At 51.0% G+C, this 43847-nt stretch carries 39 protein-coding genes and 1 pseudogene; 17 read left to right on the top strand and 23 right to left on the bottom strand.

The features are described from left to right. Positions 1 to 102: 102 nt before the first annotated feature. The 3 genes from AC5JO6_RS07525 to AC5JO6_RS07515 form a co-directional block, all read right to left on the bottom strand. Positions 103 to 972: a transglutaminase family protein gene (locus tag AC5JO6_RS07525; protein ID WP_496080438.1), complete on the bottom strand. Its 870-nt coding sequence runs from the start codon at positions 970 to 972 to the stop codon at positions 103 to 105. 357 nt (positions 973 to 1329) lie between these two features. After that, complete coding sequence (locus tag AC5JO6_RS07520; RefSeq protein ID WP_496080435.1) at positions 1330 to 2292, bottom strand: alpha-E domain-containing protein; 963 nt, start codon at positions 2290 to 2292, stop codon at positions 1330 to 1332. A 108-nt stretch (positions 2293 to 2400) separates the two neighbouring features. After that, entirely contained in the window at positions 2401 to 3834 is a 1434-nt protein-coding gene (locus AC5JO6_RS07515) for a circularly permuted type 2 ATP-grasp protein (protein WP_496080434.1), read from the bottom strand. Positions 3835 to 4337: 503 nt separating this feature from the next. On the opposite strand from AC5JO6_RS07515, the gene AC5JO6_RS07510 reads away from it, so the two are divergent. Then, positions 4338 to 4550, top strand: a complete 213-nt coding sequence (locus AC5JO6_RS07510) for a hypothetical protein (RefSeq protein WP_496080433.1) — start codon at positions 4338 to 4340, stop codon at positions 4548 to 4550. Between the two features lie 639 nt (positions 4551 to 5189). Further along, positions 5190 to 6101, top strand: a complete 912-nt coding sequence (gene hetR, locus AC5JO6_RS07505; protein ID WP_496080432.1) for a heterocyst differentiation master regulator HetR — start codon at positions 5190 to 5192, stop codon at positions 6099 to 6101. Positions 6102 to 6298: 197 nt separating this feature from the next. Here hetR and AC5JO6_RS07500 read toward each other — a convergent pair whose 3' ends face one another. Further along, positions 6299 to 7345 carry a dipeptide epimerase gene (locus AC5JO6_RS07500; RefSeq protein ID WP_496080431.1) on the bottom strand — a complete coding sequence of 349 codons (1047 nt, stop codon included), beginning with the start codon at positions 7343 to 7345 and terminating at the stop codon, positions 6299 to 6301. Between the two features lie 368 nt (positions 7346 to 7713). Here AC5JO6_RS07500 and AC5JO6_RS07495 point away from each other — a divergent pair, with 368 nt between their 5' ends. The 7 genes from AC5JO6_RS07495 to AC5JO6_RS07465 all read left to right on the top strand — a co-directional run bounded on the left by AC5JO6_RS07495 (position 7714) and on the right by AC5JO6_RS07465 (position 19306). Next, positions 7714 to 9015, top strand: a complete 1302-nt coding sequence (locus tag AC5JO6_RS07495; protein WP_496080430.1) for a S41 family peptidase — start codon at positions 7714 to 7716, stop codon at positions 9013 to 9015. Positions 9016 to 9292: 277 nt separating this feature from the next. Continuing rightward, positions 9293 to 9895 (top strand): Uma2 family endonuclease, encoded by a 603-nt coding sequence (locus AC5JO6_RS07490; protein WP_496080429.1) that lies wholly within the window; start codon positions 9293 to 9295, stop codon positions 9893 to 9895. 586 nt (positions 9896 to 10481) lie between these two features. Beyond that, entirely contained in the window at positions 10482 to 14930 is a 4449-nt protein-coding gene (gene glgP, locus AC5JO6_RS07485; RefSeq protein ID WP_496080428.1) for a glycogen/starch/alpha-glucan family phosphorylase, read from the top strand. Positions 14931 to 15213: 283 nt separating this feature from the next. Next, positions 15214 to 16395 carry a transaldolase gene (locus AC5JO6_RS07480; protein WP_496080427.1) on the top strand — a complete coding sequence of 394 codons (1182 nt, stop codon included), beginning with the start codon at positions 15214 to 15216 and terminating at the stop codon, positions 16393 to 16395. 277 nt (positions 16396 to 16672) lie between these two features. Continuing rightward, positions 16673 to 17884: an acetate kinase gene (locus tag AC5JO6_RS07475; protein ID WP_496080426.1), complete on the top strand. Its 1212-nt coding sequence runs from the start codon at positions 16673 to 16675 to the stop codon at positions 17882 to 17884. A 160-nt stretch (positions 17885 to 18044) separates the two neighbouring features. Beyond that, complete coding sequence (locus tag AC5JO6_RS07470) at positions 18045 to 18512, top strand: hypothetical protein (RefSeq protein ID WP_496080425.1); 468 nt, start codon at positions 18045 to 18047, stop codon at positions 18510 to 18512. Between the two features lie 170 nt (positions 18513 to 18682). Next, a complete protein-coding gene (locus tag AC5JO6_RS07465) occupies positions 18683 to 19306 on the top strand; it encodes a hypothetical protein (protein ID WP_496080424.1) in 624 nt (207 codons plus the stop codon). 241 nt (positions 19307 to 19547) lie between these two features. Here AC5JO6_RS07465 and AC5JO6_RS07460 read toward each other — a convergent pair whose 3' ends face one another. Both AC5JO6_RS07460 and yidD read right to left on the bottom strand, forming a co-directional pair. Beyond that, positions 19548 to 22280: an MGH1-like glycoside hydrolase domain-containing protein gene (locus tag AC5JO6_RS07460; RefSeq protein ID WP_496080423.1), complete on the bottom strand. Its 2733-nt coding sequence runs from the start codon at positions 22278 to 22280 to the stop codon at positions 19548 to 19550. 578 nt (positions 22281 to 22858) lie between these two features. Beyond that, positions 22859 to 23149 (bottom strand): membrane protein insertion efficiency factor YidD, encoded by a 291-nt coding sequence (gene yidD / locus AC5JO6_RS07455; RefSeq protein ID WP_496080422.1) that lies wholly within the window; start codon positions 23147 to 23149, stop codon positions 22859 to 22861. A 379-nt stretch (positions 23150 to 23528) separates the two neighbouring features. Between yidD and AC5JO6_RS07450 the strand changes: the two genes are divergently transcribed. Then, entirely contained in the window at positions 23529 to 23666 is a 138-nt protein-coding gene (locus AC5JO6_RS07450) for a hypothetical protein (protein WP_496080421.1), read from the top strand. Between the two features lie 29 nt (positions 23667 to 23695). On the opposite strand, the gene AC5JO6_RS07445 is transcribed toward AC5JO6_RS07450, so the two are convergent. From AC5JO6_RS07445 to AC5JO6_RS07415, 7 genes are all read right to left on the bottom strand, one after another. Continuing rightward, positions 23696 to 23965: a prevent-host-death protein gene (locus AC5JO6_RS07445; protein ID WP_496080420.1), complete on the bottom strand. Its 270-nt coding sequence runs from the start codon at positions 23963 to 23965 to the stop codon at positions 23696 to 23698. Positions 23966 to 24117: 152 nt separating this feature from the next. Next, positions 24118 to 24477, bottom strand: a complete 360-nt coding sequence (locus tag AC5JO6_RS07440; protein WP_496080419.1) for a DUF2442 domain-containing protein — start codon at positions 24475 to 24477, stop codon at positions 24118 to 24120. Continuing rightward, positions 24464 to 24709, bottom strand: coding sequence for a DUF4160 domain-containing protein (locus tag AC5JO6_RS07435; protein ID WP_496080418.1), 246 nt, complete (start codon positions 24707 to 24709; stop codon positions 24464 to 24466). Before AC5JO6_RS07435 ends, AC5JO6_RS07440 begins: the two co-directional genes overlap by 14 nt. Positions 24710 to 24839: 130 nt before the next feature. Then, positions 24840 to 25427: a Uma2 family endonuclease gene (locus AC5JO6_RS07430; protein ID WP_496080417.1), complete on the bottom strand. Its 588-nt coding sequence runs from the start codon at positions 25425 to 25427 to the stop codon at positions 24840 to 24842. Between the two features lie 120 nt (positions 25428 to 25547). Beyond that, a complete protein-coding gene (locus AC5JO6_RS07425) occupies positions 25548 to 25958 on the bottom strand; it encodes a type II toxin-antitoxin system VapC family toxin (protein WP_496080416.1) in 411 nt (136 codons plus the stop codon). Beyond that, positions 25955 to 26215, bottom strand: a complete 261-nt coding sequence (locus tag AC5JO6_RS07420) for a hypothetical protein (RefSeq protein WP_496080415.1) — start codon at positions 26213 to 26215, stop codon at positions 25955 to 25957. The genes AC5JO6_RS07425 and AC5JO6_RS07420 overlap by 4 nt, the downstream gene beginning before the upstream one ends. A gap of 164 nt (positions 26216 to 26379) precedes the next feature. Then, positions 26380 to 26595, bottom strand: a complete 216-nt coding sequence (locus tag AC5JO6_RS07415) for an antitoxin family protein (RefSeq protein WP_496080414.1) — start codon at positions 26593 to 26595, stop codon at positions 26380 to 26382. Here AC5JO6_RS07415 and AC5JO6_RS07410 point away from each other — a divergent pair. After that, positions 26551 to 26727 carry a hypothetical protein gene (locus AC5JO6_RS07410; RefSeq protein WP_496080439.1) on the top strand — a complete coding sequence of 59 codons (177 nt, stop codon included), beginning with the start codon at positions 26551 to 26553 and terminating at the stop codon, positions 26725 to 26727. The genes AC5JO6_RS07415 and AC5JO6_RS07410 overlap by 45 nt on opposite strands. A gap of 22 nt (positions 26728 to 26749) precedes the next feature. On the opposite strand, the gene AC5JO6_RS07405 is transcribed toward AC5JO6_RS07410, so the two are convergent. Both AC5JO6_RS07405 and AC5JO6_RS07400 read right to left on the bottom strand, forming a co-directional pair. Further along, positions 26750 to 28585: a caspase, EACC1-associated type gene (locus tag AC5JO6_RS07405; protein WP_496080413.1), complete on the bottom strand. Its 1836-nt coding sequence runs from the start codon at positions 28583 to 28585 to the stop codon at positions 26750 to 26752. A 6-nt stretch (positions 28586 to 28591) separates the two neighbouring features. After that, positions 28592 to 28762 (bottom strand): hypothetical protein, encoded by a 171-nt coding sequence (locus AC5JO6_RS07400; protein WP_496080412.1) that lies wholly within the window; start codon positions 28760 to 28762, stop codon positions 28592 to 28594. Positions 28763 to 28957: 195 nt separating this feature from the next. Here AC5JO6_RS07400 and AC5JO6_RS07395 point away from each other — a divergent pair, with 195 nt between their 5' ends. The 6 genes from AC5JO6_RS07395 (at position 28958) to AC5JO6_RS07370 (ending at position 34335) form a co-directional block, all read left to right on the top strand. Next, entirely contained in the window at positions 28958 to 29563 is a 606-nt protein-coding gene (locus tag AC5JO6_RS07395) for a rhomboid family intramembrane serine protease (RefSeq protein ID WP_496080411.1), read from the top strand. A gap of 177 nt (positions 29564 to 29740) precedes the next feature. After that, entirely contained in the window at positions 29741 to 30577 is an 837-nt protein-coding gene (locus AC5JO6_RS07390; protein WP_496080410.1) for an NAD-dependent epimerase/dehydratase family protein, read from the top strand. Between the two features lie 66 nt (positions 30578 to 30643). Continuing rightward, on the top strand, positions 30644 to 31615 hold the full coding sequence (gene bioB / locus AC5JO6_RS07385) for a biotin synthase BioB (protein WP_496080409.1): 972 nt from the start codon (positions 30644 to 30646) through the stop codon (positions 31613 to 31615). A 114-nt stretch (positions 31616 to 31729) separates the two neighbouring features. After that, positions 31730 to 32506, top strand: coding sequence for a WecB/TagA/CpsF family glycosyltransferase (locus tag AC5JO6_RS07380; RefSeq protein ID WP_496080408.1), 777 nt, complete (start codon positions 31730 to 31732; stop codon positions 32504 to 32506). Positions 32507 to 32890: 384 nt separating this feature from the next. Next, the gene (ftsE, locus tag AC5JO6_RS07375) at positions 32891 to 33625 is read left to right on the top strand and encodes a cell division ATP-binding protein FtsE (RefSeq protein ID WP_496080407.1); all 735 of its coding nucleotides are present in this window, start codon (positions 32891 to 32893) and stop codon (positions 33623 to 33625) included. Positions 33626 to 33633: 8 nt separating this feature from the next. Beyond that, a complete protein-coding gene (locus AC5JO6_RS07370) occupies positions 33634 to 34335 on the top strand; it encodes a response regulator (RefSeq protein WP_496080406.1) in 702 nt (233 codons plus the stop codon). A gap of 42 nt (positions 34336 to 34377) precedes the next feature. Here AC5JO6_RS07370 and AC5JO6_RS07365 read toward each other — a convergent pair whose 3' ends face one another. From AC5JO6_RS07365 to AC5JO6_RS07330, 8 genes and pseudogenes are all read right to left on the bottom strand, one after another. After that, positions 34378 to 34530, bottom strand: a complete 153-nt coding sequence (locus tag AC5JO6_RS07365; RefSeq protein WP_496080405.1) for a hypothetical protein — start codon at positions 34528 to 34530, stop codon at positions 34378 to 34380. 68 nt (positions 34531 to 34598) lie between these two features. Then, a pseudogene (locus AC5JO6_RS07360) lies at positions 34599 to 34874 on the bottom strand (type II toxin-antitoxin system PemK/MazF family toxin); the annotation flags it as partial. 2 nt (positions 34875 to 34876) lie between these two features. After that, entirely contained in the window at positions 34877 to 35068 is a 192-nt protein-coding gene (locus AC5JO6_RS07355; RefSeq protein WP_496080437.1) for a hypothetical protein, read from the bottom strand. A gap of 63 nt (positions 35069 to 35131) precedes the next feature. Further along, positions 35132 to 36220: a phosphotransacetylase family protein gene (locus AC5JO6_RS07350; RefSeq protein ID WP_496080404.1), complete on the bottom strand. Its 1089-nt coding sequence runs from the start codon at positions 36218 to 36220 to the stop codon at positions 35132 to 35134. Positions 36221 to 36574: 354 nt separating this feature from the next. Next, the gene (locus tag AC5JO6_RS07345) at positions 36575 to 37585 is read right to left on the bottom strand and encodes a glycosyltransferase family 2 protein (RefSeq protein ID WP_496080403.1); all 1011 of its coding nucleotides are present in this window, start codon (positions 37583 to 37585) and stop codon (positions 36575 to 36577) included. A 3-nt stretch (positions 37586 to 37588) separates the two neighbouring features. Further along, positions 37589 to 38287, bottom strand: coding sequence for a TVP38/TMEM64 family protein (locus AC5JO6_RS07340; protein ID WP_496080402.1), 699 nt, complete (start codon positions 38285 to 38287; stop codon positions 37589 to 37591). A 26-nt stretch (positions 38288 to 38313) separates the two neighbouring features. Beyond that, entirely contained in the window at positions 38314 to 39618 is a 1305-nt protein-coding gene (locus tag AC5JO6_RS07335; RefSeq protein WP_496080401.1) for a pentapeptide repeat-containing protein, read from the bottom strand. 104 nt (positions 39619 to 39722) lie between these two features. Beyond that, positions 39723 to 43847: cadherin-like domain-containing protein (locus AC5JO6_RS07330; RefSeq protein WP_496080400.1), on the bottom strand; the 4125-nt coding region annotated here is incomplete at its 5' end.

Genomic DNA, 43847 nt, shown 5'->3' with positions numbered 1-43847 from the left:
CAAAGACTTGCCAGCATTGCCTCCGGCTATCTTTTGACCTCGTCGAACTGACGTTGTATTAGTACAGATGCCGCGGTTGATCGAAACCGGGTTTCTCTGCTTTCACGCCAGCCCTTGAATGGTGAGCTGGTAGGTCATCGTTGACTGGGCACCGTTTGCCTGCTTGAACGCGCCAGAAATGGGAGCCGCGTAGCTAGAAAGAGGGCTGGCAACCAGGGCAATATGTCGATCGGCAACCGCCAGCCCTTGAGTGGGGTCGTAGCCGCGCCAGCCACCACCGGGTAGGTAGACTTCAGCCCAGGCATGGAGATGTCGCTCATTACTGTTTGGATCACCTTCCTGGTAACCGCTGACAAAACGAGCCGCTAGCCCGATCGCCCGACACACTTCCACAAACAGCACGGCAAAGTCACGGCAGGTGCCCGATCGCGTTGTCCAGGTAACGCCTGCTGATAACGGATCGCCTGTTTCACGAATCATGTACTGGCAACCCTTATAAATTCGTTGATTGAGTTCACCTAAGAAACTGATCGTATTGCTACCAACAGCCTGGACGATTTCTTGTGCAAGCTGGAGCGCGATCGGATCAACACTTGTCGCATAGAGCACCTGTTGACCGCTTAGATACGGCTGTAGCTGCAAGAGCAGTGACGAGGGGTAGTCGATCGGCAGTCGCGCTACCCACGCCTCTGGCACATAGTCAAAGGGATTGGTGCGGTGAGTCTCCACCTGCGACGACACTTGCACCGTAAGCGTATCCGTCTGATCAGGCTTAAACCAAAGGTTGTCCAGCGTGTTGCCATCCAAATCGGTGACCGTCGCTTCCTGTGAGGGTGTTGGCGTAACCATCAGCGAGAACGATCGCACCGTCTGCGAACCATCACTGCGAGGTCGCAAGCGCACCACATGGGGCAGCAAGCTCACAGGCTGACTGTAGGAATAGTTAGTTGTATGGCTAATTTGGTAAAGCACGAGTGAGGGGTGAGGGGTGAGGGGGGTAGGGGGTAGGGGGGTAAGGGGAGAGGGGAGAGGGGTGATGTTTAGAGATTCGTCGTTGATACTTTGAGCTTCGTTGTCGATGAGCGGAGGTTCGTCAGCCATGCTCGGAGATTCGTCGTTGATACTCGGAGATTCGTCGTTGATACTCGGAGGTTCGTCAGCCATGCTTGGAGGTTCGCGGTTGATACTCGGAGGTTCGTCGTTGATGTTCAGAAGCTCGTCGTTGATGCTCGGCGATTCAAGGCTGAAGTCAACGATGTACTGTTTGGGCTTGCAACAACACACATCCTTACTGACTCCTCACTCCTCACTCCTCACCTCTTCACCCACTCACCCAACAGGTTGCAGGGCGATAAACGTTTCAAAAATCTTCTCGCCGACATCATTCATGCGAATCTGCAAATCATCCAGCGTTTCGTGCAAGCCGTTATCGATGATGTCCTCAATGGTGAGGTAGTCAAGGTCAGAACGGAGTCGCCCCAAAGTGCGCTCGACGGGTGTACGCCAGGTGCCAATGGGTGTACCTGTAATTTCATGGAGCGATCGCTCTGCTTGCAACAGACAAAAGCGCACCGATCGTGGAAAGTCTCGTTCGAGCACCAAAAACTCGGCAATGGAATTGGGCGAAAGGCGATGTAAGCCCTGCTTGCGGTACATCTCATAAGCGCTGGCAGATTTCAACAGTGCCATCCACTGTAGTTCGTCTAGCGTACTGCCCACATCTTTAACCGACGGTAGCAAAATGAAGTATTTGACATCGAGAATCCGCGCCGTTTTGTCTGCTCGTTCAAGAAACCTGCCGATTTGCCCAAAGTGCCAGCCTTCGTTATGTGTCATCGTCGCATTCATCACGCCAATAAATTGATGGCTCGACAGCTTGACTTCTTCAAAAAAGCGGAGGACAGCAGAGAGATCGTGGAGCGATCGCGTTTGCGCCACTTCCGTCACCATGAGATAGAACGCATTCACCTGATGCCACATTTCAGAGGAAATAATTTCGCGCACCGATCGGGCGTTCTCTCGTGCGATTCGCAAGCAGGATGCGATCGAGTTCGGGTAGTCTGGGTCAAACGTGAGAAACTGAATCACCTTTTCTGCCGTTGCCTCACCATATCGCTCTTGAAACAGCGGCAAATCGCCTGTGGTCATAATAATCGGTTCCCACTGCTGAGTAGTTCCAGCAGGAGAATCGAGCAGCAGGTTTAGGTTCACTTCCACAAAACGGGCAACATTTTCTGCCCGCTCCACATAGCGGTTGAGCCAGTAAATTGAATCAGCAACACGACTTAGCATTTAGAGAAGTTTTTAGTTTTTAGTTTTTGGTTGTTAGTGGTTAGGGTTGCTAGCGACTAAAAACTAACAACCTTAGCGCAGCCATGCCAAAGGCTTTATGACTAACCACTATTTGCACACGACCCACGTATCTTTACTGCCGCCACCTTGAGATGAGTTAACCACCAATGAGCCTGGACGCAACGCAACACGAGTTAGCCCCCCAGGGCTGACATAGACCTTTTTGCCATACAGAATGTAGGGGCGCAGATCGACATGACGACCTTCAAAATGATCATTAATCAGCGTTGGCACTCGTGATAAAGAGAGCGTTGGCTGAGCAATGTAATTACGCGGTGAGGCTGCAATCCGTCCAGCAAAGTCTTCTCGCTGTTCTGGTGTGGCAGTAGGACCAATCAACATCCCATAACCACCTGACTCATCCGCCGCTTTAACCACCAGTTTGTCCAGGTTTGTCAGCACATGCTGCTGCTGCTGCGGTTCCCAACAGAGATAGGTTGGCACGTTTGCCAAGATTGGTTCCTCATTGAGATAGTAGCGAATCATCGCTGGCACGTAGGAGTAAATCACCTTGTCGTCTGCGACACCTGTACCCAGAGCGTTTGCCAGTGCCACTTTGCCAGAACGGTACACATCCATCAAGCCGGGGATGCCCAGCAGCGAATCGGGGCGGAAGACTTTGGGGTCAATGAAAATATCGTCAATGCGGCGATAAACCACATCAACGCGCTTCAAGCCTTTGGTCGTTCGCATTTGCAGGTAGCCATCTGCCACAATCAGGTCGCGCCCTTCGACCAGTTCCACGCCCATCTGTTGAGCTAAAAAGGAATGCTCAAAGTAGGCAGAGTTGTAGATGCCAGGAGTCAGCACAACAACGGTTGGATCAATCAGGTGCGGTGGTGCAAGGTTCAGCAAAGTTTCCAGCAGGTGACTAGGATATTCTTCCACAGGCTGAATCTGCATCGTGTTAAAGACGAGCGGAAACGTGCTTTTCATCACGCGGCGATTTTCGAGGACGTAAGAAACGCCGGATGGACAGCGCAGATTGTCTTCTAAGACGTACCATTGCCCATCTCGATCGCGCACCAAATCAGTGCCCGTAATATGACACCAGATGCCGCCCGGTGGTTTCAACCCCATGCACGGCTTCAAAAAGCCACTGGCAGAGTAGATGATTTCAGACGGGATAATCTTGTCCCGCAAAATTTTCTGCTCGTTATAAATATCTGCCAGGAACAAGTTGAGCGCGTAAATGCGCTGCTCCAAGCCCTTTTCCAGCGTTGCCCAGTCGTCTGCCGAAACAATGCGAGGAATAATATCGAAAGGAATAATGCGCTCTGTGCCCTGGTTATCGCTGTAGACGTTGAAGGTTACACCCATCTTAAAGAGTGCGATCTGCGCCGCCTGTTGCCGCCGCTGCACCTCTTCAGGCGAAAGGGAGTTGATGCGATCGATCAGCGGCATTGTGTCAGGACGAGGCTCTCCCTTCGCAGCAAAGAGTTCGTCGTAGAAATTCCCTGGCTCGTAATCGTCGAATTGCACAGCGCTAGATCCAATGCATACCCCCTCATCAATAGAGGGGAGAGTCACTGTAAACAGTAGTATCTGATACTTTTTCTGTGTCGGCGCGGACTTTAGGTACGAGGGAAACGTCGGTTTTTACTCTTTTTACTCTAAGTTGCACAGCGCATCGGCAGTTGGAACGAAGACGGCACGTGTAACCGTGGTTAAGCGCTTTTATGTTGCGATCGCATTGATAGCATCACTATCTGGCGTTACTGAATGCATCCCTCATCCCCAGCCCTTCTCCTTGGGGAGAAGGGAGCCAGAAACCATTTCCCCTCTCCTTTTGGGAGAGGGCTAGGGTGAGGGTAAAAGCAGCGATTCATCCCATGATCAGCAACGCCCACTATTCTATTGAGGTGCCCGTTTGCTAGATGCACAACGCCTCTATCGCAGCAAGCAGACACGATTTCAAAAATTTGTCCTGATAAGTTGACAAATCTTCCGTAACAGGTAAAAGAACCTACCCGGACTTTACCTTTATGTACCTTCCTCTCACTGCCTTGCTACCAAGCTTGCTGCTAGTAGTGCTAACAGCCGATTTGCGAGATGCTAAAGCGATCGCGCATCAAACTCTGCGATCCTTCAATCAACCTGCCTCTGTTGCTCAGCTAGCCGACGTGAACATGCAAACCTTTCACCGTGGCAGTGGTCGCCGCCAACTTTTCTGGGAGTCTACACTCTCTGAAGGCTAATAGGAGGCGAGTGTAAGCGATGCGGTTTTGTCAAAGACGCTCTTGTTGGGGTACTCTGGCTAAACTGTGCGAATGCGGCTCAAGGGCTAACTTATGCCTTGAAGTGTGATCAGAATCGTTGCTGTCACCGCGCTCTGCCTACATGCTAAAAGACAGCGGTACTGCTGAAGTAGCTTTCTTCAAGCCAGTTCATCGTTGGCTTAGACCCACTAAACGGGTTCAAAAGACCGTTTCAAAAGACCGTATAGACTGGCACATGCAGGTAAGATGGCTTTTGCTATAGACCGAACGTGCTGCTTATGTCCGCGATCGTGTCTTGAGTAATCGACTACATCAAGAGTGACAGTCCCACTGACTTGTTTTTCAGCACATAGATGAGGTTAGAAGAAAGTGGAAATTTCTAGAACATAAGCTACAGACACTCTGATGGATCAGCTTGATGTTTTTAGAGATGGGAAGACTAGGATAATAAACAGTTAAGGGATTAAATAAACGGTTTAATGGTCACAGTGGCAGAATAGTCTCATTGAAGCGTCATTGCTCTGTAAGATTTAGGTATCTCAGACGGCACTATGTCGCAAGGTGAGCGTAGCATCATCATTTTTTCCGTAGTGGTTCCATTGGGTTAGCTTTGTTGACATGATTAAAGACCTCGATCTGATCAAACGTCTCGGTCCTAGTGCCATGGATCAGATCCTGCTCTACCTGGCATTTAGTGCCATGCGAACCAGTGGACATCGGCATGGCGCTTTTTTAGATGCGGCGGCTACGGCGGCTAAATGTGCCATCTACATGACTTATTTGGAGCAGGATCAAAACCTCCGCATGACGGGGCATCTGCATCATATTGAGCCAAAGCGCGTGAAAGCCATTGTGGAAGAAGTCAGGCAAGCGCTGACCGAAGGCAAGCTGCTTAAGATGCTTGGTTCTCAAGAACCACGCTATTTGATTCAGTTTCCCTACGTCTGGTTAGAGCAATATCCCTGGCAACCGGGGCGATCGCGCATCGCTGGCACTAGCTTTACGTCAGAAGAAAAACGTCAAATTGAGCAAAAGCTACCACCCGTCGATTTGCCCGATGCCCAGTTGATCAACTCCTTCCAGTTCTTAGATCTCATTGAGTTTCTGCACGGTCGCTCTCAAGAATACGTGCCAGAAGACCAGCAGATGCCTCTCAGCGAAGCACTCGCAGAACATATTAAGCGGCGGTTGCTTTATTCTGGCACCGTCACCCGACTCGATTCTCCGTGGGGAATGCCTTTCTACGCCTTGACACGGGCATCCTACTCCCCTGCGGATGAGGAAGAGCGGACATTTATTATGGTGGAAGATACTGCCCGTTATTTCCGCCTCATGAATGCGTGGGCAAAGCGACAGTCTAAGGCAATGCGTGTGCTTGAAGAACTCGATATTCCAGCCGATCGCACCGAAGAAGCGCTGGAGGAGTTAGACAAAGTAATGCGGCAGTGGGCAGACAAGTATCACCAGCCCGGCGGCGAACCGTTTGTGATGCAAATGGCGATCGGACTGAGGGAGGAAGAGCAGGAGTAGGAAGCAGGGGAGCGGAGGAAGCAGGGGAGCGGAGGAAGCAGGGGAGCAGAAAAACCTTGAGCCTCTTCTCTTTAGTAACGCAGCATAACTCAAAATGCAAATCTCCCCCTGCTCCCTCTTGCCCCCCTGCTCCCTCTTGCCCCCCTGCCCCCTCTTGCCCCCTCTACTCCCTCTGCTCCCTCTGCTCCCCCATCTTCTCATCTCAGCCTCACTCCTACACCCGACTGTTCCTCCGGCAACACGCGTCCATTCTGAAAGCTGGCACCGATGAACGGATCGTCGAGAAGGTTTAAGTGGCTGTCCAGATCGAGATAGTCGGCAAGGGGCGAAAGTTGAGCAAGTGCAGTGTTGAGTAACGCACTATCGGAATAGCAGCCGAACATAATTTTTAAGCCACAGGCGCGGGCTGTGTGAATCATGCGCCATGCCTCTGTGATGCCGCCCGCTTTCATGAGTTTAATGTTGATGCCATGTACGCGATCGGCGAGTGGCGGGATATCGTAGCTACTAAAACAGCTTTCATCGATAAAGATTGGCAGAGGCGAATCTCGATAGAGCGCAGGCAAATCGCCTTCCTGACCTTTTGGCAGTGGCTGCTCAATGTAGGTAATGCCCCGATCGGTTAACCAGTATGACATTTGCAACGCTTGTTCCAGGTTCCAACCACCATTGGCATCAATGCTGATTTGAGTGATATGAGGAGCCACACTCTGTACCGCTACCACCATTGCCTGGTCTGCCTCAAGCCCAGTTGGACTGCCTAGCTTCAGTTTTAATGCCTGAAGGGTCGGCACTTGACCCAACCAATCTCTGACACGTTGTTGAGCCAGGTTGGATGGATTGATGCCGATCGTGATAGAGGTCGGGACGATGCGATCGCGATTCAGTCCCCATAGTTGCCACAGCGGTAGGTTTGCTTGCTTTCCTATCCAGTCGTGTAGTGCAATATCCAGAGCCGCCCGCGCACCCGAAGGCAAACGGGCTTCTAGCATCAGTCGCTCAATACGCTGACGTTCTAGCGGGCTAAGGGCTTTGAGCAGGGGGGCAATTTTTTGCAGCGATCGCGCGATCGCCTCGGTGGTTTGGGGCTGTTCGCCGATCGAAAACGGTGACGCTTCCCCCCATCCTTCGATACCGTCATGCTCAATCACGACCCAGACGTTTGTCGTCTGCGCCGTTGTACCACGACTGATGGTAAGAGGAAAGCGTTTGTGGACAGTGAAAAGCTGAACGCGGAGTTGCATGGGAAGAAATGGGGAGGCGGAGGGAGCTGGGGAGGCGGAGGGAGCTGGGGAGGCGGAGGGAACTGGGGAAGAGGTTCTGAGTTTTGGGTTGAGGGCATTATTAGCAATACCTTATCTTCTTCTGACTTCTGACTTCTGACTTCCAACTCTGCTTCCCCTGCCCCCTCTGCCCCCTCTGCCCCCTCTGCCCCCTCTGCCCCCTCTGCCCCCTCTGCTTCCCCTACCCTTAAACCTCTACTCCCTGTACTCCGTCCCCCCTAACGATTTCCTAGCCAAACAAGTCCATTGAGGGATTTGTGGAACTTTCGTGGTTCGCTTTAATTCAGTTTAGGAAGTGAAATCGTTGTCTGAACGACAGAAAAATGCTGATGCTGACTAATTTCATGCGATCGAACTTCGCGCGATCGCAGCGGCTGCCTCGTCAATGGTTGACTGTACTTTTAGCCAGTGTTCTGGTGCTTTTACTTTACTGGGCTGGTGCGCCTCTACTTTCACGCGCAGAGCCATCGCCAGCCAAGGTGTTTGAGCAGATTTGGCAGACAGTCAACGATAATTTTTACGATTCTAAGTTTAATGGTGTTGACTGGAAGGCGATGCGGCAAAAGTACGCTTCCCAGGCGACACAGGCGCGATCGTCCGAAGCAATGGCGGTTGTAGTCAACCAGATGCTTGCTGAGCTAAACGTGTCTCACACACGTTACTACACGTCAGCAGAACCAGAGTACTACCAGCTTGCAGGCGTATTTTGGCGACGCGGCATTCAGCGGCAGCTCAAGCCTTTTTTGCCTAACGGTAAGCTGGAGTATGTCGGCATTGGTGCCTACACCCGTGACGTTGATGGCAAGACCTTTGTCCGTGCAGTGCTGGATGGATCGCCTGCTGCTAAAGCCGGACTCAAGGTTGGGGATCAAATCTTGTCAGTCAACGGCAAGCCGTTCCAGCCAGTTGAATCGTTTGCCGAAAACGCCGATCGCCCCGTGCAAATCCAAATTCAACGCACACCGGACGCAGGCACACAAACGATCGCCGTTACGCCCAAACGCCTTGACCCCACGACCATGTTTCTCGATGCGATGAAGGCAAGCGTACAGGTCATCGATCGCGGCGGCAAAAAAATTGGCTACATCCACATCTGGTCGTATGCCGATGATGCCTACCAGCGGCAGCTTGAGCAAGAACTGAGCGATCGTCTGAGTCAGGTCGATGGACTTGTTTGGGATCTGCGCGATGGCTGGGGCGGAGCCGAACCCAGCTACCTGAATCCCTTCACAGCACCCGCACCCAATGTGACGTTTACCAACCGCGACGGCACCAAAGGTAGCTTTAACCTGCCGTGGAAAAAGCCAGTCGTCATGCTGGTCAACCAGGGATCACGCAGCGGCAAAGAAATCCTCGCCTATGGCTTTCGGCAGTTTCGAGTCGGCAGAATTGTCGGCAGCAAAACCGCTGGAGCTGTGCTAGCTGGACGTGCCTACATCATGCAGGATGGCAGTCTGCTCTACGTTGCCGTTGCCGATGTCCTGGTAGATGGACAGCGCATCGAAGGCAAAGGCGTAGCCCCAGATATCGACGTACCGTTCACAGTGCCTTATGCACAAGGACGCGATCCGCAAAAGGAAGGGGCGATCGCCGCAGTGCTAGAGGCGATCGGGAAGCCTGTGCAGCGGTAAGGAGTGAGAAGTCAACGTTTGAATTAAATCTCCGCGTCTCTGCGTCTCTGCGGTTGTCTCCTACTCCTACCGTCTAGCAAACCGTCCACGATCGCACCTGAATTAGCTACTGCCCTAGCCACTGCCCCACCTGGAATATGAGAATCCGGTTGATGTGGGAGAATGGCAAAACAAAGGATATTGAAATCGGCAAAGGCACGGTTGAAGCGTGGAAAACAGTGTTCAGAGCAAAGACTTGATTGCACGCAATTTCACATTCACAGGCTGAGAGGCAACTATGACAACGCTGCTTATTCAAACGGATAATACTCCCCTGACCGTGAATTTGCCTGCGATCGCCCCCATGACTCCAGCAGAGTTCTACGCCTTCTGTTTAGCCAATCGCGATCTGCGCATTGAACGCACTGCCAGCGGAGATGTAATCATCATGCCGCCCGCTTTTGCCGATACAGGAAATCGAAACTTTAAAATCGCTCAACAACTGGCTAACTGGGCTGACCAGGATGGCACTGGCATAGGTTTTGACTCTAGCGCCGGGTTTACTCTGCCGAATGGCGCAACCCGTTCTCCTGACGCTTCCTGGATCAGACTGGAGCGCTGGCAGACCTTAACGGAAGCACAAAAAGCATCCTTTGCACCAATTTGCCCTGACTTTGTGATTGAGCTACGGTCTTCCAGCGACACGCTAACCAGTCTGCAAGACAAGCTGCAAGAATACATAGCGAATGGGGCTGTGTTGGGATTTTTGATCGATCGCAAAAACTACACGGTGCATTTGTATCGTCCCAATCAGAAACCAACCGTATTAGACAATCCTGAAACGGTGAGTGGTGATCCAGAGTTGCCAGGGTTTATCTTACAAATGGCGAAGATTTGGTGATCGGCGAATGTTCAGGATGTTGTTTGTACTATCCCTGAATCAGCCCATCAAACTCACAGAGCCTTCATGTTAAGAGCGATCGCCCAGAACCTCAGCCTGGAACCGAGCCAACTTAACTGATAGGACTGACGCAAAGCTCATTTTGTGATGGTCGCTCAAAAGTTAGCAAGGTGTCAGCATGTAAAGATCCCCGACTTCTACGATGGGCTTGCTTTTATGGCTTCGGTTTAACCAGAAGTTGGGGAGCTAAAAGACCGGAGATGTGCGATCGCGTCCTCTATGGGCACCGTTGGAGTGACAATGCTCGCAGCCTTACACCCGACTATGAGCGGGTTGTCCGAACATCACGAGAGCGTGCTTTAGGTTGTCATGATTCGCTTGATGCTGCGAGGCTTGACCAGAAATCATCGCACCTGGAAGTCCAAAACGACTGAACAAGCAGTTACCATCACGTTTTAAAACCTCAAGATCAGGCTGAATTTTCAAAGGTTACGACGAAAATGTGTTGCCGATTACCTATGAATTTGTGCCTTTACCCAAAGAATGTGGACATCTTCCTCACACACTCTAGCTGTCCGAGGTCTCTATGCGTCAGAAAACGGTTCGCTTCATCCTCAACGTTGCACTGCTAGTCGTCTTCTCTACACCTCTGATAGTGACGCAGATAGCGATCGCTGCTCCTGCCCTCAGCCTGGATCTCCCGACCTTTCCGTTACCAACGGATGTACCGGAGCAAACTATGGTGCGAATTGACGGTGACAGCAGCATGTCGCTGATTAACCAACGCCTGAAAGAACAGTATCAGCGGGAGTTTCCTGGCACACAGGTGTCGATCGAGGCTCAGGGCACCGATGCGGCTCTGCAATCCTTACTCAAGGACGAGATTGATTTAGCGGCGATCGGTCGGTCGCTCACCAGCGCTGAGAAAGCAAAAGGGTTAAGCGAAATTCCTCTCAGCCAGGAGCGCATTGCGGTTCTGGTCGGCAGCAACAATTCCTTTAAGGGCAATCTCACCGTTGATCAATTCGTCAAAATGCTCCGGGGCGAGATTAGCGATTGGTCAGAAGTTGGCGGTGCGCCCGGTGCGATTCGGGTGATCGATCGCCCCCTCACCAGCGACACTCGCATTGCCCTCAGCCGCTACGGCATCTTTCAGCCAGAGGGCTTGACTATTGGAGCAAATGCTGTGCAGCTTGAGGAAGATGATACAGCATCAATGATCCGACAATTGGGCACGGACGGCATTGGGTATGCGATCGCCAGCCAGGTCGTTAACCAGAACAAAGCTCGCCTTGTCAAGCTGGTTGTCATGCACGAAGCGCTTCCCGATGACCCACTTTACCCCTACGCTCAACCTCGCGGCTATGCCTACAAAAAAGCCCCTGACGTAGCAGCTAGTTCCTTCCTTGGTTTGGCAACCGCCGCCTCTGGACAGGCAGCCGTTGCTGCCGCTAAGACAGCCGAAGCGACCGCTGTTGTAGATGCCTTTAAGCCTATACCCATGATTTCGGTCGTGCAGACAGCGGAACCAGATACGTCGCCCTTTGCCCAAACGTTCAAGGCAATCCCTTGGTGGCTGCGGTTAGTGTTGCCTCTGGGCTTGCTGGGGCTACTGCTCCAGTGGGTGTTGAAGCGCTTTGAGCCACAGCCGTTGAGTCCTTCAACCCGTCCTTCTGACCCGATCGCCGATCGCCCAATCGCTCCCGTCGAGAATCGTCCCATAAGGGCGACTTTGGTGGCACCAACGGTTTCTACGCCAACAGAATCGGCACCATCAGCCGTCAACGCTGCTCAATCAACGGTTGAAGAACCAGTTCCAGACGCGCCAACATCAGACGAAACGCCAGCGCCAGCAGCAGTGCCAGCCTCGGAAGAGTCTGCTCTTAACCCAATAACCGCGATCGCGGCAGGAGCAGCGGCTATTGTCGGTCAGGTAACAGCTGCAACCCGTCGTCAGAATTATTGGACAGACGCTCAGCAAGTGTATGAGCATGGCATCGAACTGGTTGCTGCGGGGCAAGCTAGCACAGCTCTGGGTTGCTTTGATCGGGCGATCGAGCTGAATCCTAGTTTTGCCGCTGCCTGGATTGCGAAAGGCAACGCGCTGGTTAACTTGGGACAGCGTGATGAAGCAAAGAGCCATTTGGCACGGGCGGCTGAGTTGCAACCCGGTGATGAAGCCATTACCCAGCTTCTGGCAGAACTAGACGCGGAACCAGGCGTTGCTGCAACAGTCCCTACGCCCAAGATCGCTGAAGCAACGGCTGAACTGGCGGTCACTGAGTCGATTCTTGCTGATGAAACGCTCCCTGAAGCAGCCGATGAGTCAATCAATCCTGGTCTAAATAGTGCTGAAGCAACAACAGTAGAGCTAATCATTGCGGAGACTGTTCCCGAACCGATCGCGGCTGAAGCGTTGCCGGATGCGATCGTGGCTGAACTCACGACGCTGGAAGAAACCATTGATGAGCCGCTTGTTGAAGCCACACTCTCTGAAGCAGCCAGCAAGGCGATCGCGCCTGACTCATCCGTCACTCCCACCCCTTCTCAACCGTCTCCTCAGCCACTTGCAGCAGAGTCCCGCAGCCCAATCAGTGCAACTGCCAGCGTGATCCCCCTTGGGGATATTCGCGAAGGGTTCAGCGTCGAAGCCTTCACGCAAGCCTTCCGGGATAATTTGCTGCGCTTTCAAGGCAAGCCGTTGGAAGCGGCAACGCCTCAGGATTGCTACACGGTGCTTGCTTACATGGTGCGCGATCGCCTGATGCAGTTTGAAACGCCAGAAGCATTTTTAACCCATCCAGACAGTCGTTGGATCGGCGAGGTGTCCGCTGAATACACACCGGGACCGCACTTGCAAAACAATTTGGTCAACCTGGGCAGTATTGACGTTGTGCGCCAGGGTATTGAGGGCTTGGGATTCAATCTTGATGAGATTTGCGATCAGGAAGCAGAACCGGGACTTGGCAAAGGTGGCTTAGGACGGTTGATGGTTTGCTACCTGGAGTCGTTGTCTACGCAGGCAATTCCGGCGATCGGCTACGGCATTCGCTACGAATACGGCATCTTCGACCAGGAAATCCGCGATGGGTGGCAGGTAGAAACACCCGACACCTGGCTGCAAGCAGGCAACCCCTGGGAAGTTGAACGTCCTGACAGCATGGCAGAGGTGAAGTTTGGCGGACGCACCGAAGCGTCTCTGGATGAGGAAGGACGCTATCGAGTTCGTTGGGTGCCGCAAGAGGTGGTTAAAGGCATTCCCTATGACACGCCGATCTTGGGCTATCAGGTGAAAACGGTTAACCTGCTACGTCTGTGGCGGGCAGAAAGCGACAGTCCGTTAGGCAAAGTGTTATATCCCGTCGATGTGGATTTTCAGGGACAGGAGTTGCGTCTGAAGCAACAATTCTTTTTAGTCTCCTGTGCGATGCAAGATGCAATACGCCTACATCTTGAAGCGGGCAGAGCGATCGAGACGCTCCACGAACGGGTTGCCCTACAGCTTAACGACACCGATACCACGCTGGCAGTCCCAGAATTAATGCGGTTGCTGGTCGATGAACACGGTCTTGAGTGGGAACAGGCGTGGGAGATTACACGCAACACGCTTTCGTACACGAATCATAGTCTGATGCCCGAAACGTTGGACGATCGCTGGTCGATCGCCATCCTTGCAGCCATCCTGCCCCGGCACCTGGAAATCATCTTTGAAATCAACGCCCGCTTTCTCGCAGAAAGCAACATTCATGTTGGCGATGATGTTGATCACCTGCGTCGGTTGTCTCTGATTGACGAAACGGGCGATCGTCACGTCCGGCTAAACAATTTGGCGTATGTAGGCACTCATGCCATCAACGGCGTTTCTGCCTTACACACTGAACTGCTGGAACAGACCGTTCTATCTGATTTCTATGCGCTGTATCCAGATAAATTTAGCAACAAGACCAACGGTATTTCGCCCCGACGCTTTTTGCTGCTGAGCAATCCTCGACTGGCAGCTTTGATCACTCGTCGTTTGGGCGATCGCTGGATCACCCATTTGGATGAACTACACCCACTTGCAGCAGCCGCGGATGATGGAAATTTCCGGCAGGAGTGGCATCAGGTGAAACAAGCAACGAAGCAGGATCTGGCAGCGATCGTGTGTCAGCAGACAGGTATTGAGGTGGATGTTCACTCCCTATTTGATGTTCAGGCAATGGTGCTGCACGAATCTAAACGGCAACACTTGAACGTTCTGCACATCCTGACGCTGTACAACCAAATTAAAGCCAATCCCGATTTGGATGTAGTGCCTCGCACCGTTATCTTCAGCGGCAAGGCAGCACCGGACTATTTCACTGCCAAGCTCATTATTAAGTTGATTCATGCCGTTGCCGATCTGGTCAATGCCGATCCGGATGTGCGAGGACGGCTCAAAGTCGTCTTTTTGCCTGATTTCACCCTCAAGGCGGCTCAGCGGCTTTTGCCAGCAGCCGATCTCGCAGAGCATCTTTCTACCGCAGGCACAGAAGCATCAGACACAGGCAATATGATGGCGGCGCTGAACGGTGGATTAATCATCGGCACACCGGATGGTTCCAACCTGGAGCTGTTTCAAGCGGTCGGTGCAGCAAACGCCTTCCAGTTTGGCTTAACGGTTACAGAGGCGGCAGTTTTGCGGGCAACAGGTTACAACCCCTGGGAGGTTTATCACGCCAACTCCAACTTGAAAGCAGCGATCGACCTGCTCACTTCTGGCACGCTGTCTCACGGTGATACAGAGCTGTTTCAGCCGCTGGTGCATCTACTCTTATCCTCTGACTACTATCTGTTGCTGGCAGATTACCAGCCCTACATCGACTGTCAGGCGCAGGTGAGTCAAACCTACCGTGACTCGGATGCCTGGACGCGCAAGTCCATTCTCACAACCGCAAAAATGGGCAAGTTTTCGAGCGATCGTTCCATTCGCGAATACTGCCAAAACATCTGGAACGTAGAGCCAGTGAACGTCGAAATCGCCGATTATGTGCCGTCGAAAGCTGCTTTGATGTGAAAAAGTTTTTAAGCAATCAGCGGTCAGCCGTCAGCCGTCAGCAATGAGTGCAGCATTAGCTGAAAGCTGAAAGCTGATAGCTGATAGCTGATAGCCGAAAGCTGATAGCTGATAGCTGATAGCTCATAAAAAGCTATTTCTCAGCTATGAATGTTACCGTCAACGTGTAGAGACGCAAGGCAATCATTTTCAGAGTCGTGCGAACAGCTTTACTAATGCGTACCCAAAGAAGGGGTCTCTAAGGCAAAATCAACAGTAACTGGACTATTAAAGGAGATTAGAGATGGCTAAGACTTTGCTAGAGCAACTTCGGGACATGACGATCGTCGTTGCCGATACAGGAGACATTCAGGCGATCGAAAAATTTACGCCCCGCGATGCCACGACTAACCCGTCGCTGATCACCGCTGCTGCCCAAATGCCCCAGTATCAGAGCATTGTGGATGAAACTCTACTCCAGGCAAAGAAAGATGCGGGCGCAGGAGCCACCGAAGCGCAGATTGTGTCCCTGGCGTTCGATCGACTGGCGGTATCCTTCGGCAAAAAGATTCTGGCAATTGTGCCCAAACGGGTGTCTACTGAAGTTGATGCGCGGCTCTCTTACGACACCGATGCCACGATCGCGAAAGGGCGTTATCTCATTGCCGAATACGAAAAAGCAGGCATTTCCCGCGATCGTGTGTTGATCAAAATCGCCTCGACTTGGGAAGGCATCAAAGCCGCTGAAGTGCTGGAGCAAGAAGGCATTCACTGCAATCTGACGCTGCTGTTTGGGCTGCATCAGGCGATCGCCTGTGCCGAAGCCAAAGCCACCCTCATTTCTCCCTTTGTCGGACGGATTCTCGACTGGTACAAAAAAGATACGGGCAAAGACTACGCTGCTACCGAAGATCCAGGCGTGCTCTCTGTGACCACTATCTACAATTACTATAAAAAGTTTGGCTACAAAACCGAAGTCATGGGAGCCAGCTTCCGCAGTCTTGGCGAAATCACCGAATTAGCAGGTTGTGATCTGCTGACCATTTCTCCAAACTTGTTAGCACAGTTGCAGGAAACCATCGCAGACCTGCCCCGCAAGCTTGATCCCGCTCAGGCAGCCGCTTTATCCATCGAAAAAATCTCAATAGATAAAGCCACCTTTGACCAGATGCACGCCGCCGATCGCATGGCAACCGAGAAGCTTGACGAAGGCATCAAAGGCTTTAGCAAAGCACTCGAAAGCCTGGAAGGACTGCTTGCCAAGCGATTGGCTTCTCTTGCTGGCACCACAGTGGTTAGTGAAGCAGCCGATCACATTTTTCATGCCTATGACTTAGACGGCGACGGGTTTATCACCCGCGAAGAATGGATGGGCGCTGATGTTGTTTTTGATGCTCTGGACGCTGACCATGACGGCAAAATCACTCCCGCCGAGATGAGCGCAGGGCTAGGAGCAGTGCTGCCACTCGCAACCGTTTCAGCATGAGCCTGTAACAAGCAGATCGGGCGATGCTGCATACGAACCCTCATCCCCAGCCCTTTTCCTCAGGGAGAAAGGAGCTAGAAGTCTTATCCCCTCTCCTTCTGGGAGAGGGCTAGGGTGAGGGGAAATTCAGGCATTCATACATCAATTCAGCAACGCTGGAGCTTTCTAGAAGAGAACTACTAAGCAATTGACAAAGTGGGACGGACAGAGGTTGCCTTGGCTTTGTCAGTCTTAGAGCAGCGCATTGTGTCATCCATGCCTCTTAGAACGCTGATTCATGAAAATACTGATCCTGAATGCAGGCTCTAGCAGCCAAAAAAGTTGCTTGTATGAGGTCGGCGATCGCCTTCCCGATCAGCCTCCCGCTCCACTTTGGGAAGCCAATGTCGATTGGACCCATCAACAGGGCTGTGCAGAAATTAAGGTCAAAACGGCAAACGGTGCTGTGTTGGAAGAGAACATTCCCGTTCAGCAGCGCCCCAAAGTCATTGCCCACATGCTAGAAACCCTTTGGCAAGGTGAAACTAAAGTCATTGATCAGCCAGCCGCGATCGATCGAGTGGGGCATCGCGTCGTGCATGGCGGACAAGATTATCGAGAGAGCGTGCGAATCACACCAGACGTGAAAGCAGCGATCGCTCAACTCGCGGTACTGGCTCCTGTGCATAATCCCGCTAACCTGGAAGGCATTGAGGCGATCGAACTGGCATTGGGTAACGATGTGCCGCAAATCGCCGTCTTTGACACTGCGTTCCATAGCCAAATCCCCGATGCAGCGGCGATCTATCCGGGTCCCTATCAGTGGGTCGATCGCGGCATTCGGCGCTATGGGTTTCACGGTATCAGCCATCAATACTGCGCGCAACGGACTGCTCAACTGCTCAACCGCGATTTACAAGACCTGCGATTGATCATTTGTCATCTGGGCAATGGCTGCTCCCTTTCTGCCATTCAGCATGGGCACAGCATTGATACAACAATGGGCTTTACGCCTTTAGAAGGGTTAATGATGGGCACTCGGTCTGGCTCCGTTGATCCTAGTATTCTGATTCACCTCATGAGACAAGAAGGCTATACGGCTGACCAACTCGATCAGGAACTGAACAAAGCCTCTGGCTTGCTGGGAGTCTCTGGTGTATCCGCCGATCTGCGTCAGGTGATGGTAGCAATCGAGGCAGGTAACGCTCAAGCACAGTTAGCGTTCGATATCTATATCCATCGCCTGCGATCGTGTATGGGTGCCATGCTTGCCAGTTTAGGCGGTTTGGATGCTCTGGTTTTCACAGCAGGCGTAGGCGAAAATGCGGCGATCGTCCGCGCCCGTGCCTGCCAGAACTTTGCTTTTATAGGTTTGAAGCTCGACTCTGAAAAAAATCAAAACCATCCGGTTGATCAAGAGATTGCTACGGCTGATTCCACCGTACGCATCTTTGTCATCCACACTCAGGAGGATTGGGCGATCGCTCAGGACTGTTATCGTCTGGCTTGAGATTGGTGCATGAGAACGTAATACTCTTTAAAGCCTCCACATACAAGTTTCTTATTGTTTTCCTCTAGAGTGGTTAGTGTCAGGACTGTCGTCATTCTGGCAATTCAGTTGCTAAGAACACGACATCAACTTGATTGTTGCCATCTATGAGGGTTTTGAAATGACTGCAACGTATACGCCCGAAGAAGCTGGAACTGTGATCAAAGCCGTAACCACAAGCGGTTTAGCTGTTGCAATCGCCGATATAGGGATTGTTTCAACGGCGATCGAAGCCACCGCGATGATGAAAGAAATTGTGGGCGCAAGCAAGACGTATCCAAACAACGCGTTGATTCAAGCCGTCTTTTCTGAAGAAAGCCTGAAAAAGTCATCTCCAGGCGATCCTGGTAAAGATATCACGCCAGATAATGCGGCTGAAAAAGCGATCGTTGCGATTAATGCAGCCGTGGCGATCGTGAATGCAAAAGCATCCCCTGAAGAAGTGAACGAATACAAACAGTTCATTTACGCAACTGCCGATCGTGTGGCTAATGCCGCTGGTGAAGGTTTGTTTGGCACGGGTTCTAACAAAGTCAGCGCAAAGGAAGCTGCCACACTTGCCAAGCTTAAAACGGCATTGGGAGTTTAACGTCACAAAAAATGACGCGTTAATTTGACTGTCGATTGCATTGTGGTTGCCGTCTGTTGTCCTCATTGACAGACGGCAAATGTGCACCGGACAATTTTGACGAGACCTTGAAGCATTCAGATGAACCAATGTTCTTTTTACAGAGTACGAGTGATTAGGAGTTTTTAGTGATGATGCTCAGCCTTTCTGCCCCATTGCGTCGCCTGCTGGTTTCCCTTTCTTTTTGCTTTGTGTTGCTGCTGACGACGGCTTGTACTCCTAAAGCAACGTCTCCCTTCGCTCAAGCACAGCAAGATTCGACGCGTAGGGGCGCACCAACTGCTGTGGCTAAAACGGCTGAACAAGGTGCCTCCTTTAATAAACTATTTCCGCGTGAAGTGAAGGGCTATGAGATTATCCCGACACAGGAAAAGAAAGGGTTTGCTGAATATAAGGTGCTACAAAATAGCAAACCAGTTGCCATGCTGTCGATCAGCGATACAACCAGTCTTCCGACAGCCGCTGCTAAGTATCAGGCAACCGATTTTAAGGTGGCAAACTATCCGGCAGTCGATCAGGGTACAACAGCAACGGGCATTCTGATCAATAACCGCTATCAGGTCAAAGTACTTTCTCGTGATCCCTCGTTTACAAGAGACGATCGCCTTGCGTGGCTGCAAAAGTTTGACCTGGTACAGTTAGCAACATTCAAGCCTGCGCCTGCACCGATCGCCAAAGCCTTACCAGCGCGATCGCCTGCTGCCCCACTTTTGCCAGCTAAGCGCCCTACCCTAACACCACAACCAGCGACCTGATGATGATTTGCTAAAGCTAAGGGCTTTGCGGTTTAATAGCCGACCAATGAATCAGGTTTCGACGGCGCTCAACCTTCAGTCGTAGCGGGTTGAGCGTAGCCGAAACCCAAACCACGGGTATCTTATTTTCTTGCAATCCCCTAAGCTCGCAATCCCCTAAGCTCATGATTGGGGGCGCATTTAACCATCAGCGATCGGTCTACAACCAGTTGCTGACCGCTGACCGCTGACCGCTGACCGCTTAGTACTGATAGTGAAGCGTGTCTCCCGGTGTAGACGTTTGGGAGACGATTTCCTTCGTCATGAACCCAGTTTGTTGAATGATGCGCGCCACACAGCCTGTCCACCCGGTTTGATGGCTGGCACCAATGCCCGCACCATTGTCACCGTGAAAATACTCGTAGAACAAGATCAGATCTTTCCAATAGGGATCGGTCTGGAACTTTTCTGCGCCACCGTAAACAGGTCGTCGCCCCGACTCATCTTTTAAGAAGATTTGGGTAAGACGATCGCTCACTTCTTTCCACACATCAAACAGGGTCTTCTGTTGCCCTGAGCCTGTGGGATATTCGATCGTGAACGCATCACCGTAATAACCATAGAGATGGATGAGCGATCGCAGCAGCAGAAAGTTCACAGGCATCCAGATTGGACCGCGCCAGTTAGAGTTACCACCAAACATACCTGTGTTGGAATCACCGGGCAAATAATCAACTCGAAACTCCTGTCCAGCATGGTCGAAAACAAAAGGATGATCATGGTGGTAGCGGGACAGCGCTCGAATGCCATAAGCGCTGAGAAACTCAGTCTCATCTAACATCTTGGACAAAAGGCGGCGAAGCTTTTGCTCATTCACAATGGAAAGCATCAGTCGTCCATGCAAGCCCGGAGCCGTGGGCAATTGAATGTTAGCCGTGAGTTCGGGATGTCGCATGAGAAACGACTGCGCTCGTTTTTTGAATTTGGGCAGTTTCTCAAACACATTGGGTGGAAATACCGCGATCGCCATCAGCGGCAGCAACCCGACCATCGATCGCACCTTCAACCGCTGACAATCGCCATTCGGCAACCGCAGCAGATCGTAAAAGAAGCCATCTTCTTCATCCCATAGCTCATCACAGTTTTCACCAATCCGATCCATCGCCCCAGCGATCCACAGCGTATGCTCAAAAAACTTGATTGCCAGGTCTTCGTAAAGCGGATCATGAATCGCCAACTCCACAGCAATTTGTAGCATTCGCTGGCTAAAAAACACCATCCACGCCGTACCATCCGCCTGTTCGAGAATGCCACCTGTCGGTAATGGCGCACTGCGATCGAACACTCCTATGTTATCCAAGCCTAGAAAGCCGCCTTCAAAGACGTTATTGCCAATGGCATCTTTGCGGTTCACCCACCAGGTAAAGTTAATCAGCAGTTTAGAAAAGGCATATTTCAGGAAGTTAACGTCACCCACACCATTGTTTTGCTCACGATCGCGCGTATAAATCTCCCATGTTGCCCATGCATGAACGGGTGGATTGACATCACCAAAGTTCCATTCATACGCAGGCATCTGACCATTCGGATGCATATAATCTTCCTGCAACATCAACTCTAGCTGACGCTTGGCAAAGTCAGGATCAACAATGCTCAAGGGAAGCATGTGGAATGCCAAATCCCAGGCTGCAAACCAGGGATATTCCCATTTATCGGGCATGGAAATGACATCATCGGTATACATATGGTGCCAATCGCTATTGCGAACGTGTCGCCGCTGATCAGGTCGCATGTAAGGATTGACGTTATGTTCCTCTAGCCATTTGTCCACATTGTAGTAGAAGTATTGCTTTGACCACAGCATTCCTGCCAGCGCTTGCCGCATCACATTACAGCGATCGGGGTCAGCCTTCACCGAAGCGGGTGTCATGGCATCGTAAAACGCATCGGCTTCTTGCTGGCGATCGGTCAAGACCTGCTCAAAGGCATCAAACGGATTGCCCATCTGATTGGGATGCGTTGACGCAAGGCGTAACCGAATGATTTGTGTGCCGCCTGCTTCTACCGTAATTTGATAATGGGGCGCAACTTTGGTACCGATCGCCGCTGGATTCACCGCTTCAGTCTGCCCATGCACCACATAGTTGTGAATGGCATCTTTGACATAGGGACTGTCATTGTCAGTGCCAAACAAACGCTCGTTATTAGTTTCATTTTCTGTGAAGAGCAGCGGCAACACCTGATCGCAATAGAGATAATAGTCTTCCAGCTTTTCTTGAAAGAGTGGGTTGGTGTGATAAGCATGAACAACGCTGTAGCCTGCACCTTCATACTTTCGTAGGATGGGTTTAGAACCACCATCTTTCCAACTCCAGGTATTGCGAAACCACAGCGTTGGCAGTAAATGCAGAGAGGCGGCTTCTGCCCCCCGATTGCACACTTTAATTTGAATCAGAATGTCGTCAGCGCTTGCCTTGGCGTATTCCACAAACACATCAAAGTAGCGATCGTCATCAAAAATACCTGTATCTAGTAGCTCATATTCCAATTCATCGCGGCTGCGACTACGGTTGGTATTCACCAAATCGGCATAGGGAAACTCCGCATGAGGGTACTTGTACAGGTACTTCATGTAAGAGTGAGTCGGCGTACTGTCCAGATAGAAGTAGTATTCCTTCACATCCTCGCCGTGATTGCCTTCGCTGTTGTTTAACCCAAACAGCCGTTCTTTCAGGATAGGGTCGTTGCCATTCCACAATGCCAGCGCAAAACAGAGCAGGTTATGAGCGTCACTAATGCCGCCTAAGCCATCTTCCCCCCACCGATATGCCCGCGATCGTGATTGGTCATGAGACAAATAATTCCAGGCATCACCGTTATCGCTGTAGTCTTCTCGTACCGTACCCCACTGGCGCTCACTGAGATAGGGACCCCACTGTTTCCATGCCGCTTTACCGTCACGGCAGTCTTGCAAGCGCTGATTCTCTAACGTCATGATGGCTTATCCTGAATTTTGGTTTGGATGCAACGCACTTAGTCTCAATTAAACTACCAGGAGACGTTAAACCCTACAAGGGTTTAATGCTCTCGTATGATGGCATCGCTACATGGGAATTAAATTGCTCCTTGCTCCACTAGCGTGTCCGCGATCGAGTTACTTTCCGCTGTTAACGATCATTGAACGCTAGACACCATCAGTTGGTTGAAGCTCAACTTGCACGGTTCTAGATCAGGTTTCGACGCGGGTGAAGCCAGAACTTTAAGCAGCAAATATCCAGGCTGTTTTGCCTCTACACGTAGCTCTAGATCCGGCGCGCATTTGTCGATACGTTGTTTCGGTGCAACGTAACGCACCCAACGATTATCTATTGGTGCGTTACGGCGATGACGCGCCCTAGCTTAAAGGTTGTTTGAAAAGTGTCTGGCGGTTAAAACCGCGACTACGTAAACAAAGTCCGCCTGCGCGGACGACCGCAGAGTAAGGGTTTTATCACCTGCAACGGCAGGTTTTGCCTCTGTAGCCGCGACTTCAGTCGCCAAGGCTACAAGCATCTGGACCTTTAAAACGTCCTCTTAAAGCGGTATACAACAAGGAATGACAATACAGCCACTGCTTGCTTGCTGGCGTTGTAATGTTTGAGCCGCAACCTTACACGCCTGAAAGCGGCTTGGCACCAGTTTCAAGGCAGCCCTTAGATCCTGGTTGATCAGCACCTGTTTAGTGTAATCAGAACAAGATTCATTGCCGTAGAGCAAGCGATGGGGACACGAAAAGCCTTTGCGGGGTGAGAGATGTTTCTGATAGGCATTGAGAGAGGCGATCGCAGCGTGCTTTGCAAACGATTCCACTGTAGTTGCTGGCATAAAATGAGCCGTGATTAAATCATTTGCTCATTCTTATAGCTAAGTCTTAGCTGCGATCACTCCCTCAAAAGTATGGAGCAGACGTAAAAAAGCGATGCGAGTTGTTCCCTTCTCTTCTCACACCCGATCGCTCTCAAGTGCAGTGATATCTGCTTAGAAAGCAAACATCACTTGTGCAAAATCGAGAAACGTCTACGCAATATTGAAAATTGCTCATGCAAATTAACTAAAACTTATCGAAAACAAAGAAGTCTGTCTTTGGAATCAATGAATGCTTATGCAAAATCAATGAATGTGTAGCTGAAATCAACAAACGCCTCTCTGAAATTAAGAAATTTAATCGATCACCCTGTCTCACGGAGCCTGACGCTGAGTTTTGGTGAGACGGAAGAAACAATCGCCCCTACATGATTGGCTGAAGGGCGATCGCCCCTTCTCTTCACAAGCAGGATCACTTCTGCATGATTGGCTCAAGGGCGATCGTGTCCAGATGGGCAATGTTCTCAGAATTCGGTGAAGGGGTTAAGGATAGAAATTTGGCAGTCTTCAAAATCGCGAGTATTGCGTGTTACCAATGTGAGGAGGCATTTCCAGCAGATAATTTTCTTCTATACAAAGTTCACGCAGTTCTGTAAACGCGCTGGCTAAAGCAGGTTTTTGAGATTGCTGTTGCCAGACGAGAAATTCCTGATAAACGTCAGCTTTTACGACAGCTACAACCAACTGGTTCTGATCGTAGATCAGCTGAGGCTCTTCAACAGCAGCGTGGATCAGTTCAGAGAATTTTTGTTTTGCGTCCTCAAGTTTCCAAGGCATAGTTTTGTGAGCGAGATGTCATTGCTCTAAATTGTAGCTTTACAGCGATCGCCCCTTCTCTTCACAAGCAGGATCACTTCTACATGATTAGCTCAAGGGCGATCGTGTTCTGTAAAAGCTCCGCTCACTGCCGATCGAGCGATTTGTTCTGGCTACGCGACGTTCTGTTTCTGTTTCAGCTTCTCCATCCAAGCTTTTGTGCCATAAATGCCACGTAAGAGTGAAGGAACGGTCAAATCAACGTCTAGTGCCTCCCAATGCAACCCAATGCCTGATGGAGTTACTTCGACTGCTGCAAGCTCGTCTGGTTCGGCTCCTACTAACCCTTGTCCCAGTTCATGAGGAAACATAAAGGTAGAGCCATCTTTTAAATTGATCACGATTTTGCCTGAGGCACGATCGTAAGCAGCAGAGAGCGCACGAGGTTCGGTTGCATCAGCAAACATTGCAGCGTCGCTTGCTTGATCCAGTTGCACTTCCAAGGTTGCATCCAATCGATCAGGCTTCTCCATGAATTTGCCTCCACGCTTCAAGCAAGTCGGATTGATGACTGATGACAAGCTGCAAGGCTTTCACAGCGTCTCTTCGATCGCCACGATACTCCAAAACAGTCGGCTGCTTAATCTTGCTTCCCAAATCGATTTTAACCTCACTCTCAGCGTTGAGAACATGAACATGAGATGGCAGGTGATCGTCAAAATAAATGACAACCCTGAAGCCATCTTTTCTCAACACAGTTGGCATTTACTTACTCCCGATTGCCACATCGCATTTTACCTGGCGTGTGTATGAGGGAGTAGGTTCACCGTTAGCGATCAATCTTTTCTACACAAACGCGATCGCCTCCACATGATTGGCTCAAGGGCGATCACGCCTATCTAGTTGTGCCAATCTGTCTAAAGAAGCGTTGTACGAGGCATGCAAAACCCGGCAAAATCGGCGAGGTAATAGTGTCCTGAGCGTTGTAAGTAGCGGTTCGCTTAAGGGCAGCATTTTCGCGGCGGTACATTTCAATCTGTTGTAATTCTCGGTTAACGATCCAATATTCCTCAACGCCCTGGGATGAGTAGAGCTTAAGTTTAGCTTCACGGTCTCGTCGTTCATTGGTAGCGCCTGGGGACAGCACTTCGACGATCAGTTCGGGTGCCCCAATAAAATGCCCCGCTTCGTCTGTGAAGCGTTCCATGCGCTCAACACTGATCCAAACTGCATCTGGGATGACATTGTCAGCATCGCTGAAGATAATGCCGGGTGTTGGAAATGCTTCTCCTAACTGCGTCTTGTCTGACCAGTTGCCTAATTCGTTGCAGATATTACGAATCACGGATTGATGCCTGAGGTGGGGTGCCCTTGTCACAAAGAGTTCTCCGTCAATGATTTCGTAGCGCTTCCATTCGTCGGCTGCGAGGAGATCGAGATCGGCAGTCGTCCAACGAACTTTTTCAGATGAGGTTTGGCTCATGGCGTGTCTCCGCGACCTTCTTTGGTTCTATTCTCGCTTGTTTTACCGCAGCGATCGTCTCTTCTCTTTCCAAGGGCGATCGCTCCTACATGATGGCTCAAGGGCGATCGCTGTTTAGGTTCAAACCTGAATGATTTCAAAGGTATCTCGATCGCCAATACGATAAAACAAAAAATCCGAATCAAGCGTGAGAATTTGTCGATAGCCAGTCTTTTCAGCCACTAGAACCAGCGTTGCGTCTGCTAAATCCATTGGGCGATCGCGGTATTTCTCCATCAACTCCAATAAACGAACATAGTCATCTTCCTGAATCTCGAAAATGACAAGCAATTGATCTAAGAGAAGCTGCCCCAATTGCTTTTGCATCGCCCAACCGCCGCGATGGAGAGCGAGATACATAGCTTCTGTTAGACATGACCAGGTTGTGACCAGAGGTTTTGCTAAGCCAGTAACAGTCGTTCGATAAGCGTTGTGCTGAAGTTGGGTTCTATCGACTAGACAAAGCAAAACCCCAGCATCGCAAAGAATCACAAGTTGAGACCTTGTTGCCGATATTTATTCAGCAAGCGTTGCTGATAGTCGTTGGTTGGGGTTGTTGGAGTAATTTCTAAGCTATCAGCAACCTCAAACCACTGCGCCCAAGCTTCAAAGCGATCGTCTTCAATGAGGTGATTAGCTACTTTAGCTTGATATTTGTAGGCGATGAGATCGATAAAGTCGCTGATCTCTTGCAGAAGCGGCTCTGGAAGTTGCTGTAGCTTCGCGATCGCCCTTTCTCGAATCGTCACAACTATCACCTCTGCTAAAATCTCTAGTCTGATCGACGTTAGAATGCTTACGCTTTCAGTTTAGCGGGTTACGATCGCTCTTTCGCTTTACAAAGGCGATCGCCTCAACATGATTGGCTTAAGGGCGATCGACAGAAAAACCTCAGTCATTTTCCTGAGCAACGTCACCATACAAATAGCGATCGATATTTGCTGACCAATCGGGAGCGCCTTGTAAATGAAGAGCTTTGGCAGTTTGCAGAAACGACTCTGAGCTGGCTGGTGTTTCTGGCGATACGCTCTCGACAAGTGATTCGTACTCGTGTGCCAGCTTCCAGCTCTAGAGGCACGGTGGGATGAAGAGTGCTGCCATCAAAGACAGCTTCTACAATTTGAATCATGGCGACTCCCAGAACTGCAATACCCTTAGTATATCCGCTCGCTTCAAACCCCAATCTACTAGCGATCGCACTCAGCAAAACCTGAAACAACGATCGCCCCTTCTCTTCACCAGCGCGATCGCTCCTGCATAATTGGTTTAAGGGCGATCGTGCTTTATTTTACTTGAAGCTTCTGAAGCTTATTCTGTACGTTACTCATATCTGATGCCATACTTTGCATACCGTAATACTTGATTGCACTCTGATAATCTTCGATGGCAACTTGCTTATTAGAAAGAGCATTGTGGGCATCACCTCTCCATTCATAGGCTTTTGCTAGCAAAGTATTGTCCGTTGAGAAATTGATTGCTGCCGTGTAATCCTGAATGGCATGTTGTCTATCACTAGAACTTAAATAAGCATTACCGCGAAGTAGATATAGTTCAGGGTCTTCAGTTTCGGGTCGAGCAAGCTTGATTGCCTGACTAAACTCATCGATTGCCCTCTGATAATAATTTCGAGCAATATTTGGGTTACTTTTATACCCTATCTCATACTGATCGATACCGTTCCGCTTATGAACTCTCATTTGGCTTTGAATGATAGAAGATCCACTGGGAGCTAGAGAAGGCGAAACGGGGATCGAGTCGCTTATGTTTGGGAAAGGGGTGGTCGAGGACGGAAAACTTTCGGCTGAATCGATACTGTTTACAGTAGATTCTTGCCTGAATTGAAATATTTGCACTAAATAAACAGAAGTACCGAACGCTAAAACAGCAAAAAATACATAGGTTAGTATAGTAGGAAACTTGAACTGCATTAAATTCTGAATGGTCTGCATTCTTAAATAAGGAAAACCGTTGATTCGTTTTGAGACACGCTGTTCAGCAGCACTAGCGTGCTCATCTGGAATGTGCAGAGCGTGTTGTAATTCTTTCAATGCTCTGCGAGTGGAATCCTTCAGGGGCTTCTCGCGCTTTAAATAGTTAATCAATTCTTGTTCGTAGCTTTCCAGTCTTTTATAAAAATCTCGATAAGGCTGGAGTGACTCCGATTCTAAATTGCGAATAACTTCTGGCGAGAGTCCTAATTTTTGAGAAAATGCATTCAACATTTTGCGTCGCGTAGAAGACATACGAACGTCATCTTGAAGGGGCATACTCAACCAAGCTTGTATGCTATCAATAACAGTTCGATGGGCAAAAGTAATGTCGCCCAAATAAGCCAGTCGTTCAATTTCTCGACGGTAGCGCAAGGCTGGATCGGTTGACGGAACATGCGCCAATTTAATGTTGTACCCCTCCTTTGAGGGATAAATTTCAGGTTTCATCCCTGGCACAACTTCTTGAACTTTGCGTTTAGCATATTCATGCAACTCACCGATGGCAATAAAACCATCACGGTCTTGATCTGCGTCACCCGTTTCTAATCCTTCTATTAGGTAGCGAGTGTAGACAGAGAGTTCTGAGTCGTGTAGCTCAAATGAATACTCGATCGAGGATGAAGATGTAAGCACTGCTCCGCCTTCACTTCCCAGTTGAGACCTAAGATCAACTGAGCCATCGTCTTTCGCCAGCATTCCTTCAGCAAAAGCACCACTAAAACAGCAATCAAGAATAATTACCTGTCGTCTCGAACGACTATTTTTCTGATTTTCCTGTACGAAGCTAGCGGATGTAGCTGTTGGACGCACCAACTCTCCACGAGCAGTTTTACGTGTTTTGCAGCTAGAGAGATAGAACTTGCCAGCACTGTCTTTGATGCCATGCCCAGAGAAGAAAAGCAGTACTAAATCATCCCGGTGTCGATCGTCGAAGAGAGCCTGAATTTCCTCTTCCATCTCTTGGCGCTCAGGATTCTTTAGCACTTTGATGTCTGACTCAGCAAAGGCACCCATTTCAGGATGCTGCAAAACCCGTTGCATTGCCTCGACATCTTTGAGCGCCCCAGGCAAAGAATTTAATCCAGGTGCGTACTCACTGATCCCAATTAGTAGTGCGATCTTTGCCATTGTTAATCAACTGCCCTTCAGAAACGCTTGTGCTTTCTCATACGCATAGTCAAATTCGATTTCATCCAGCTCCCGCATTTGAGCTAGAAGATTCTGAACAGCTTCATCCGTCTCCTCCGCACTCAAATCGGAGTCGTTTAAGTCGATCGTCAGCGTAACGTTTCGTTCGCCTGCCATGAGTGCGCCTCAGAGATTAATCGCTGTACACCACAATAATGCAAGCAACCATTATTTTCCCAGACCTGTCATCGTCGTTAGCGCTTTGTGAGCACAACGATCGCGGGGCAGAATTTGTACAATAACGGAGGGAGGCGTGTTGTAGATGTAGTGTCAGTCAGAAACCCTTACAGATGAGTGGACGATAGAGGCAGCATGAGCAGTAGCAAAGAAGGAACGGCAATCGCGCAAGAGTTCAAAACCCAGGTGTGGATTTTGGGTGGCTTGATAGCAATGATGTGGGCAGTCGAGATTCTGGATCAGTTCGTGTTTCGAGCAGGGCTGCGTGAAACGCTAGATATTTATGGCATCATTCCGCGTACTGCGATCGGGCTGCGTGGCATTCTGTTTGCACCCTTTCTGCACGGTAACTTTGCTCATCTAATTGGCAACACCGTGCCGTTTATCGCGCTGGGCTGGCTGATCATGCTGCGCGAAACCAGCGATTTCTTTTGGGTCAGTCTCATCACCGCATTCGTCAGTGGTTTGGGTACGTGGATATTTGGCTCCTCTGGCATACACATTGGCGCAAGTGGCGTAATTTTTGGCTATCTGGGCTATCTGTTGGCGCGGGGCTATTTCGAGCGTAGTATGACGGCGATCGCCATGTCGCTTTTTGTTGGCGCACTCTACGGCAGCCTCATCTGGGGCGTGTTACCTACGCGCATCGGTATTTCCTGGGAAGGACATCTATTTGGCTTCTTAGGTGGTGTGCTGGCAGCAAGGCTTTTGACACCGAAGCGGGAAGTGTCGAAGATATAGGGAGTCGGGAGTGGGGAGTGGGGAGTAGGGAGTAGAGAGTAGGCTAAGGGCTGAAAGCTGAAAGCTGAAGGCTGAAAGCTAAAGGCTACAGGCTAAAGCCAAGTGCTGACTTCTGGCTTCTGACTCCTACTTTTATCCTTCATCTTTTATCCTTTAGCCTTTTGAATTAAATTATTGGTGAGTGCTTTGACGAATGTGGCGATTATTGGCTGTGGCTATGTGGGCAAAGCGGTTGCTCAACAGTGGCGACCAATGTTGACAGTGACAGCGACGACGACAACGCCCGATCGCGTGTCCGAACTGGAATCAGTGGTGCAGAACGTACAGATCGTGAAGGGCAACGATGAGGCGGGAGTGCGATCGCTCCTCCAAAACCAAGCCGTTGTCTTGCTGAGTGTGGGTGCGCCCAATGCCAACGCGTATGAAGAGACGTATCTGCAAACGGCGAAAACATTGGTGACAGTGCTCAAGCAAGCGCCAACGGTGCAGCAGGTGATCTACACAGGTAGCTATGCGGTGTATGGCGATCGACAGGGAGATTGGGTCGATGAGAACTCAGAGGTTACGCCTGCTAACCGTAATGGTGAAATTCTGGCAGAAACTGAGCAGGTTTTACTGAGTGCAGCAAGTGATACGCTCAAGGTCTGCGTTTTGCGGCTCGGCGGCATCTATGGGGCAGGACGCGAGCTAATCAAAATTTTTGGACGGGCAGCAGGCACAACGCGACCCGGAGCTGGAGACGATGCGGCGAATTGGGTGCATCTGGAAGACATTGTGGGCGCGATCGACTTTGCGCGACAGCACTCATTAACAGGCATCTACAATTTGGTAGGCAATGTTCCTGTCACGACGCGGGAGTTACTGGAGCGAGTGTTTGCCGCTCACAATTTGCCGAACGTTGTTTGGGATGCGTCTCAAACCAGTACTCGTCCCTACAATGCGAGAGTGTCAAATCAAAAGCTGCGCGAGGCGGGCTATCAATTGCTCTATCCAGAGATCGTAGAGACGGTGTAATCTAGCGAAAGCGATCGCGCTGGAACGTTGCAATCGGCGTTTCTACAGCTATAGATGGGATTTCTTATGACGACAACGCTGCCTCAAAGATACTCTGCCCAGGAATCGCTGCGTGAACGGATCGATCGCACCTATCACCAGGCGCTACCCGATCTATTGTTTGAGGCACAGCAGATTCACCGTCAGCATCACGACCCGCGCGCAGTGCAGCTTTGTACGTTGTGTAACATTAAAACGGGGCTGTGTCCTGAAGACTGTGCGTATTGCTCTCAAAGCGTTCATAACAAAACGTCGCTAGAGCCACAGCCATTAGCAGACATTGAGACAGTGCTGGCTGAGGCAAAAGCCGCAAAAGCGCATGGTTCCACTCGCTTTTGTATGGGTGCAGCATGGCGAGAAGTGAAAGATGGTGCCCAGTTCGATCGCGTGCTAGAAATGGTGCGTCAGGTCGCTGCGTTGGAGATGGAAGTTTGCTGCACGCTAGGAATGCTCAAGCCCCATCAGGCACAGCGGTTGAAAGAAGCGGGGCTGACCGCGTATAACCATAATCTCGACACGTCGCCTGATTACTACAGTCAAGTTATCACCACGCGCACGTATCAAGACCGTCTGGAAACCATTCAGGCAGTCAGTGATGCTGGTATCTCGGTTTGCTGTGGTGGCATCCTTGGTATGGGCGAATCGGTGGACGATCGACTATCCCTTTTGGCAGCATTGGCAGCACTCGATCCAGTACCAGAGTCGATTCCCATCAATTGCCTTGTGCCTGTAGCCGGAACGCCGCTCAAAGATACTCCCCCTGTGGATTCCATTGAACTGGTGCGAATGGTTGCCACCACGCGTATTTTGTTTCCAGGGGCGATCGTGCGTCTCTCTGCGGGACGCTTGCAAATGAGCGATGAACTGCAAGCGCTGTGTTTACTTGCGGGAGCCAATTCCATCTTCACAGGACCCGTTCTATTAACGACACCGAATCCTGACAGCACCCAAGATGAGCAGTTGCTGAATCGGTTAGGAATGATACCAAGAACGCTGTAGCCGATCACCGTCTGTCAGTCCTTGATTGTGCATCATTCGTTTGGCTCTTTGCGATCGAACTACGGTAAAATCTAGTGCTTGAAGACTTCAGCTCTGAGGGCGTGAGGCAGCACTGTGCAAAAATTCGTTCCGTTAGAAGCACCAGAGCCGTTTTCGGTCTTAGGTTTGCCTGTTCATCTGCTGGATGATTATGCAGGTTGGCTCGTTGCTCGTGCTCAACAGCAGCAAGGCTGTCATGTGGTGACGCTGAATGCTGAGATGACAATGGCGGCAGAACACAATCTCCCGTTGGCTCAGATTATTCGACAGGCAGAGCTGGTGATTCCTGACGGTGCGGGGATTGTGCTGTATTTGAAGCTGTACGGTCGATCGACGCAACGCCGTCCTGGCATTGAACTGGCAGAATCGCTGCTGCGCGAATTTGGACGAGTCCTGCAGAATGCTTCGCAAACGCCTTCTCTCGGCACTGTTGCGTTTTTTGGGGGGCAACCTGATGTGATTCAAACAGCAGCGACAATCTGGCGGGAGCGGTTACCGGGATTGGCGATCGCGGTCACTCAACACGGCTACCTTACCCCTGAAGATACCCCAACCTTTCTGCAAGCGTTGAAAGAGACTCAACCCCAACTGATTCTCGTTGGTTTGGGTGTGCCCCGGCAGGAATTTTGGATTGCCGAACATCGTCATGTCTGTCCAAACGCTATTTGGATTGGCGTTGGCGGCAGTTTTGATATCTGGGCAGGGGTAAAAACTCGTGCTCCGGGCTGGCTGCGAGACAATCATCTGGAATGGGTTTACCGTTTGTATCAGGAACCTTGGCGCTGGCGACGGATGCTGGCATTACCAAAGTTTGCGTGGCGATCGCTGGTGTATCGTTTGATGCAAGGGTGAAAGGCAAGAAAGATCTCTGGTTGTTAGTTGCTAGTTGTTAGAAAAAGGGATGGTTAGAAGATCAAAGGGGTAGGAAGTCAGAAATTACAGGTTAGAGCTGATTGACTGACAAAACTCAACCGCCCTCACCCTAGCCCTCTCCCACAGGAGAGGGAACAAGCGATTGGTTTGGCTCCCCTCGCCCGCTGGGAGAGGGGTTGGGGGTGAGGGCAGTTTGGGCAACAGTGCAAAAGATTTGTCAGTCAATCAGGGTTAGAGAGCAGACAGGTATTGCTTGTTCACTAACAACTAACAACCAAAAACTAACAACTTCTCACTCTTTGCCTTTCACTCAAAACTCCTCTTTTGTGATGTAATGGGTTGGATCGAGGTATCAACGTCTTTATGACCCAGGTATTTAACGGGCAGCCTTCCAACACGACAGATAGGGCATCACAAACGGTTGGCGCTGAGGCGATCGTGTCCTTGCGTGGAGTCAGCAAGACCTACGAGAACGGTAGCAAAGCGTTAGTGGATGTCAGCCTTGACATCCAGCGGGGTGATTTTCTCTTTATTACAGGTCCATCGGGTTCTGGTAAATCGACGCTGCTGAAGCTGCTGTACGGGGAAGAACACGCCAGTCAGGGCGAAGTGCTGGTAGATGGCTGCGACTTAGCTACTCTGAGAGGCGATCGGCTGTCTCAACTGCGCCGCCGCATTGGGATTGTCTTTCAAGATTACAAGCTGATTCCACGTCGCACGGTCATGGAAAATGTGGCATTTGTACTGTGGGCACAGGGGTTGCCACGTAAGGAAATTCACCGTCGGCTACAGCCCGCGCTCAAAATGGTGGGCTTGGTGCACAAGGCAGACTGCTTCCCCGACCAGCTTTCGGGAGGAGAACAGCAGCGGGTTGGCATTGCGAGGGCGATCGTGGGCACACCGCCCATTTTGCTTGCCGATGAACCAACTGGCAACCTTGACCCGGATAACTCGTGGCAAGTGATCAAAATTCTCAAAAAGCTCAACTCGGTTGGCATTACGGTCATTGTGACCACGCATGATGAAAGTCTGATTCGCCTGTCTAACCATCCGGCAGTGCAGTTACGCAATGGTTATCTCTACCGTCCCAAAGGGTAGTGAGCGTGATGACGATCGACGATCTGACCAAACTGCTGCAAGTGCTGGTTTCACTGGTGCAAGGCGTAAGCTGGCAGTTGCTGATTCTGTTTGTTCTCATCTACTTTGGTGCGCCGCTGCGGAATTTTGTCAACAACCTGGGCGAGTTTAGCTTCAGGGCAGGCGCATCGGGGCTAGAGGCTACAGCAAAGCGGCGCATTGAGGCAGGCGTACTTCTGGGATCAGCCTCAGCAATCAAGTCTGGTGATGCCACAAACGGCAGTCCCCAGTTGCCCGGTGCGGAAGAGGCAAAGGAAATTGCGACCGTGGTCAGCCAAACGCTGAAGCCTAAAGTAGCGCAACAGCTTGCCAAAGCGTCAGTGCTTTGGATCGATGACCATGCAGTGGATAATGCTCACGCTATTCGATCGCTCGAAGCGTTGGGCATCGGCTTTACCATCAGTCCCTCGACCCCGGATGCACTCGAAAAAATTCGCATCAATGCCTACGACGCGATCGTCTCGGACATGCGGCAATCGGGTAATCCTACAGCAGGATACGAATTGCTCCGAGAGTTGCAGAGATTGGGCGTGAATACACCCGTTATCATTTACGGCAGTTCCAACGAACCACGCTTTAAGGTCGAAGCGCGCTCCCAAGGAGCATTTGGAGACACGGGCAATCCGCAAGAGTTGTTTAGCCTCGTGACAATGGCAGTGCAGAAGGGCTGAGGGGAAAGTTACACAGACAACCCACCTAATACAAAGACTACTTTACTCTTCGTCTTCTTCAGTCATGTTCTCTTCAAACCCCAGCCAAAAGCGCAATACCTTCTCAACTTCTAAGTAGGAAGGCTCAATTAAATATAAAATCTGCGTAGGATGGGTATAGCCTTCGGCATTCAAGAAAAGTGAAGCGTAACCCATGCTGCTAAAGGTTTTGATGCGTTACGGCAATGCCTAACACATCCTACGTTTAATTCTACATAGCTACTTACCATTTGCTCAGGTGTCAGCGTTCCCAATTTGCGTAAAAGTTTTGCGTAAGGAACTGTGATGATGTTTTGTATGTCAAAGACTCCTTCTCGAAGAAATCTAGCTTTGACTTGCACTTCAAATCTTGAACCACGTGAACTTGTCGTATGAGGAATCAGCGTCGTTAACGCGCGGTCTTGATTGAGAGCAGGGATACTGATGACCAAGCATGGTCTGACTTTCGCTACATAACCCAAATCGACTAGCCATACTTCACCGCGAACAGGGCTAACCATAGCTATTCATACAGAGCTTCTTGCTGATCTAATTCCAAGAAAAGTTCTTCTGCATTCAAGACTAAGACTTCATCAGATAAGGGTGGAAAATCTAAGCAAACTGTTCGCTTTAGAATCTCTAACGCCAAATCTAGCTGTTCTGAATCTGTCAAACGATCGAAGTTATTCAAAAGTTCTTGTACTAAGGCAGTCATCATTTTTTCCGATACCTACTGACAGGACACTATTGATGCCTTACCGATCAGTTATACGCAGAACTACGCCGTCACCGCAGGTTCTAGCCCTAATTCTGCTATCAGCCGATCGGCATCGAAATTTTCTGCCATTGAGTTGCAGATGTACTCAACTTTGACGGGTTCGTTGACGCGGACTTGACCAAAGGCGCGATCGACGATGGCAACGGTTGATAGTGTGTCTAAATCCACAGAGAGAATGGGGATTTCCAGATCATCAGCACGGCTGAGAATATCGGGAGAAGGGGGCATCTGTCCCGTCAGAATCAAGCATTGCGTTGACGTTTCCAGGGCAGCCAGTTGAATATCGGTGCGATCGCCGCCCGTTACCACTGCCATGTTGCGACCTTTGCGGAAATACTTCAGCGCTGAGTTGACGTTCATTGCGCCGATGCTGAGGCTTTCGACCATCAAATCCAGGCGATCGGGGCGGCAGAGTACTTCTGCTTTCAGTTGTTTCACCAGTTCGTTCACGCTGACGCTGCGTAAAAGCGCACTGCGGGCGAGTAAGCCAAAAATCGGAATGCCCCGTTTCTCCAGATAAGGCTGCACCGTCGTTTTGACTTCCTCTAGCCGTTCTTCGGGAATGTCATTGATCAGAACACCCAGGAGGCGATCGCCCAAGCGTCGTCGTGCCGAAATCAGCGCGCCCACAATCAGCAATGAGTTGAAGCGTGCCACCAGCAGAATCCTGGCATTCACGCCTTCTGCGACCTGCCGCAATGAGAGGTCAAACAAACTTCCTTCTTCTAGGTTGGCTGGACCTTCTAGCAGCACCAGATCAGGACCGCGCATTTGGAGATATTTTTTGAGCGCCTGGGGATAATCGATGCGATCGTCACCCAGAATGCGTTTTTGAATCGTTGGTTCATCCAATGCCAGGATCGTGGGCTGGAGGCGATCGGCGGGTAGGTGCAACACCTTGCCCACAAACTGCACGTCTTCTTCAACATCAGTCGTTTCTGAGCCACTCCAGCAGGTTCCGAGGGGCTTCCCGTAGGCGAGATCCAGACCTTTCGCTTTCAACTGGTGAGCAATGCCAAGCACCGTTGCCGACTTCCCACTGTAAGCTTCGGTCGATCCAACTAACAAATATCTCGCGGTTTTCGGCACGCTTTCACTCCCTACAATGACCTCTACTGCTGCCCTTGCGCGTCGATCGACAAGGCAATGGATCAACTTTGATCGACTGCACTGCATTAAGCAGCTCGTCCTCTCATTGACGCATAGTCACCATTGTAAGTGATGCTCTTCATGGCAAACGTTTGTCAAGGCAGAGAGACGGCTGGACTTAGCGCGGTTGCAAATTCTATAGACGGCGTTGCTGAATGCAAGTATGATTTCCCTCATCCCCAGCCCTTCTCCCCAAGGAGAAGGGAGCTAGAATCGAATCGAGTTCCATCGCCCGTTGGGAGAGGGTTAGGGTGAGGGCAGATTTGACAATTCATATTTTTGTTCAGCAACGCCCTATAGACTTCTCCGGCGCGTTTCTGAAAAAGGCTCCCTGATCGCGTTCACAGGCGCTCCTTGGCGAACGTTGCCGATCTCAAAGCCGTTGACTTCTCCTAAAACATACACAGGACGATTTTTCACTTCTTCGTAAATGCGCCCAATGTATTCGCCCAAAATGCCGATACTGAAGAGCTGCACAGCCCCCAGAAAAAAGATAGCTACCGCGATCGTGGCATAGCCAGTAAGCGGTGAAACAGGCGAGAAAAAACGCCAGTAGATGACTAGAATTGCCATCACGATCGCGATCACAGCCGCAAACAGCCCGACATACGTTGAGATGCGGAGCGGCACTCTAGAGAACGAGACCAAGCCGTCGATCGCCAATGCCAGCGACTTGCGGAATGTATATTTCACGTCACCTGCAAACCGGGAGTCGCGTTCAAAGGGAATGGCAATTTGCCGAAAGCCCAGCCACGATCGCAGCCCTCGAATGTAGCGGTTCCGCTCTGGCATGGCGTTAAGCGTATCGACAACGCGTCGATCCATCAAGCAAAAGTCGCCTGTATCCGTCGGAATGTCTACATCGGCAAGCTGGCGCAGTAGACGATAGAACACATACGCTGTCAAGCGCTTAAACCAGCCTTCTTGATGACGCTGTACTCGCTGAGCATAGATCACGTCATAGCCTTGTCGCCATTTGTCTGCCAGGTCAGGAATGAGTTCGGGTGGATCTTGTAAATCGGCATCCAGCACAACGATCGCCTGTCCACGTACAAAATTCAGCCCAGCAGTCACGGCAACTTGATGCCCAAAGTTGCGTGTAAAGCTGAGGTAGCAAATGCGGTGATCGCGCTCGTGCAGTTCACGCATCAATGCTAGGGAGCGATCGTGGCTCCCATCATCCACTAAAACGACTTCAACTGAGCCGTCCATACAATCCATCACTGCACTCAGGCGACGATAGAGTTCTGGAAGCGTGGCTTCCTCGTTAAACACGGGCACGATGAAGGAGTAGGTTGGCTGCATGGGTTATTTGTCCTGCGGATCAAAGCACTCTGACGGTGTAGGCGGACGGATGCTGTCGCGTTGGGATCGCTGACGACGATACCAGGTCGAGCCTGCAATCAGAATACCAGTCAGTGTCAGTGCCCCTACCAATGGCAGCAAATCGCCTGTCTGAAGCGCTCTCAAACCAGAGCTACCCAGCAAAACATACGGCAGAATACCGGGAGTCGTGCCTAAGAGTGTGCCGAGAATATAGTCCCGGTAGCTTACCGAGGTTAGCCCTGCCGCAAAATTGAGCAACCCATAGGGCATAAATGGTACAAGCCGAATGGCAATCATATAGGGTAAACCGCCGCGACGCACTTCAGCATCCAGTGTTTGCCACCGTCCAGAGAGCTTACGGGCGATCGCCTCACGTCCAATCGTCCGGGTGAAAGCAAAAGTGACAATTGCGGCTATCATTGCCCCTGCACTCGTCCACAGCGTTCCTAACCAGGGACCGAAGAGTGCGCCTCCCAGTAGGTTCAGCGGAGTCGATGGCATGACTAGAATGGTGGCGATCGTGTACAGCAGGATATAAAGAACGGGTGCCCACACGCCCGTCGATCGTAACCATCCCTGTAGCTGTGCCGACTCGATCGTTCCCAGTCGAGACGTTACTACAGCCGTTACTGCTACACAGACGATGGTCACCAGAAAAAGGCTGAGCTTGACGTACCGCACAAAGTGAGCCTTGAGATCATGGACTTCTACCGCTCTAACTGATTCGGAATCCCTTCACAGCCGCCAGGAATCGAACTACGTGTTTTGCTGCCGCCCCAGGCACAGCAATATTCCCGCTGTTCCTCAGACAGATTCACTGCACCCGTTAAATCAGCATTTTCCACAACAGCCCCAGTATAGGCACCCGTGCGGTAATCAGGGTGTTCTGTTTTGCTGCGAGGACTGGCAGTTCTAGCCTTGCCGTAAAACAAGCGAGTGCCGTTCAAGTCCGAGCCGCGCAAGCTTGCCTGACAAAGAATTGTGCCAGAAAGATTAGTCCTGACGAGATCACAATTGCTTAAATTGGCACGAATCAGGTTGATTTCACTCAGGTCAGTCCAACGGAGATCGGAATTAGACAGATCGGCTCCAGCCAGCATGACACCCAGGTCAATGACGCGCACGCCGTAAACGCGGTCTTCTTCATACCCACCAGTGCCATCCAGAATGGCTCGTCCCAGCCGTTGATCGCGCTTGAGCGGACTGAGCAGACGGGCACGGCTGAGAAAGCGAATGATTTTGGCTTTGCCGCCGCCATCAACGCTGCTCAGAATTGCCGCCGTGCGCCCTTCTGCGATCGCCCGTTCCTGGGGCCAATCTTCCAGTAAGCCATCATCATCCAGCACCAAGTCAGAAATACCCTGGAAAAAGCTGTCGATCGTCTGCTGCTGGGTGATCAGGTTCTGCTGAGTCGTCAAATCCTTTTCAATTACATACTGCCGCCATGCAATGTAGACCGCCAGCAGCGCAATCAAAATCTGTCCGACTGCGCCAAAAACTTCACCCAGAGCACCGATCGCATCCCAGTTTGCCTGAGCAAATAAACCGCTGAACCAGCGATCGACTCCAATCAGCTTCAGCAAGGCAACGACAGCAACAAAACCACCCACAAAGGCGATCGGTACCGCTGCCTCCTGACTAGAGACCAGCTCTCTTAAAAAGGGGCGCAGAAAGGGCACCCAAAGAATACTCACAGAGGCGGCAAGTGCGATCGCGGCACCAAACAGCCCCAGCCAGCTCAGGTTTAGTACAAAACCTGCCACCATGATGGCTGTCGCTCCCAGCACGATCGTCGTCGCAGACAAACCACGGGGCGCATCAAACTGATTAAGTTGGGCGATCGGTCCAGGTGTTGTAGACGACAGTGGTGTCTGACCCAGTGGAGCAGCCGCCTGAGACGAAGCGCTACCGCTCGCCCCATGACCGTTGCTGCTGGTTAACCCATCTTCTACAGAATGAGTAGTACTACTTGCTGCCGATGAAGAACTCGAACCTGAGGCATTGGGATTCATCGTCACGCGTCTCAACGTCAGGCAAATTGCCAGTGAACTACTCTCTATTGAATCACTTCAATTCTATCTGCCGCCGCCAACCTCACAACTTTCTCTCCACAGGCTTAGAGCACAAACAGTTCTTCACCCGTAGTGCCATTGATTTGTGTAAAGACTGCGGGGTTGTTGAGCGGATCAGGGATGATCAGCACACTAGTAGTCGTTTCGGCTGTAAAGAAGAGACGACTGCCAACGGCTGTGAAATTGTGAGGCGTAACGCCAGTAAAGCTCGCGCTCACAGAAACCGTACCAGCGTTAGTACCGTCACTCTTCCAGATGCGAGTGCTGCCATCGTTCGCTGTGAAGAATAGACTACCATTCACATTGGTCAGCGAAGCAACTGCATCATTGCCACTGACGTTAATTGCCTTGACCAGGCTGGCGTTGGTACCGTCGCTCTGCCAAAGCTGGAGATCGGGTGTGCTGCTAGTGCCTGCATCTGCCACAAAGAACAGCTTTGATCCTACAACCGTGAGGCTCGTAGGCGCTTGCCCGACTGATGGGAGTGTGCCCACTGAGGAAACAACCCCAGCCGCTGTGCTCTGCCATAGCTTGTAGACATTCGACTCATCTTTTGCAAAGAAGTACAGCGTACCGTTGAGATTCACCAGACTGCTGGGGTTTGCGTCACCCACTCCTGAATTGATATTAGAAATGCGAGTGGTGCCAGCCGTAGTGCCATCGCTGCGCCATAGTTCCATGCCATTGCTACTATCAGTGGCGGTAAAGAAGAGGGTATTACCGATCGCCACCAGATTGGTAATGCCAGCACCTGATCCAATGTCCTGTAGCAATGTGGTCTGCGTGCCTTCGCTGTTGATCCGCCAAAGCTGATTGCCGTTGCTTGCGGTGAAGTAGAGTGTGTTGCCCGCTGCGACCAGCAGCCCAGGTTGACTATAGCCCACTGTCGTCTCGACTTTGACGGTGTTAGCGGTTGTGCCATCGGTCTTCCACAATACCAGTCCGCTACCGTCATCCGCCTCGAAGTAGAGCGTGCCGTTAAAGTTCACCAAGTTGCGAGGATTGGAGCTGCCGGAACCCGATCGAATGTCCCTGACGATCGACGGGCTTGTTGCGCCCGTCAGATCAGCCTTCCACAGTTCCGTACCTCTAAAGCTATTGTTGGCAGTAAAGTACAGCGTGTTGCCGATGACTGTTAGATTGCTGGGGTTTGAGGAACCACTGGTGTCGGGGGTTGCATTGAGGTCAGCAACCTGGCTGGTGCCTGTATCGGTGCCATCGCTCCGCCATAGCTCGACCCCACTCACCCCATCATTCGCTGAGAAGAAAAGTGTACTGCCAACCGCCGTCAGGTTGTTGGGTGTGGCACTGTTAGTACCCGTAGCAGTCGCGTTTTGAGTGGGGTTGATGTCTTTAACCAGCGCTGGTCCGTTGGTGACATTGACGCTGATGGTCGCGTTTGTCGTTTGAGCGCCGCCTGTGCCTGTAAAGCCTTGGTCGTTGACCGCGATCGTAATCTGGTCAGATCCCGTGAAACCAGCATTCACAGGACGATAGGTGAGGTTAGCTAACGCGGCATTAATATCAACAATGCTGCCAGTAAAAGCGACCGTTTGCATGCCGTTACCGCTTACAGCCAGGTTGGTAGTTGTGTTCAGCGTCAGGTTGCCACTATTGGCTGCCAGCGTCACAGCAACCGCATTGGCACCCGCATCTGGATCGCCAATGCTGAGACCAGAAATGACCAGATCGGTGTTACGGAAGACGACCTGACTTCCCGGAGCGGTAATCACAGGTGACTGATTCGCACCACCGATCGTCAGCGAAACGGTTGCTGGACTGAGCGAATTGGAGATACCATCGTTCGCAAAATAGGTGAAGTTATCGGTGCCCGTGTAACCAGCAGTAGGGGTGTAGACAAAGGAACCATCGCTATTCAGGGCAACTGTACCGTGACTAGGCGCACTGCCACTGACCGCCCTGAGTGCGTCACCTTCAGGGTCAGTGTCGTTTTGCAACACTCCGTTTGGCACTGTGACAGTGAGGGTTCCGTTCGCATTGACGGTATAGCCTGTGTCATCGACTGGCGTTGGTGGTGAGCTAGTGTCCTTGATCGTGACTGTGACAGTCGCGTTAGCGCTAAGGCTACCATCGCTTGCCCTGTAGACAAACGTGTCTGTGGTGTTGGTCACCCCAGCGTTCGGTGTGTAAGTGAATGCCCCGTCGCTGTTGATAGTGAGGCTACCTTGTAAGGGGTTTGTGACGACGCTAGCAGTGAGAGGTTCAATGTCTGTATCATTTTTCAGCACTCCATTCGCCGCATTGATGATGAGGGTGTTGTTTTTGTTAACGCTGTAGGTGTCGGCATTGGCGATCGGAGCCGCGTTGGTGGCGATCGATAGCGATACCGTACCCAGGCTGGTTGAGTCTTGGATGCCATCGTTGGCGCTGTAAGTGAACGTATCAACACCGAGGTAACCCTGATCTGGGGTATAGACAAAGGAGCCGTCTGCCCGTAGCAGCAAGTTGCCATGACTGGGTTGACTCACTAGCTGTGCTTTCAGCGTTTGACCCACATCACTATCGGTATCATTTGCCAGTATGCCCTGTGCATTAACGGTCAGGGGGCTGTTAGTGACGACTGCATAGCTATCGTTACTGACAACTGGGCGAGCATTGCTGGCGATCGTAAGCGTGACTGTAGCAGGGCTGGAGTTGAGAACACCGTCATTCACCTGGTAGACAAACGTATCAGTGCCACTGGCGACTCCTGCATTAGGCGTATAGGTAAAGGTACCATCGCCGCTGAGAACAACTGTTCCTTGGCTGGCAGGGGTCACAAGCTGGGCAGTGAGTGTGGCTCCATTGGTATTGCTATCGTTGTTGAGAATGCTGGATGTTTGCCCGACGCTGAGTGTCGTCCCTGCAACGACTTGATAAGCATCATTCTGGGCGATCGGAGCCGTTGCGCTGGTGACATTAAGCGTGACGGTTGCAGAAGCGGTTAATGCCCCATCGCCTGCCTGATAAACAAAGGTATCGATACCGCTGGTAAACGAGGCGTTGGGTCTGTAAGTGAAGGAGCCGTTGCTGTTGAGCGTGAGACTACCATTCGTAGTATCGCTCACAAGGCTAACCGTCAGTGGCTGAGCGTCCGTGTCATTGGCAAGTATGCCAGAGAGTTCGTTGACCGTTAAAGTGTTACCAGCAGAGGCAGTATACGTATCGTTTTGGGCGATCGGAGCGGCATTGGCACCAATACTCAAAGTGACTGTTGCTGGAGCAGAGTTCACAAAGCCATCGTTGACCTGATACACAAACGTATCGGTGCCGATCGTGACACCTGCGTTGGGTGCATAGGTAAACGTACCGTTACTGTTGAAGGTAAGACTACCGTTGCTAGAAGTCACCAGGTTGGCAGTTAAAGTATCGCCTTCTGTATCACTATCATTTCTCAACACACCAGAGAGTTGATCGATCGTGAGAGGCACACCAGCAGCAACGGTATACGTATCCGCATTAGCAGTTGGAGCCGTGTTACCCAACACAGTAAGCGTCACAGTAGCGGAATTTGAATCCGCATTACCATCGTTCGCCTTGTAGACAAACGTGTCTGTGCCACTGAAGTTGGTTGTTGGCGTATAGACAAAAGCACCATTGCTATTCAAAGCGAGACTACCGTTACTGGGCGCAGTGACTAAAAGAGCTGTCAGCGTTGAACTATCAGCATCAGTATCATTCCGCAGCACTCCATTTGCCGCTGAGACTGTTAAGGGCGTACTAGTGACAGCTCTAAAGGACTCCCCAACTGCGACAGGTGCTTGATTCACGGGCACAGGGGCAGTGACGCTCAAGCTCACCGTTGCCGTGTTGGAGTTGGCACCCAGCGCATCTTGCGTGACGTAAGTGAAGTTGTCAAGACCCGTGAAGTTGGCGGTCGGGATGTAGGTGAAGCTGCCGTTGCTGTTGAGCGTCAGACTGCCCTGTGTGACATCGGCAACCAGTTGCGCGGTGAAGGGCAGGTTGTTGTCGGGGTCACTGTCGTTGCTCAGGACATTCCCGGTGGTGAATGTCGTGTTCTGGCTCAAGGTGAAGGCATCCGGGGTCGCCACGGGTGCTTGATTCACGGGCACAGGGGCAGTGACGCTCAAACTCACTGTCGCCGTGTTGGAGGTGGCACCCAGCGCATCTTGCGTGACGTAAGTGAAGTTGTCAAGACCCGTGAAGTT

The organism is Tildeniella sp., assembly GCF_059505325.1.
The sequence above is the reverse complement of the archived record's forward strand: the minus strand, read 5'-3'. Positions and strand labels throughout refer to the sequence as shown.

Excerpts from the sequence above, each read along its gene's own strand:
- AC5JO6_RS07520 (WP_496080435.1), bottom strand. The coding sequence starts at position 2,292 with ATGCTAAGTCGTGTTGCTGATTCAATTTACTGGCTCAACCGCTATGTG.
- AC5JO6_RS07510 (WP_496080433.1), top strand. The coding sequence starts at position 4,338 with ATGTACCTTCCTCTCACTGCCTTGCTACCAAGCTTGCTGCTAGTAGTG.
- hetR (WP_496080432.1), top strand. The coding sequence starts at position 5,190 with ATGATTAAAGACCTCGATCTGATCAAACGTCTCGGTCCTAGTGCCATG.
- AC5JO6_RS07500 (WP_496080431.1), bottom strand. The coding sequence starts at position 7,345 with ATGCAACTCCGCGTTCAGCTTTTCACTGTCCACAAACGCTTTCCTCTT.
- AC5JO6_RS07495 (WP_496080430.1), top strand. The coding sequence starts at position 7,714 with ATGCTGACTAATTTCATGCGATCGAACTTCGCGCGATCGCAGCGGCTG.
- AC5JO6_RS07490 (WP_496080429.1), top strand. The coding sequence starts at position 9,293 with ATGACAACGCTGCTTATTCAAACGGATAATACTCCCCTGACCGTGAAT.
- glgP (WP_496080428.1), top strand. The coding sequence starts at position 10,482 with ATGCGTCAGAAAACGGTTCGCTTCATCCTCAACGTTGCACTGCTAGTC.
- AC5JO6_RS07480 (WP_496080427.1), top strand. The coding sequence starts at position 15,214 with ATGGCTAAGACTTTGCTAGAGCAACTTCGGGACATGACGATCGTCGTT.
- AC5JO6_RS07475 (WP_496080426.1), top strand. The coding sequence starts at position 16,673 with ATGAAAATACTGATCCTGAATGCAGGCTCTAGCAGCCAAAAAAGTTGC.
- AC5JO6_RS07470 (WP_496080425.1), top strand. The coding sequence starts at position 18,045 with ATGACTGCAACGTATACGCCCGAAGAAGCTGGAACTGTGATCAAAGCC.
- AC5JO6_RS07465 (WP_496080424.1), top strand. The coding sequence starts at position 18,683 with ATGATGCTCAGCCTTTCTGCCCCATTGCGTCGCCTGCTGGTTTCCCTT.
- AC5JO6_RS07460 (WP_496080423.1), bottom strand. The coding sequence starts at position 22,280 with ATGACGTTAGAGAATCAGCGCTTGCAAGACTGCCGTGACGGTAAAGCG.
- yidD (WP_496080422.1), bottom strand. The coding sequence starts at position 23,149 with ATGCCAGCAACTACAGTGGAATCGTTTGCAAAGCACGCTGCGATCGCC.
- AC5JO6_RS07445 (WP_496080420.1), bottom strand. The coding sequence starts at position 23,965 with ATGCCTTGGAAACTTGAGGACGCAAAACAAAAATTCTCTGAACTGATC.
- AC5JO6_RS07440 (WP_496080419.1), bottom strand. The coding sequence starts at position 24,477 with ATGGAGAAGCCTGATCGATTGGATGCAACCTTGGAAGTGCAACTGGAT.
- AC5JO6_RS07435 (WP_496080418.1), bottom strand. The coding sequence starts at position 24,709 with ATGCCAACTGTGTTGAGAAAAGATGGCTTCAGGGTTGTCATTTATTTT.
- AC5JO6_RS07430 (WP_496080417.1), bottom strand. The coding sequence starts at position 25,427 with ATGAGCCAAACCTCATCTGAAAAAGTTCGTTGGACGACTGCCGATCTC.
- AC5JO6_RS07410 (WP_496080439.1), top strand. The coding sequence starts at position 26,551 with ATGAAGAGTGCTGCCATCAAAGACAGCTTCTACAATTTGAATCATGGC.
- AC5JO6_RS07415 (WP_496080414.1), bottom strand. The coding sequence starts at position 26,595 with ATGATTCAAATTGTAGAAGCTGTCTTTGATGGCAGCACTCTTCATCCC.
- AC5JO6_RS07405 (WP_496080413.1), bottom strand. The coding sequence starts at position 28,585 with ATGGCAAAGATCGCACTACTAATTGGGATCAGTGAGTACGCACCTGGA.
- AC5JO6_RS07400 (WP_496080412.1), bottom strand. The coding sequence starts at position 28,762 with ATGGCAGGCGAACGAAACGTTACGCTGACGATCGACTTAAACGACTCC.
- AC5JO6_RS07395 (WP_496080411.1), top strand. The coding sequence starts at position 28,958 with ATGAGCAGTAGCAAAGAAGGAACGGCAATCGCGCAAGAGTTCAAAACC.
- bioB (WP_496080409.1), top strand. The coding sequence starts at position 30,644 with ATGACGACAACGCTGCCTCAAAGATACTCTGCCCAGGAATCGCTGCGT.
- ftsE (WP_496080407.1), top strand. The coding sequence starts at position 32,891 with ATGACCCAGGTATTTAACGGGCAGCCTTCCAACACGACAGATAGGGCA.
- AC5JO6_RS07370 (WP_496080406.1), top strand. The coding sequence starts at position 33,634 with ATGACGATCGACGATCTGACCAAACTGCTGCAAGTGCTGGTTTCACTG.
- AC5JO6_RS07365 (WP_496080405.1), bottom strand. The coding sequence starts at position 34,530 with ATGGGTTACGCTTCACTTTTCTTGAATGCCGAAGGCTATACCCATCCT.
- AC5JO6_RS07355 (WP_496080437.1), bottom strand. The coding sequence starts at position 35,068 with ATGACTGCCTTAGTACAAGAACTTTTGAATAACTTCGATCGTTTGACA.
- AC5JO6_RS07345 (WP_496080403.1), bottom strand. The coding sequence starts at position 37,585 with ATGCAGCCAACCTACTCCTTCATCGTGCCCGTGTTTAACGAGGAAGCC.
- AC5JO6_RS07335 (WP_496080401.1), bottom strand. The coding sequence starts at position 39,618 with ATGAATCCCAATGCCTCAGGTTCGAGTTCTTCATCGGCAGCAAGTAGT.